The organism is Streptomyces sp. NPDC012825 (genome assembly GCF_042900925.1).
Taxonomy (GTDB): domain Bacteria; phylum Actinomycetota; class Actinomycetes; order Streptomycetales; family Streptomycetaceae; genus Streptomyces.
The window spans coordinates 335362-393032 of sequence record NZ_JBIBBZ010000002.1 but is presented as its reverse complement, the minus strand read 5'-3'; the positions used below and the strand labels follow the sequence as shown (position 1 = coordinate 393032).

Here is a 57671-nt window from a genome sequence, read left to right as displayed (position 1 = left end):
ACGCGGCGAACTTCCCTGGTGTGGACCTGGTCTGCGACCGGCGTCTGATGTTCGACCGCCCGTCGGAGCCTCCGGCGCACCTTCTGGAGGCCGCCGAGGGCCGTCGCGTGGTTCTGCACGCGATGCACAGCGTCTCGGATCGACTTGCCTTCGCGGTCTGAGAAGAGGGCTACTTCCGCCGCTCGTTGGGCCTCTCGCCGGACGGCGGCATCGTGGAGAACATGGTGTCCGCCTGGAAGACGACACGCCCAGGACGGTGCTGATCGAACTGCCCCACCGCCCAGGAGCCGCGCCGACCTCGCTCGGCTCCTGGTGGTACGTCGGCGCATTGCGCGACGCGGCCCGCTGGGCGGCCGACAACGCGACGACGGACGTGCTCACCCTCGCCGGGCTGACGGCGACCGGTGTCCTGCCCGACGAAGTGGAGATCACCTGGGACGACGGCCTGGACTACGTAGTGGCCGACCTCGTCGGCGACCCGTACTGGCACGACCCAGCAGCCACCGTCGCCCCGGACCTCTACCACCTCGTGGGCTTCGATACGCGCGACCGAGGGGTGGTCCGCCTCTATCTCGCGTTGCCCGCGCGGGGAACGATCGGCATGGACGTAGCTACGGCCGACCCGAAGTCCCGGAAAAGCCGTCCCGTGGGCTGGTGGGCCTCCACCAAGCTCATCGCGCTCCTCAACCCCGATGCGTCCGAAAGCCTGGAGGCCCTGCGGGTCCCTGGCGCCGTCGGCCCTCACTGTGGTGGCGTGTACGACGCGACCGCTCGGGCCTGAGAACCGCACGGCTCCCCGACCTGGTGCTTTACCGCAGAGGTCGGGATTTGAATCCACAACCTCTTCGTCCTGAAGGAAGAGCGCGCAGTTCGGTTACCGGGGTTGACGGCATTTCGCAGGTCAGGCCGGTCCGGTGTAACCAAGCTCCTTCAGGCGAGCCCTGAGCCGTGCCGCAGCGTCCTCGCTCTGTCTTTCCAAGTCCGTGAGCGAGGTCGAGTATCGATCGCCCCACGAGTGGTAGATGTCGACCAGCCCCTGTCGTGATGACGGTGCACTGGCCGATCCGGTCGGCGCGGCCCTCGCCGCCGCAGGTCGGCGGATGTGGCCGACCGCCCGCGACACCCTCCTCTGCACGAGCCCCAACGGGCTGTGCGGCGCCGAGTGGACGCGCGCCGCCTGCTCGTTCGAACTGGTAGACCTTCCGGTTGCCTGGCAGATCTCCGACCGGCCGCACCCTGCCGGAGTGGAACGCGTACCTCACCACCGGCGTCCCCCGCGAGGCACCGACCGACTTCCCTCTCGCCCTCGACGCACGCACGGAAGCGGACCGGAGCGAGGCAGGACAGCGGGTGGCCCGAAACTTCGGGAGGTTTTCGGGAGAACCAGCCGCCAGGGGCCGCCTCCGACCGGATTCAGCCGGACAGATCCAGCCGCCCGAGAGGCCCTTGCCGGCTCTCTCGCTCCTGGCCGAAAATAGCCCTTGACCAGCGGAAAGACCCTCCCGAAGGAGGGTCCCGGTCGTGCGGAGAAAAGCGCCCCCGGCAGGACTCGAACCTGCGGCCAAGTGCTTAGAAGGCACCTGCTCTATCCACTGAGCTACGGGGGCCGGGTGGTGGCCGTGCGGCCAGGAGCCCCCTGGTGGGTGGGGTGTGGCCTGCCGGGACAAGGATAGGGCTCCGATCGCCTTGGCCCGGTTGCTTCACCTGCGTGGCACGATGTGGAGGTTCAGTGAAGCGGAACGATAATCGCAGGCAGGTGCGATTCGCGCAGCGCTTTTCGCATCGCTCGGCACGGGTGTTGTGCACTCGTTATGCCCCGTCTTCCGGTCACCGCCCTTTTCCTCGGCGCGCAGGGCCCCCATACGCTTCAAAAACACTCATAAATTGGGCATTCTTCGCATGTGGTGACCTTGGACGAACGGCCTCAGCTGATCGACGCACTCTCCGCCCTGCGCGACCGTGTCGCCGCCGTGCGCCTCCCCCTCCCGCTCCCCGGCGCGGACCGCGCCCGCCAGAACCGGGTCGAGCTGCTCGCCCAGCTCGACGACTACCTGGTGCCACGGCTGAAGGACCCCGACGCCCCGCTCCTCGCCGTCGTCGGCGGCTCCACCGGGGCCGGGAAGTCCACGCTCGTCAACTCCCTTGTGGGGCGGCGCGTCAGCGAGGCCGGTGTGCTCAGGCCCACCACCCGGACGCCCGTCCTCGTGTGCCACCCCGAGGACCACCACTGGTTCGCCGGGATGCGCGTCCTCCCGCAGCTCACCCGCGTCTGGCTGCCCCAGGCCGACGAGGACCACCCCGCCGACGAACCCGACCCCGGGGAGAACGCCCTCCGCGTCGAGACCGCCTCCTCCCTGCCCCGGGGCCTCGCCCTGCTCGACGCCCCCGACATCGACTCCCTCGTCGTCGAGAACCGCCTCCTCGCCGCCGAGTTGATGTGCGCCGCCGACCTCTGGGTCATGGTCACCACCGCCTCCCGGTACGCCGACGCCGTCCCCTGGCACCTGCTCCGTACCGCCAAGGAGTACGACGCCACCCTCGTCACCGTCCTCGACCGCGTCCCCCACCAGGTCATCGGCGAGGTCTCCCGCCAGTACGGCGCGCTGCTCGACAAGGCCGGGCTCGGCGACGTACCCCGCTTCACCATCCCCGAACTGCCCGAGTCCACCGGCGGCGGCAGCGGACTGCTGCCCGACAGCGCCGTCGCCGCCCTCCGCGGCTGGCTCGCCCACTGCGCCCAGGACCCGGCCGCCCACCAGCAGGCCGCCGACCGGACCGCCTTCGGCGTCATCGACTCCCTCGACACCCGGCTGCCCGAGCTGGCCGGCGCCGTCTCCGCCCAGTACGCCACCGCCGTCCGCCTCGGCGCCGTCGTCGAGGCCGCCTACCACGAGCAGGGCAGACGGGTGCGCAAGCAGCTCGGCCGCGGTGCCGTCCTCGCCGGCGACGCCCGCGCCCGCTGGCGCGCCTACCCCCGCGACAGCACCGCCGACGAACTCCTGGACGCCCTCGCCGAGTCCCTCGCCGCCCTCCTCCACTGCGCGGTCTCCGCCGCCGAGGAGCGGGTGCGGGACGGCTGGCGCCACGAGCCCGCCGCCGAGGCCCTCGGCCCGGTGCCGACCTGCGCCGACCGGGAGACCGGGGAGCGGATCGGCGTCGAGGTGCGCCGCTGGCGCCGGGTGCTCGAAGAACTGGCCGACGAGGAGGTACGGGCCGTCGAGCGCCCCGCCGGTTCCCGCGGCGCCCTGCCCGACGCCGACACCGTCGCCGCCCTCCTCGCCGCCTCCCTCCTGGGCGGCCGCCGCACCCGGCCCGCCGGCGACCGCCTCGCCGAACTCCTCGGCACTCAGGTCGCCCTGCGGCTGCGCGACAAGGGCGGCGAACTGGTCGTCTCGTACGTCGACCGTGTCCTGCACGCCGAACGCGACCGGCGCCTCGCCCCCCTCGACGCGCTCGACGTGACCCCCGAGCCGCAGGCGGAGCTGATCGCCGCGCTCTCCGTACTGCAGAAGGAGAAGTGACGTGCAGCTGGAAGACGGCCGCAAGCGGGAACTCGATCGCGAACGGGACCCCGATCACGGCCGCGACCGCCACCTCGGCCGTGAGCGGGGCCTGGGCCGTGACCGCGGTCGTGAGCGGGACCCCGGCCGGGATCGTGAGCGGGACCCCGGTCGCGATCACCACCTCGACGGCGACGGTGACCGTGACCCCGGCTCCGACCCCGGCCCCGGTCGCTGGGACGACGGCCTGATCGCTCGCCGCGCGGGCGAACGCGCCGCCGCGCTCAAGGAGAAGCCCGCGAAGGGCCCCGAGGAAGACGGCGGTACGGACCACGACGAGGACGCGGCCTCCTCCTTCGGCGGGCACTACGGCCGTCCCCTCCGCAACCGCCTCGACGCCCTCCACGAGCTCGTCGGCCTCTCACGCGCGCGCGTGGAGAGCGACGCCCTCGCCGAGGCCGGGCGCGTCCTCGACGAGGCCGCCGCCCGCCAGCGGCTCTCCTCCCGGCACACCGTCATCGCCCTCGCGGGACCCACCGGAAGCGGAAAGTCCACGCTCTTCAACGCCCTCGCCGGCGTCGCCGTCTCCGAGACCGGCCTGCGCCGCCCCACCACCGCCGCGCCCATCGCGCTCAGCTGGTCCGAGGGCGCCGCCGGCCTCCTCGACCGGCTCGCCATCCCCAACCGGCTGCGCCGCCGGCCCCTCGCGGGCGGCACGGGCGACACCGGACTCCAGGGCCTCGTCCTCGTCGACCTGCCCGACCACGACTCGGCCGTCACCGCCCACCGCGACCAGGTCGACCGGGTCCTCGGCCTCGTCGACGCCGTCATCTGGGTCGTCGACCCCGAGAAGTACGCCGACGCCGCCCTCCACGAGCGCTACCTCCGTCCCCTCGCCGGGCACGCCGAGGTCACCTTCGTCGTCCTCAACCAGATCGACCGGCTCGGCACCGACGCCGCCGACCTCGTCCTCGACGACCTGCGCCGCCTCCTCGACGAGGACGGCGTGGCCCTCGGCGAGCACGGCGAACCAGGCGCCACCGTCCTCGCCCTCTCCGCCCTGACCGGCGAGGGCGTCCCCGACCTGCGCGAACTCGTCGCCCGTTTCGTCCAGGAGAAGACCGCCCCCGAGCGCCGCCTCTCCGCCGACATCGACGCGGCCGCCACCAGGCTGCGACCCGCGTACGTCGCCGAAGGGCGCGCCGGTCTCGACGAGCGCGCCCGGGACGCCTTCACGGACCGCCTCGCCACCGCCGTCGGCGCCCAGGCCGCCGGCGAGGCCGCCGAGCGGGTCTGGCGCCGGGGCGCCATCCGCGCCTGCGGCACCCCCTGGCTGCGGCTCTACCGCTGGTACGAGCGCAAGCGCGCGCACGGCTCCGCCGACCCGCACCCCGCGCCCCCGGCCGAGGAGGAGCTGACGGCACGCCAGCGCGTGGAGCAGGCCGTACGGATCGTCGCCGACGACGCCTCGCGCGGCCTCCCGGCCCCGTGGGCGCAGGCCGTGCGCGAGGCGGCGACGCGCGGGGCGGACGGCCTCCCCGAGGCCCTGGACGAACTGGCCGTCTCCCTCGGCGACCCGGCCGCCCGGCCGCCCCGGCCCGCCTGGTGGCCCGCGGCCGTCCTCGCCCAGGTCGTGATGACCCTCCTCCAGGTCTTCGGCGCGCTCTGGCTGGTGGGGCAGATCCTCGGCGTCCTGGAACCCGGACTGCTCCCGCCGGTCCTCGTGATGCTCGCCGGCATCGTGGGCGGCCCGCTCGTCGAATGGGCCTGCGAGGGCGCGGCGAAGGGACCGGCGCGCCGGTACGGGCAGGAGGCCGAACGCCGGCTGCGCGAGGCGGCCGCCGCCTGCGGCCGGGCCCGGGTGCTCGACCCGGTGGCGGCCGAGCTGGTGCGCTACCGCGAGGTGCGCGAGCAGTACGCGACGGTGGTCGGCAGCCGCACGCCGGTCCGCGTCGTGGGCGGACTCGGCTCCGGTACGAGGCGCCTGGGCGCCACCCGCGCGGGAGCGCGGGGGAGGTAGGGGGAGATAGGGGGCAGGCGGGCGAACGGGGTTGTGAGGCGGGGCCCCACCCCATCCCGTCCCACCCCCCACCCCATCCCGTCCCACCCCCCACCCCCCACCCCATCCCGTCCCACCCCCCACCCCCCCCGCCCCCGTCCGCTCTCACCCTTCCGTGTAAGGGGCTTGTCCCCAGTTACGAGCTTTTCCACAGGCTCCGGCGGGATCTGGCGGTTCGCCCCACCATGAGGACGAAAGGGCGCCCGGCCGAAGGGCGTCCGGTGGAGACGGATGGGGGCGGACCATGAACGACACGACCGTGACGCTCGTCGGCAACGTGGCGACGGCGGTGGAGTACCGGGAGACGGTGACGGGCGGGGTGGCCCGGTTCCGGTTCGCGGTGACCGCGCGCCGCTGGGACCGGGAGCGGAACCTCTGGTCCGACGGGAGCACCAGCTTCTACACGGTGTCGGCCTGGCGCTCCCTGGGCGCCAACCTCGCGGCCTCGGTCTCGGTCGGGGAACCGCTCGTGGTGCACGGCAGGTTGAGGGTGCGGGAGGACGAGCGCGACGGACAGCGCAAGACCTTCGTGGATGTGGACGCGCTGGCCGTGGGCCACGACCTGACCCGGGGGACGGCGGCCTTCCGGCGCGCGGCGCGGGCCGAGTCCCGGGCGCGGACGGACGGGGCGTCGCACGCCGGTTCGGGTTCCGGTCCCGCGCTCGGGCCGGCACCGGAAGCGGATCCGTGGACGGAGGCGGTGGCGGTAGCAGTGGCCGAAGCGGAAACGCAAGCGAGGGAGGAAAAGGTGTCTTCCGGGGAGGAAGACGGTCGAAAGGGCGGGGAAACCCATGCGAAACACCGGCTGGTAACCGCGTCCTGACCATGTGTCGTGGCGATTTGTCGACCAACTCGCCACGCGCGATAACGATTCCGATTCGGAATGGTTATCTGACCGCATGGCCGGGCACCGAGGGCTTCCGCGTCCCTAGGATTCCCGGGTACTCATGTGGCACGTGAGCCCATCGAGTCTGTGAGTCTGTCGGCGTGCGCTCCCCCCACATGGAACACCAGTGTTCGCGGAGCGGCTCGCCCGGAGGGGAATCCAATGTTTTCAGTTCGTGGGCGGGGTACTTCACGCCGCCTCGCCGCTGCCACCCTGGTCTCGGGGCTCGTCGCCGCCGGCACGATAGCCATGGCCGGACCGGCGCTGGCCGATGACACCCCGGGCGCCGGCGGCGTCAAGGCGAAGCTCGGCAGCCTGTCCGAGGAGGAGTCCGGCAGCGTCCAGATCTCCGAGAAGGACGGCTCCACGTGGTCCGTCCGGGGCGGTCTCTTCAACATGCAGGTCGACGGCGGCGGCGCCCTCTCGACGTACTGCATCGACCTGCGCACCCCGGCGAAGCACGACTTCGACTACAAGGAGGTCGGCTGGGACCAGTCGTCCCTCCACGACAACGAGGACGCGGGCAAGATCCTCTGGATCCTGGAGAACGGCTACCCGAAGCTCTCCACCAAGGACCTCGGTGGCAAGCTCGGCGTCGACCTCTCCAAGAGCGAGGCCGCCGCGGGCACCCAGGCCGCGATCTGGACCCTCTCGGACGACGTCACGGCCAAGCCGAAGGCCAAGGACGCCCAGAAGCTGACCGAGTACCTGCTGAAGAACGCGACGAAGCTCGAGGAGCCCAAGCCCTCCCTGAGCCTCTCCCCGTCCTCCGTCGCCGGCAAGTCCGGTGAGAAGCTCGGCCCGATCACGGTCAACACCAACGTCGCGAACGACGGCGTCACGATCGCCGCCGTCCCCGGCATCGCCGCCGGCGTCAAGGTCGTGAACAAGGCCGGCGCGCCGGTCACCACCGCCTCCAACGGCGACGAGATCTTCTTCGACGTTCCCGCCGGCACCCCCGACGGCACCTCCGAGCTGGTCGTCGAGGCCACCACCAAGGTTCAGCTGGGCCGCGCCTTCGTCTCCATCGACGGCCCCTCGCAGACCCTGATCCTGGCCGGCTCCAGCGACTCCACCGTCACCGCCAAGGCCACCGCCGCCTGGGCCAAGAAGGGCGTCATCCCGGCCGTCACGGTCGCCAAGGACTGCGCCAAGGGCGGCCTGGAGGTCATCGCCTCCAACGAGGGCGACGAGGACTGGACCTTCGACCTGAAGGGCACCTCCTACACCGTCGCCGGCGGCGAGACCAAGACCATCCCGGTCAAGCTCGCCGAGGACGAGGCGTACAACTTCACCATCACCGGCCCGAACGGCTTCGAGCAGACCTTCGAGGGCGTCCTGGACTGCGAGACGGCCACCCCCGGCCCGAAGCCCTCCGAGACCACCCCCGGCACCGAGCCCTCCACCACGGCCTCGCCCTCCCCGTCCACCCCGGGCGGCACCACCGGCGGTGACACCGCGGGCGGCACCACCGGCGGTGACACCACGGGCGGCACCACCGGCGGCAGCACCGGTGGCGGCGACCTCGCCGAGACCGGCAGCTCCAACGCCACCCCGATGATCGCCGGCATCGCCGCCGCGCTCGTCGTGGCCGGCGGCGCCGCGGTGTTCTTCCTCCGCAAGAAGAAGACCGCCGGTCACTGAGCCCGGACCCCGGTGCCGGACCCCGCGTCCGGCACCGGGCCCGAGCCCGACCCCACGGAGTGACGTGCGTCACGCGACGCCCTCCCCGTGACCCCGCACGACCCCGGACCGCACCCAGGTCCGGGGTCGTCGCACGTCCGGGCCCCGGAGATCCCCCGTACCGCCCCTCCGGCACCCGTCCCCCCGGCCCCGCGCGGGCAGCCCGCGGCCCCACCGGTTTCCGCCCGGGGGTGGCGGTCAGGCAAGATGGGGTGTATCTGCCCACTCACTCCTTGCCGGACGGTTTCTCTTGGCTGAGTACATCTACACCATGCGCAAGACGCGCAAGGCGCACGGCGACAAGGTCATCCTCGATGACGTGACGCTGAGCTTCCTGCCCGGTGCGAAGATCGGTGTGGTCGGCCCGAACGGCGCCGGTAAGTCCACCGTGCTGAAGATCATGGCCGGCCTGGAGCAGCCCTCCAACGGCGATGCCTTCCTGTCGCCCGGGTACTCGGTCGGCATCCTCATGCAGGAGCCGAAGCTCGACGAGTCCAAGACGGTCCTGGAGAACGTCGAGGACGGCGTCGCCGAGATCAAGGGCAAGCTCAACCGGTTCAACGCGATCGCCGAGGAAATGGCGACGAACTACACCGACGAGCTCATGGAGGAGATGGGCAAGCTCCAGGACGACCTGGACCACGCCAACGCGTGGGACCTCGACGCCCAGCTGGAGCAGGCCATGGACGCCCTGGGCTGCCCGCCCGGCGACTGGCCGGTCGGCAACCTCTCCGGTGGCGAGAAGCGCCGCGTCGCGCTCTGCAAGCTGCTCCTGGAGGCCCCCGACCTCCTGCTGCTCGACGAGCCCACCAACCACCTCGACGCCGAGTCCGTGAATTGGCTGGAGCAGCACCTCGCCCAGTACAAGGGCACCGTCGTGGCCATCACCCACGACCGGTACTTCCTCGACAACGTCGCCGAGTGGATCCTGGAGCTCGACCGCGGCCGCGCCCACCCGTACGAGGGCAACTACTCGACCTACCTCCAGAAGAAGGCCGAGCGCCTCAAGGTCGAGGGCCGCAAGGACGAGAAGCGCCAGAAGCGCCTCAAGGAAGAGCTGGAGTGGGTCCGCTCCAACGCCAAGGGCCGCCAGGCCAAGTCCAAGGCCCGCCTCGCCCGCTACGAGGAGATGGCCGCCGAGGCCGACAAGATGCGGAAGCTGGACTTCGAGGAGATCCAGATCCCGCCGGGCCCGCGCCTGGGCTCCGTCGTCGTCGAGGTCAACAACCTCTCCAAGGCCTTCGGCGACAAGGTCCTCATCGACGACCTCAGCTTCACCCTGCCGCGCAACGGCATCGTCGGCATCATCGGCCCGAACGGCGCCGGCAAGACCACGCTCTTCAAGATGATCCAGGGCTTCGAGAAGCCCGACTCCGGCGACATCAGGATCGGCGAGACGGTCAAGATCTCGTACGTCGACCAGGGCCGCTCCAACATCGACCCCAAGAAGACGCTGTGGGCCGTCGTCTCCGACGAACTGGACTACATCAACGTCGGCCAGGTCGAGATGCCGTCCCGCGCCTACGTCTCCGCGTTCGGCTTCAAGGGCCCGGACCAGCAGAAGCCGGCCGGCGTGCTCTCCGGCGGCGAGCGCAACCGCCTCAACCTCGCGCTCACCCTCAAGCAGGGCGGCAACCTGCTGCTCCTCGACGAGCCCACCAACGACCTCGACGTCGAGACCCTGTCCTCCCTGGAGAACGCGCTCCTCGACTTCCCCGGCTGCGCCGTGGTCGTCTCCCACGACCGCTGGTTCCTCGACCGGGTCGCCACGCACATCCTGGCGTACGAGGGCGACTCCAAGTGGTTCTGGTTCGAGGGCAACTTCGAGGCGTACGAGAAGAACAAGGTCGAGCGGCTCGGCCCGGACGCGACCCGTCCGCACCGCGCCACCCACAAGAAGCTGACCCGGGGCTGACGGACCCATGGCGAGGCACCTCTACAGCTGTCCCCTGCGCTGGTCGGACATGGACGCCTTCGGGCACGTCAACAACGTCGTCTTCCTGCGGTACCTGGAAGAGGCGCGGATCGACTTCATGTTCCGCCTGGCGCCGGGGGACGGCTCCCCCTCGTTCTCCGGCGGGTCCGTCGTGGCCCGGCACGAGATCGACTACGTGCGGCCGCTGGTCCACCGGCACGAGCCGGTGACCGTCGAGTCGTGGGTCACGAAGATAGGCGCGGCGTCGCTGACGATCGCGTACGAGATCAAGGACCCCGACACCGTGTACGTACGGGCGTCCACGGTCGTCGTGCCCTTCGACCTGGAGGCACAGCGGCCCCGGCGGATCAGCGCCGAGGAGCGCTCCTTCCTCCAGGAGTACGTGGACGACGGGATGACCTCCACCGCATGACCGTCCTCGCGCCGCTGCACTTCGCCGACGCCCGTGAGGCGGCTGCCCTCGCCGCCTTCCTCACCCGGCTCGTCCACTACGACCGGGCCGCCGTCGTCCGCCTCCGGGCGGGCGGCGGGGCGCTGGCCGTCTTCGGGCGGCCGCCGTCGTTCGAGGTGCTCGCCATCCGCACGGCCCGGCTCGTCGACGCCGTGGACCTCGACGTCACCGTCTCCGCCGGCGAACTCCTCGACGGCATCGAGGAGACGGCGGGCAAGGCGGCCGTCCCCGGCGCCGTGACCGGGCCGCCCTGGGCGGGCGTGCTGCCGCCGCGCTCCGGCTGGCGGCCGGTCGCGGGCCTGCCGGGCGCCGCCGAGATGCGGGGCGCGGTCGCGGCGGCCGTCGCCGAGTTCCGTACGCGGGACGGGGAACTGCCCGAGGAGCGGCGCACCCGCGCCGAGCGCGAGCGGATCGGCCGCGAGATCTGGTCCAGGACCCTCGGCACCACCGGACTGCCCCTGCGGGCCGTCCACGCCGCCCAGTCCCTCGGCTTCCTGCCGCCCGCCGGGGCGGAGGAGGCGCCGGTCGCGCTGTTCGCCTCGGGCCCGTGGCTGCGCCTGCGCACGCCGTACGGCTCCGTCGCCCTCCGCACCGTGCCGATGACGCTTCCGGTGGCGCCGGGGCGGTGAAACCGCCCGGTTCCGGGGCCTGTCGGTTACGGCCCCGGCGGCCCCGGCTCCGGTCGGCAAGCCCGTACCGCCCGGGGGTCCCGGCCCCTCGAAGCCGGTGGCCTCCCCGGGCCCCGGCCCCTCAGCCTTCCGTGTCGTCCGGCCAGACCCCGATGTGGTCCTGCTCCAGTTCCAGGGCCACCCGGTGCTCCATGCCGAGCGTCCGGGTGTACTCCGCCGGGAGCTGGAGCCGGCCCGCGCGGTCGAGCATCGCGTACTCCCGGGCCACCAGGGACTCCTGGCCCTGGTCGTCGACCTCCGTGCGCCGCAGGACCTCCGAGGAGGTGCGGCCGTCGCGGATGGCGACCGTGCGGCGCACCTCGGAGGCGACCGCCTGGTCGTGGGTGACGATCACGATCGTCGTGCCCAGCTCCTCGTTCGCGCGGCGGAAGGCCGCGAAGACCTGCTCGCCGGTGGCCGAGTCCAGCTCGCCCGTCGGCTCGTCGGCGAGGAGCACGGCCGGGTCGTCGGCCAGGGCGACCGCGATGGCCACCCGCTGCTGCTGGCCGCCGGAGAGCTGGTGCGGCCGCCGGTCGCGGACCTCCGCGATGCCCAGCATCGCGAGCAGCTCCTCCGCCCGTTCCGCCTTCCGCCGCGCCTTCGACCGGCTCCGCAACTGCATGGGGAGCGCCACGTTCTGGGCGGCCGTCAGATACGGCAGGAGGTTGCGGGCGGTCTGCTGCCAGACGAAGCCGACGACCTCGCGCCGGTAGCGCAGCCGCGCCTTCCCGTCCATCGCCAGCAGGTCGCACCCCGCGACCCGGGCCGCGCCGGCGGTCGGCACGTCCAGGCCCGCCAGGATGTTCATCAGCGTCGACTTGCCGGAGCCCGACGCGCCGACCAGGGCCATCAGCTCGCCCTCCTTCACGAGGAGGTCGAGTCCCTGGAGCGCCTGCACCTCCACCCCGTCCGTGGTGAAGACGCGGACGAGCCGGTCGCAGGCGATGAGGGCGTCGTGCCCGTACGAGGGCCGGTCGCGCCGCGCCGTCGCCCGCCGCTCCAGCTCTTCGAGGGCCGCGGCACCCGCGCCCGCCGCGGCTCCCGTCCCCGCCCCGTCCCGGATCCCGGTCTCCGTCATCGTGCGTCTCCCGCCCTGAGTTCCTCGATCGAGCCTTCGCGCCCCGCCCACCAGGCCTGCCCGGCCGCCGCCGACGCCGTCAGGAGCACGACGGCGAGCGCGGGCACGAGCAGCGACCACGGGTCCGCCCGCAACGGCGCCCCGTCGATCCCGGCGAGTCCCGGGGCCGTCGCGAGCGCCAGCCGGAACAGGTCGACGCCCGGCGCGAGCAGCGGCACCGCCGCCCAGCCCACCAGCACACCGCCGAGCGCCGCGAGGACCGCCTGCGGCAGCGCCTCCAGACCGAGCAGCCGCCGCCCCTGCTTCCGGGTCAGACCCATCGTCCGCAGCCGGGCGAGCAGCGCGTTCCGCTCCGGCGCGCTCTGCGCGAGCGAGAGCAGCACGGCCACCACGGCGTAACCGGCGCCCGCGCCGATCGCGCCCAGGTAGATCCGCTCGGCGCCCGACTGGAGCGGCGAGTCCACGTAGCCGGTCCGCTCCTCGCTCCGCAGCGTCACCCGGAAGTCCTTCGCCCGCTCCCGTACGAGGTCCCGCAGCGCGGCCCCGTCCACCGGCCCCGTGACGAGCAGCGCGGTGGCCCCCCGGCGGGTGAGGTCGGCCCCGTTGACGAGGAGGAAGTCCTCGCCGGACAGGGCCGGAGTGGCCGACCGGACGCCCACCACCCTCACCCGGAACGTCCCGGCCGCCGCCACGACCTCCAGCGGTTCGCGGCCGAGCCGCTCGGCCACCGACGGCGAGGCGACCGCGGGCAGCACCCGGCCGGTGTCGGCCGTCGCGCCCTCCCCGCCCTTCCCCGTCGAGGCGAGCAGCTCCGCCGGGAACGCGCCGAAGCCGGTCCGCTCCGCCAGCCGGGTGTACGAGACGGGGTCGACGCCCACGAGCGGCGCGCTCATCGCCCCGGCGGAGGTGCCCTCGTGGGACGGCAGGGCCACCCCGTACTCGATCCGCACCGGCGCCAGGTCCCGCACCCCCGCCGTACCGCGCACGGCCCCGGCGAGGCCCGCGGGCAGCGGGGTCCACTCGGCCGAGCCGTCGATCCGGGCGTCCGCGCCGGTCGCCAGGAGCGCGGCCCGGTCGCGGGCGTCGGCGACACCGGCGAGGACGGAGCCGCCAAAGGCCGCCGTGGTCAGCGCGAGGACGAGGGCGAGCAGTGGGAGCAGGCCCGTCGAGGACGAGCGCCCGGCGCGGGCCAGGGCCAGCGGACCGACCGCCCCGCGCAGCCGGCGGGCCGGGCGGCCCAGCCACCGCAGCGGCAGCGGATAGACCCGTACGAGCACCACGGCGGCGATCAGGCCGACCAGGACGGGGGCGGCGCTCACCAGGTGGTCGCCGGAGTCGCCCGCGCCGCGCAGCCGCAGCGAGGCGACCGCACCCACGGCCAGGACGAGCAGGGTGAGTTCGAGGACCGTGCGGCGCCGGGAGGGGCGCGCGGTCACCAGGTCGTCGCGCCCGCCGTGCGGACGCGGGCGCCGGTGCCGCACGACCGCCCGCAGCGGAAGGACGAGCATCGCGACCAGGGCGACGGCGGAGGCGGCGAGGAGCGAGGGGCCGAGGGGGATCCCGCCGACCGCCCCGGACCCGTCGACCGCCCCGGACCCGTCGACCGCGCCGGACCCGTCGACCGCGCCGGTCCCGCCGCCCGGCGGGCGGACCGTCACGACCGCGAGGCCGAGGCCGAGCGCGGCGGCGGGCACGGCGACCGCCGAGGTCTCGCCGAGCAGCCGCAGGCCGATGCCGGTGAGGGAGGCGCCCCGGGAGCGCAGCAGCGCCAGCTCGGCGTCGCGGCGGGCGGCGGAGAGGCCGCCGGTCATGACGAGGACGACGGCGGCGACCGCGCCGATCCCGAAGACGGCGACGGCCACGACCGGGGCGATGGCGTCGCGCATCGAGCGGTACGAGCCGGTGATCTCGTCGAGACCGGTGGCGAAGGTGCCGTTGCCGCCCACGGCCTCGCGCATCCTGACCAGGTCGGGGCCGCCGGCGGCGGAGGAGAGGGCTGCGGAGAGCCGGTCGGTGTCCCGCCCGGTGAGGTGGCCGGCCGTCGGCGCGAACCGGAAGAAGACCTCCTTCTCACCGGCGGTGCCGTGCACCGAGGGCGCCGAGGCGGGGGAGAGGAGCAGGGCCGCCTGCCAGTAGTACTTCACCTCGTCGCCGACCACCGGGGTGAGCGCCGGTGCCCGCAGCAGCGGCTCCACCGCCCAGTACGCGTTCCCGGGGCCGCGCGGCTCCACGACGCCGGTGACCCTGACGGCGATCGGCTCACCGCCCTGACTCGGCATGTGCACGACCGAACCGGGCTTCAGGCGCAGGGACTCGGCCGTCCTCCGGGTGACCACCGCCTCCGGACGGAGGCCGCTGCCCGCGGCGAGCCGGCCCTGCCGGAGCGTCGCGTGACGGGCCAGGTCGGACGGGGAGGAGAGCACGAACTGCGGGGGGAGCCCGTCGGGACGGGGCAGCCAGGGGTCGAGCCCCTCGACCCGGCCGACCGTACGGACACCGTGGACGCTCTGCGCCGGGTCGGTCCCGATGGGGTCGGACAGCAGGGCCCGCAGCCGGTCGCTCCGCTTCCGGAGGGTCGCGGGGGCCAGGAGCTCCTCGTACTGGGACGGGCCGGCGACGGGCAGCGGCGAGGTCAGTTCGAGAACGCTCTCGCGGGGCGCGGCGGACGCGACGTCGTGCCGGAGGCCCTCCGTCTCGTACCGGTCGACGGCGCGCGGCAGCGCCGCCGCGAGGTAGGCGGTGACCAGGACGAGAAGCGCGAACGCGGCGGCGGCCCGGGGCGCGGTCCGCAACCGGGTCCGCACCCAGGGTGCGACGGCACGGGGGGCCTTGCCGGGCGGGGTTGTTCCGCCGTGCGTGGCGGGGGTGCGCTCGGGCTTGGAGGGTTGGTCGGGGTGGGAGGGCGTGCCTGGCTTGGACGGTTGGTCGGGCTGGGTGGATGCACCGGGCTCGGACGGCCGGTCGGTCCGGGCGGACGCGTCGGGCTCGGACGGCTGGTCGGGCCGGGAGGGCCGGGGCCGGGGCATGTCGGGGGCCTTCCTGCGTACGTCGGGCTTGTCGGTGCCGTCTCCGTCCGGGGCGACGCGCGCCCGGTCCGGGCGGGTGGCTCCGCCCGGGGGCGGGCCGGGAGACCCGCTCGTGTCCGGGGCCGGGGTTCCGGCCGGGGGCCGCTCGGGAGTCTTGTCCGCGTCGGGACCCGGTGCCTCTCCCGGGGCGGAGGTCCCGCCGGGGGCCCCGCCCGTGCCCGGGCTCCGGACCCCGGCCGTCGTCTCGTCCTCGTCGTGGGTCGGCATCAGCTCGCCCCTTGGTGGCGCAGGGTCACGACCGGGTCCGTGCGGCGCAGGGCGATCGTGGCGACGACGGCCAGGGGGAGGACGGCGACCCCGGCGACGAGCAGGGCGACCTGGCCGGGCGGGAGTTCCACCAGGACCGGTGGGACGGGGCGGGCGGCCCGGCCGGTGAGGACGACCAGCGGGACGACCGCCCGGGCCAGCACGGCGCCGAGTCCGATGCCGACGAGCAGACCGATGCCGATGAGCAGCCCCTGCTCGGCGGCGACCAGCCGGGCGAGGCGCCGCTGCGGCGTGCCGAGCGCCCGCAGGACCCCGAACTCGGCGGACCGCTCCCGCAGCGCGCCGGCCGAGCCGACCGCGAAGCCGACGGCGGCGAGCGCGGCGGCGGCCGCCGCCACCGCCATCAGGGCCGCGTTGGGGCCCGCGCCGAGCGGGTCGCCGAGGAGTTCGGCGGCCGTCTCGTCGCGTACGAGGACCTGGGTCGGGTCCGCGTCGGGGCGGGCCCGCAGGGCGGCGGCGACCTCGGCCGTCCTCCCGGGAGCGGTGGTCAGCCACCATTCGGTGGCCGGTACGCTCGCGGTGCCGTCGCCGGACCCGGCCAGGTAGCGGTTGACGGTGACCAGGTCGAGGAGGACCGCGCCGCCGTCCGCGGGGGCGGTGGCGGACGGGTCGGCGGAGGCCGTCGGGGCGGCCGGCCCGGTGGTCGGCAGCTCCTCCACCACCCGCTCGACGACGACGGGGACCCGCAGGCCGTCGACGGTGACCTCGACGGTGTCGCCGGGCCCGGCGCCGGTCGCCGCCATGAAGGCCCGGGTCGCCACGGCGGGCAGCCGCTCGGGCGGCTTCGGCGCGGGAGCCGCCATCCGCAGGGCGTACTCCTCCGGCGCCGCGTAGGGGTTGTCGGGGTGCGCGCCGTCGACCCCGAACGAGACGGCGTACGGAGCGGAGCCGTCCGTTCCGGCCGGGCCGGGGCCGCCGCCCGCCGTGCCGCTCCTCCGTCCCCCCTCGCCCTCGGTCTGCTCGACGCCGAACGACCAGCCGGTGAGGACCTTCGCGGGGGAGTGCGTCCGCGTGCCGCCGTCCGCCCCGGTGGTGGTGAGGCGTTCGACGCGGACGGTACGGAGGTGGTGCGGCTCCTCGGCGATCAGGCCGTCGAGCTCCAGGCCGGTGAGGGTGAGCAGGCCGCCGGAGCCGCGACCGCCGTCGGTGCCGGACGTTCCGGTGCCGGGCGCCCCCTCACCGGACGCTCCCTCATTGGATGCTCCGGTGAGTGCGTCGAGGTCGAGGGCCAGCCGGTGGACGCGGTCGTCGGAGGGCAGCGTGCCCAGGATCCGCCGGTACGGGACGCCGCTCGGGTCCTCCAGGACGGCCGTGACCCGGGAGGCCCCGCTGCCCGTCGGCGCGGCGGCCCGCAGGTCCACGGCGAGCGCGCGGGTCCCGGCGGGGAGCGCGAGCCCGGGGCGCGGGCCGGTCTCCGGGGCCAGCGGGGCGAGCAGCGACGGGGCCGTGGTGCCGGCGAGGTCGGGGCGCAGCAGCAGGCCGCCCGAGGCGTTGCGGGTGTCCATGGCGAGGACGGTGGCGCTCCGGCCGGACACGTCCGCGGTGGTGCGGTGCACAGGGGCCACGGCCGTGACGCCCGGCACGGCGCCCAGGCGCTCGGTCCGCGTGGGTTCGCCGGGTCCGGGGCTCAGGACCCGGACGTCCGCCCCGGCCCGGAAGTCGGCCTGGTCGCGCTGCGAACGCTCCCACGAGCCGCTCTGCGCGACGGCCAGCATCCCCATCGCCACGGCGAGGACGAGCAGGAGGACGGGACCCGCGCCCCGCAGCGGCCGGCGGCTGAACTGCCAGCCGGCGAGGGCGGCGGAGAGCCCGCGTCCGGCGGCCGCGCGCCGCTCGGCCAGCTTGGCGGCGGGCGGCAGCAGCCGCAGCGTCAGGACGGTCCCGGCGAGCAGGGCGAGGGCGGGCGCGGCGACGAGCACCGGGTCGATCGAGCCCCCGCCACCCCCGTACCCGCCGAGGACGCCGCCCGCGGCGGCGGGCCGCTGGAGCTGCCAGTACGCGACGGCGGCGACGGCGAGCAGTCCGAGGTCCGCCCCGGCCCGCACCGGACCGGGCAGCGAGGCCGAGCGGGCCTTGCGCAGCGGGACGGCCGCGCCGTCCCCGGCGGCGAGCGCGGGCGCCACGACGGCCGCCGCGCAGCACAGCGCCACCACGGCGGCGACCAGCCACACCCGGAGCGAGGGCGAGGTGTCGAGCCGCACCCCGAGGGAGGAGAGCGCGGACCGCTCGGCGAAGAGCCGGGTCAGCGGCCCGGACAGGAGCGGGGCCGCGAGCGCCGCCGGCAGGGCGAGCAGCAGCGCCTCGGCGGCGGCGAGCCCGGCGATCCGGCGCCGCGAACCGCCGCGCGCCCGCAGCAGGGCCGTCTCACCGGAGCGCTCGGTGCTGAGCAGCCGGGCGACGAGCAGCAGCGCGTACGCGGCGAGCAGCACCAGCTGCACGGCGACGATCAGCAGGGTGGAGCGGGAGACGAGCAGGGCCCGCCCGGTCCGGTCCAGGACGGCCGGCAGCGCGGTGGACACCGAGACCGTCGCGCCGAACGCCGCCCGGTTCTCGGTCAGGGCCTTCGGACCCTCGGTCGCGGCGGCGCGCAGGGCGTCCATCCGGTCCGTGGTGAGGCCGGTGAAGTCGGCGGTGCCGAGCCAGGAGGTGTCGCCGGGGCTCAGCGCCCCGGAGGCGAGGACGGCCGGATCGGCGAGCAGCGGCCCGTACGTCGTGAACGCGACCGTCCGCACGCCCCGGCCGCCCGCCGGGTCGAGCCGCCAGTACAGGTCGGCGGTGTCGACGGGCCGGTAGACGCCGGTGACCCGGGCCTTCACGCGCCGTTCGGTGAGCCGGTCGGTGAGGTCGAGCACGGTACCGGGGCCGGCCCTCAGGCGCCGGGCAGCCTCCTCGGGCAGCGCCGTCTCGACCGTGCCGCCGGTCCGGGCGGCCGAGGGCCAGGCGCCCCGGACGAGGGAGAGCCGCGAGCGGTCGAGCGCGGCGAAGTGGGTGAGGTCGGGGTCGCCCTCGCGGGCACCGGCCGGCCGGAGGCTTTGGGGCAGGGCGTACGCCCCCGAGCTCTCGAGCCGCCGCACGGTCACCGGCAGCCCGTCGAAGGACGTCCGCATCCCGTCGCGCACGGCGGCGTCGGCGCCCGCCCGCTTCCCCGGGGGCACCTGGCCTTCGGCGAGGAGCGAGGCGTCGGCCGCGGACCGGCCGCGCAGGTCCGCCTGGAGCGCGGCGTCCCCGATCGCGCCGGAGAAGGCGGCGAGGGTGGCGAGGACGGAGGTGGTCAGGAGCACGGCGAGCAGCGCGGCGGCGAGCAGCAGCCGGTGCGCCCCGACACGCAGGAATACGAACCCCGTCACCCGTCCCCCTGGCCGCCCTGATCACGGTGCGCGTGTCGAACGCTTTCCGAACGACCCCGAAACTCCTTGCGGATGCTTTCAGAGTGCACGCACGGGTGGAAACCGCTTGCGGGCGGACCTTGACCCGATCGTGACCGTTATCCGGTGTCCGGGCTCCGGAATGCGTCCTTCCAGGAGGGAGGGGGTCAGCCCGCCGTGTTCACCATCGAGGCGGCGGCGTAGGTGAAGTACCGCCACAGCTCCGCCTCGTACTCGGGCGCGAGGCCGAGCTCGTCCAGGGCGGTCCGCATGTGGCGGAGCCAGGCGTCGTGGGCGGCCCGGTCGACGGCGAACGGGGCGTGGCGCATCCGCAGGCGGGGGTGGCCCCGGCGGTCGCTGTAGGTGCGGGGCCCGCCCCAGTACTGGATCAGGAAGAGGGCGAAGCGCTCCTCGGCGGGGCCGAGGTCCTCCTCGGGATACATCGGGCGCAGCAGCGGGTCCTCCGCGACGCCCTCGTAGAAGCGGTGGACGAGACGGCGGAACGTCTCCTCGCCGCCGACCTGCTCGTAGAAGGTCCGCTCCTGTGCCGTGTCCCCGGGAATCTCGCTCACCGCTCCATCGTCTCAGATGCCCCGACCGAGGACCGGAGGTCCAGGCCTCCGGCCCCCGGCCCCTTCACGGATCAGCCCAGGCGGATCGTGATCGTGGTCCAGGCGCCGACGTGCACCCGGTCGCCGTCCTGGAGCTGGACGGGGACGTAGGGCTGGATCGGCTCCTCGCCGCCGTTGATCGTGGTGCCGTTGGTGGAGTTCTGGTCCACCACCGCCCACGAGCCGTCCGGCTGCTGCACCAGGACCGCGTGCTGGTGCGAGACGCCCGGATCCTCCGGAGGCACCGACAGGTCGATGTCGGGGGACTCGCCGGTGGAGTGCCGGCGACGGCCGATGGAGACCTGGTTGCCCCGCAGCGACAGGTGCTTGTCCGGGGAGTACGCGGGCAGGTTCAGGCCAGTGGCCTCCGGGCCGCTGCGCTGCATCATCGCCATGAAGTACTCGCGGTCGGGACCGACGACCGCACTCCAGCTCCGGGGCGCCTGCGGCTGCGGCGGCTGGAACTGCTGCGGCGGCCCCTGGTGCTGCGGCGGAGGCGGCGGGGGCGCCTGGTGCTGCTGCGGGGGCGGGCCCTGGTGCGGAGGTGCCTGCGGCGGGGGCCCCTGGTGCTGCGGGGGCGCCTGCGGCGGCTGGTGCTGCGACGGCGGCGGCAGGAGCCAGTCGTCGTCCGCGCGCGGCTGCGGCGGCGCGGGCGGCGGCGGGGCCTGGGCGGGCGCCTGGAGGTACGGGGGCGGTGCCTGCTGCGGGGACGGCTGCTGCTGCTCCTGCGGGCGCTGCTGCGGCGGGGCCTGGTGATGGGTGGGTTCGGCGCCGAGCGGCTCCGCCGGCCGGTTCACCTGCGAGGGCCGCGAGCCCTGGTACCCGAACGGGTCCGGCTGCTGCGGGGCCCCCGGCGGTGAAGTCCGGAAGCCCGGCGGCAGGTTCAGACCGGGCGGCGGGCCGGGCTGCCGGGGCGGGAGGTTGGACGGGGCCACCGGCGTGTACGAGGTCGCCGTGTTCGTGAGGAAGTTCCAGCGGCACTCCTCGCAGAAGGGCGCCATGTGCTCGCGCGGCGTACGGCACTGCGGGCACAGCTCCGCCTGGGCCGTGGCGTTCGGATCACCACCGGACCCGAAGCCACCGGGACCGTTCGGACCGCCGGGGCCACCGGGACCGCCGTACGCGCCGGGACCGTTCGAGCCACCGGGACCGCCGGGCGCACCGGGGCCGCCCGGACCGCCGTACGGCCCCGGGCCGCCGGGGGCACCCGGACCGTTCGAGCCACCGGGGCCACCGGGCGCACCGGGGCCGCCCGGACCGCCGTACGGCCCCGGGCCGCCAGAAGCACCCGGACCGTTCGAGCCACCAGGGGCACCAGGCCCCCCATGGGCACCCGGACCACCGGGCGCGCCCGACGGAGGGCCCGCCGGAGGCTGACCGGGGCCGCCCGGTCCACCCGGGCCGCCCGGTCCACCGGGGCCGGGATATCCGTACGCGGGCGGCGGCGGCGGGGGAGGCGGCGGTACGGCACCCGTCGGCGCGCCCGCCCCGGCCATGCGATGGCCGCAGACCTCGCACCAGTCGTCGGAGACCGACTGGTGTCCGTTCGGGCAGGTCGGCATGTCGGTGCTTCCCCCTCTCGTCGTCCGGCCCGGTGGCCGGGCTACCTCTTGACGCGAACGGTCTTCGTGGAGCGGGTCTCGAGTGTCATCTCGTCCGCTTCGGCGACCTTCGCCTTCAAACGCACAGTACCCGCCACCGCGTCGACCACGTCGACCACCTTCGAAAGCAGTTTCGCCGTATCCGCGTTGCCGGAGACCGCCGCGAGCTGCACGGCACGCCCCAGTTTGGCCGTCGCGCCGTCGTGATCGCCCGATTTGCGGGCGTCGAGCCCCTGCTGGATGGCGTCCGCCAGCTCGGCCTGGCCCGTGTAGTGCGCCACCTGCGGGTTGATCGACGTCGACATCGCCAGGTCGTCCGTCCACACCGCCCGCACCAGCCCCTGGGACAGCGGGCGGGCGTCGCCGCCGCCCGGGTCCGGGGCGATCAGGGAGACCCGGGCGGCGAGCATCTCCTGGCCGACCGCGGCCCGGGGCACCCGCACGCTCACGTGGTAGTCGCGGGACTCGTCGCCCCAGGAGCCCGTCGGGTAGTCCCCGGCGCGCGGCCCGGCCCCGGTGCGCCGCCCGGTGAGGTCCTCGACCGTGGGCGCCACCTGCTTCACGAACGCGATCTCGACCCCGACCGGGGTCCACAGGCGCAGCGCGACGTCCGCCACGCCCTTGCCCATCGCCTGCTCCATCATCGCCGTGAAGTCGGCGGCCAGGCCGGCCGGGTCGGCGACGATGTCGGCGGTGCCGAGGAGCGCCGAGGCGATCCCGGTGACCTCCTTGACCTCCCAGTCGGTGCCGACGCCGCGCGCGTCGCAGGTGAACCGGCCCGCGCAGGCGTCGAGCGCGGCCCGCAGCGCCTCCGGGGACTCGTGCTCGTTGCGGCCGTCGGTGAGCAGGATGCCGTGCCGGATGGCGAGGCCGGCGGAGGACAGCAGCCGGTCCGCGAGGCGCAGCCAGGTGCCGATCGCCGTGCCGCCGCCCGCGGAGAGCCGGCGCAGTGCCTCCTTGGCCTCGGCCCGGGTGCGGGCGTCGGCGACGGCGAGCCGTCCGTTCCCCGGGTAGACCTCCTTCGCCACGTGCGTGCCGGCGACGACGGCGAAGGAGGTGCCGTCGCGCAGGGTGTCGACGGCGGCGGCGGTCGCCTCCCGCGCTCCGCGCATCTTGGTGGCCGGGTAGTCCATCGAACCGGAGCAGTCGACCATGATCACGACACCGGCCGAGCCGTGGGCGCCCCCGCCCCCGGCCGCGCCGAGGGTCCCGCCGCCGGTCGAGGTGACCGTGACGATCGCGCTGACGTCCCGGCCGCCCTCCGGCAGGAACTCGTTCTGGTACACGTCCACCGAGAACCGGGGCACGGTCGGCTTGGAGAAGTTCGCCATCTGTTCGGCTCCTCGGACAACGGCGGTGGGTGACGGGGACGGGACCGGCGACCGCTCAGGCGGATCCTGCCCCGTGCGGAGGGACGGCGAACGGGACGAGCGCGACCGTGATGTTGTCGTGGCCCCCGCCGTCCAGGGCGTGCCCGACCAGGACCCGGGCGCTGTGCAGCGGGCGGTCCGCCGCGTCGGGCGGGACGACCCGGGCCATGTCCTCTGGGCCCTCCGCGTAGTTCCACAGGCCGTCCGTGCAGACCACCACCACGCCGGAGCGGTCCGGCTTGAACGCGACCGTGTGCGGGTCCAGTTCGTACGCGTCGGCGCCGAGCCACCCGGTGATCGCGTGGGCGCGCTCGTCCGCGTACGCCTCGGCCTCGCTCATCAGACCCGCCGAGACCATCTGGGCGGCCCACGAGTCGTCCTCGGTGAGCCGGGCGGCCGGGGCGGCGCGGTCGTCCGGCACCCAGTAGGCGCGGCTGTCGCCCACCCAGCCCACGACGAGCAGGCCGTCCGCGACGACGGAGCCGACGATGGTGCACGCGGGCGCGTTGCGGTGGGGGTCGCCGTCCCCGACCGCCTCCGCGAGGGAGTTGACGGCCTCGGAGGCGGCGACGATCGCCTCGTGCATGGCCTGCTGCGGGTGCGTGCCCCGGGGCAGCGCGGCGAGCAGCACCGCGCCGGCCGCCTCCGCGGCGGCGGTGGACGCCTCGTCGGGGCGGGTCGCCGAGGAGACGCCGTCGCACACCACGGCGAGGGTGGCGGGGGAGCCGTCGGGCAGGGTGGTCGCGGAGACGGCGAACGCGTCCTCGTTGCGGTGGTGGCGCAGCCCCCGGTCGCTGACGGCGGCCACGCCGCCCAGCTCCCGCTCCATGTGGTCGCGCTCGCGGGGCTGCGCGTGCCCGCAGTTCTCGCAGTACCCGTCGGTGTCCACCCGCCCGGCCCGGCAGGCCACGCAGAGCCCGGCGGGCGCCGCTTCCGGGACCCGGGCCGGAGCCGGTGCGGGGGCCGGCACAGGGCCGTCGGCCCGTACGGCGGTACGGGGGTCGGGCGCGGCCAGCCGGAAGTCCCCGGCGGGGGCGGGAGCCACCGGGCCGTCCGTACGGACCCCCTCCGCCGGCAGGTCGTGGCCGCCCGAGTCGGTGCCCGGCAGGTCGCCGGGGTGCTGGGTCACGGTCGAGAGCGCACCGGGCTCGCGGGGCGGGGCGTCCGGCCAGTTCACCGGGGTGCCGATCGCCACGGTCGGGCGGTCGGGGCCGGTCTCGGCGGCCGGCGCGGCCGACAGGTCGTAGCCGCACGCACCGCAGAACCGGTCGCCCGACTCCAGCGGCTCCGCGCAGCCCGGGCACGCGACGAGTCCGTGCGACGGCTTCGGCTTCTGGGACATCCTCACACCCACGTCCGGGGGCGGAAACGGTTGGCACGCTCCACCAGTTCGATCCTTTCCCCGCCCTGCTGGGCGAGCCGGGCCAGCACCCGGTACGCGCGTTCCAGGCCGAAGCGCAGTCCGCGCTCGTCCAGTCCGCTCCCGAGCAACAGCGCGCCACCGCCCGGCGCCGCACCGGGACTCCCGGAGAGTACCCAGTCGAGGGCCGTTCCGAGGACCTCCGTCGCCAACCGCTCCCGGCGCACCGCGTCCAGACCGAAGCCCTGGAGCGCCGACACCTGCGCCGCGGCCGCCGTCAGGTCGGCGCCGAGCGGCTGGGAGGGAAGGCGCCGCCGCAGCCGCGCCCGTACGGCCGCGACCCGGGCCGCCGTGTAGTGGATCGACGCCTCGGGCACGGACTCCAGGGTCCGTACGGCTCCGGCGCGGTCGCCCGTCGCGAGCCGCACCCGGGCGAGACCGAAGGCCGCGCTGACGAAACCGGGGTCGGTCGTCCACACCAGGCGGTAGTACTCGGCGGCGTTGTCCAGCTGACCGAGGACCTCGGCGCAGATCCCCAGGGCCAGCTTCGGCGCCGGCTCGCCCGGGAAGGCGTCGTACACCGCGTCGAAGGCGAGCGCCGCGTGCTCGTGGTCCCCGGTCACCAGCGAGGTGACGCCCCGGTACCAGACGACCCGCCAGTCGTCCGGGTCCCGCTCCTCGAGACCGGCGAGGGTCCGGGCGGCGGCCGGCAGGTCCCGCAGCTCCAACCGGGCCCGCAGGGTGCGGAGCCGCAGCTCGACCGAGGGCGCGGGCGCGGCCTGGAGCGCGCCGAGCAGCTCGCCCGGCGCGGCGGCGGCCAGACCGGCGAGGAAACCGGCGTTGGGGTCGCCCGGGGCTACGTGCGGCACGGGCAGCGCGAGCGCGGTGGCGGGCGTGTCGAGCGGCGCGAGCAGCCCCCCGAGCCCCGCCCCCGGCGGAACCGCGGCACCGGCACCGGATCTCGGCGGAACCGCGGCACCGGCACCGGCACCGGCGGCCGTCCCCGGCCCCGGTCGCGCCTTCCGGCCGCCCCGGGCCCGCCGCGCCCCCAGCAGCGACACGTCCTCCGCGAGTTCGGCGAACAGCTCCGTGTCCGTGACCCGCACCTCCGTGCCGAACAGGGTCGACAGCGCCGGCCGAGGCCGCCCCGACTGGAGCGCCACCACCTCCCGCAGGACGCCCGTCAGCTGCTCGGCCATCTCCTGCGCGGAGGCGAACCGGCGCGCCGGGTCCGGGTCGGTGGCGCGGACCAGGAAGCGGTAGAACGACTCGTACGTCCGGAAGACCGCGATGTTCTCCGGGTCGGGCAGCGAGTCCGCGAAGACGTTCGTGTAGCCCTGGAAGTCGAAGGTCATCACGGCGAGCGTGCGCGCCACCGTGTACAGGTCGCTCGCCACCGAGGGACCGACCTCGGCCACCTCCGGCGCCTGGTAGCCGACCGTGCCGTAGATCGCCGACTCGTCGTCGTCCATCCGCCGGACCGCGCCCATGTCGATGAGCTTCAGCTGGTCCTCGGTCTGTATGGCGTTGTCGACCTTGAAGTCGCAGTACAGCAGGTTCCGGCTGTGCAGGTGCCCGAGCGCCTCGAGCGCCTCGATCCCGTACGCGCAGGCCTGCTCCACCGGCAGCGGGTCGCGCCGGCCGTCGGGCGTCCGCCGCCCGTTGGCGATCTCCTTGAGCGACTTGCCGCCGACGTACTCCATGACGATGTAGCCGTCGAGGGAGCCGGTCCGCTGGTCGAGGTGCTCGACGAAGTTATAGATCCGGACGATGTTGGAGTGCTCGATCTCGGCGAGGAAGCGGCGCTCGGAGATCGCCGCCGCCATGGCGTCCTGGTCGCCGGTGTCGAGCAGGCCCTTGAGGACGACCCAGCGGTCCGAGACGGCCCGGTCGACGGCGAGGTACACCCAGCCCAGACCGCCGTGCGCGAGACAGCCCGCCACCTCGTACTGGCCGTGGACGATGTCCCCGGCGCGCAGCTTCGGCACGAAGGAGTACGGGTGCCCGCAGCTGGTGCAGAAGCCCTCCGTGCGGCCCGGCCGGTCGCCCCGCGCGCGGCCCACCGGGGCCCCGCAGTCGGAGCGGGAGCAGAACCGCTTCCGCTCGGGGACCTCGGGGTTCTCCATCACCGCGGCCCGCGGGTCGGGGCGCGGCACCTCCGGGATCGCGACCAGGCCCGCGCCGAGCCGGTTCCGGGCGGACTGCCCGGTCGACGAGCCCGAGCTGCGCACCGACACCGAGCGGCCCGTGGACCGCCCGGAGAGCGAGCGCGACAGGCGCCCCGAGACCGACCGGCGCGAGGACGAGGAGCGGGAGGAGGCGCGCGAGGACGCCCGCGAACCGCTCCGCGAGGAACCGGAGTCCGCCCCGCCCGTCCCCGTGCGGGAGGACCGGCCGGGCACGGCCACCCCGGTCGGCGCCGACCCGATCGCCCCGCCGGGCGCGACGACCGGCGCGAGCCCGCAGGTGTCGCAGTACAGCTCGCCGCCCCCCATGTCCTCGTACGAGCCCTCGCACGAGGGACGCTGGCAGCTCCCCACGCCCGTCTCCCCGCTCACCACTGCCGTCCTCCCGAGCCTTCCGCGTTCCCCGAGCCTTCCGCGCCCTCCGCGTTCCCCGGGCCCTCCGCGTCCCCGGGGCCGGACAGCACCTCCGCCGCCGCCCGCTGGTAGCGCAGCACCGCCTCCTCCGCGACCCGCAGGTCGCAGGGCGCGCTCCACAGCATCCGCCGGGCCGTGTCGTACCGCTCGATCAGGAGCGGGTCCTCCGCCGCGCCGAGCCGCGCCACCTTCGCCTTGTACGCGTCGAGCCGGCCGCGCAGCTCCGCCCGGACCGCGAGCGGCGCGGTGACCGCCGTCAACGACTCGCGGGCCCGCAGCAGTTCGTCCTCCGCCTCCCGCTCCAGGGAGTCCAGGAGCGGGGAGAGCCGGTGCCACTGGGCGTGCCTGCGGTACTCGGCGGCGGCCACGAGCCGCTCCTGGAGCGCCGTCGGCGGCCCGCTGACGGCCGGCACCTCGGAGGCGGCGATCTTCGCGAGGACCTCGCCGCGCGCGGCCCGCGCCTCGGCGAGCGTCCGGTCCGCCCGCGACAGCACGTTCCGCAGCCGGAGCAGACGCTCCTCGGAGTCCTGCCGGACCGCGAGGACGGCCTCGATCTCGCGCCGCACGTCCTCCAGGGCCAGGGCGGCCCGGTCGTACCGCCCGGTGTCGGGCCGGCCCCCGCCGGGCGCCGAACTCCCCGCCGCCGGACGCCAGAACGCCAGCGGGTCCGTGACCACCTGGGAGCGCAGCAGGCCCAGCTCGGCCGTGATCTCCTCCAGCTCGTCCCCGGCCGGGTGCTCGCCCGGCCGCACGCCCACCGAGTGCGCGAGGGACCGCGTCCGGCCCAGCTCGGCGGCGAGCAGGTCTATCCGGGCGGGCAGCGCCGACCAGACCGCGTCGGCGGTGACGACCAGGTCGAGCGAGGAGGCGTACAGCTCGTTCATCCGCCGCACCAGGCCCTCCAGGGTGAAGCGCTCGGACAGCAGCGCCTCCTCGCCCGCGCCGCCCGGGACGAGGACGCTCTCGCCGCGCAGCCGGTCGGTCAGCTCCACCAGCTCCTCCCGGCCGGGCCAGCGTCGCCGCGCCCGCACCTCACGGGCCTCCCGCAGGGCGTCGGTGTACACGTCGAAGCAGGTCCAGAGCAGGGTGATGGTCCGCTCGGCCGCCGCCCAGCGCTCCCGCGTCGTGCCGGTCAGCCCGGCCCCTTCGAGGAGCCTGCGGCCCGCGTGGTCCTGGAGCGCGAGGAGCGAGTCCTCGACCGCCTTGTGCTCGGCGCCGAGCCGCGCCAGCGCACGGTCCACCTCGTCCCGGTCCATCACCGGCCCAGGGGGTCCCGTGACGCCCATCGGTCACCTCTTCCGCCATGTGTACAAGGACTCTTGATGTGCAGGGGCCGCACGCGGCGGCTACTTGTACAGGGGAGCGGGCGGCCCGGATATCCCGGGCAGGTCCTTCTCCAGCCACTGTCTGTACGCCGCCTGCCAGGGGCCCTGCCGGTACCCCACCAGGACGTGGTTGACCCGGCGGACCAGGTCGTCGTTGCCCAGCTTGGCCGCCACTCCGTAGTACTCCTTCGTGAACGGCTTCCCCTTCAGCTCGACCGCCGGGTCCTGGGCGGCCTGGCCGGCCGCGAGGGCGTTGTCGGTGACGACGGCGTCCACCTCGCCCAGCTGGAGCCGGGCCAGGCAGTCCAGCTGGTTGGGGACGGTCAGCAGGTCCCTGTCGTCCTTGGTGCCGTCGCCCTCGTCCTCGAAGACGGCGCCGAAGGAGTTCTCCTCCAGGGCCTCGTAGGCCGTGGAGCCCTCGGCGCTGCACACCCGCTTGCCGCGCAGCGAGGCGTCGTAGCCGGTGATGTCGGAGCGCTTGGGCGCCAGGACCTGCTGTCCGGCCTGGAAGTAGGCGGTGGAGAAGGCGACCTGCTCGATCCGCCTGCAGTTGATCGTCATGGTGCGCACGACGAGGTCGACCTTGCCGCTGTCCAGGGCGGCGATCCGCTGGTTGGTGGGGATCGCGCGGAAGATCACGGCGTTCTCGTCGCCGAGGACGCCCCGGGCGACGGCCCGGGCGAGGGCGATGTCGAACCCTTCCAGGACGCCCTTCTCCGGGTTCCGGTAGCCCCAGCGGTAGCTGGACTGGTCGACGCCGACGATCAGCTTCCCGCGCTCCTTGATCGCGCGGATCGCCGGGCCGTCCTGCGTGGAGGGCGTGAGGGAGGCCTCCGGGTTCCGGCAGGCGTCCGCCCTGACCTGCACACCGACACCGACGCCGCCCGCGCCGGATCCGGCCGGCCGGTCCGTCCCGGGCGCCGCCGCCGCGCCGCCCTCCTCCCGGACCAGCGGGAGCAGGGTGAGCGAGGCGGTGAGCCCGCAGGCGACGCCCATGGCCGCCACTCCGCCCCAGCCGCGCAGCCGCCGCGCCGCCCGCCGCACCAGCGGCTCCGTGCCCTCGGACATCCCTCCCCCTCTCACCGGTACTCCGACAGTCTGCGGTTGACGCCGAGCACGGCGCCCGCCGCCCCCAGGATCCCGAGGGCCGCCGCGCCCAGGGGCAGCGCCGTCAGGGCGCCCCGGGCGTCCCCGGCGGAGCGGGTGAACTCGGCCTGCTCGTGCGCCAGGGCCCGCTCCAGGGCCGCGTCGACCTGGTCGAAGGACTGCCCGGTGGACCCCTCGGCGCCGACGATCCGGGCAAGGGCCCCCTCGTAGTCGCCGGCGTCGTCCTCGGCCCGCGCCTCCTTGTGGCGCTGCCGCCACTCGCCCGCGCGGGCGGCGGACTCCTCGACGGGGGCCCGGCCTGCGTCGTCGTCGGCGAGCCTCCGCGCCGAGTCGAGCGCCTCCGTCAGGGCGCCCATGCCCGCCGTGTAGTCGGCCTCGTACTTGTCGCCCTTGCCGTCCTCGGTGAGGACGGCGCCCCGGGCGACCACGGTCAGGTTCTCGTTGGCGCGGGCGGTGAGCGAGCTGATCCGGGCCGTGTTGAGGACCTGGAGGGACTCCTGCCCGTGCGCCCGCGCGTTGTCCAGCTCGGTCCGGGCGACGGTGTGCGCGGCGAGCAGCCAGAGCAGGACGACGCCCGTGGCGGCGGTGGCGGCGAGCAGCCCGTGGTTGAAGACCCGGTTGGTGCGGGCGTAGGTGCGGCGCTGGGCCCAGCCGAGGGCGGCGAGGGCGACCAGGCCGAGCGCGAGCGAGGCGTAGGGCCGGGTACGGGCCGCGTCGTCGTCCCGGTGGAGCCGCTCCGTCTCCGCCGCGTACAGGCGCTCGGCGGAGGGCAGCAGGACGGTGGTCATCTGCTGGTTGGCGTACCGCAGATAGGCGCCGCCCAGCGGCAGGCCCTGCCGGTTGGCGGCCCGGGCGCGCTCCACGAGGCCCGTGTAGCGCGGGAGCTGCTCGCCCAGGACGGTGATCTCGCGGGCCGACTCCGGTGAACCGTCCGTGTTCGCCGCGGCCTTGACGAGGAGCCGGGAGGCGGTGGCGACGTCCTTCGCGTACCGCTCGCGCGACGCGGCCGGCTCCAGGGTGCCGGCGAGGAACCCGCCGGCGGCGGTGGTGTCGGCGTCGGCGAGGGACCGGTAGAGGGCGGCGGCGTCGGCGCTCAGCGGCTGGCTGCGCCCCACGACGTCGTCGGCGGCGGAGGCCCGGCCGGTGACCTCCAGGGCGGTGACGGCTCCGAACGCGACGACGAGCAGCGCCAGTACGGCCCCGAGGATCTGGAGCCGGCCGGGCTCGGTCGTCGCGGCCGTCCGCAGCCGCTCCCGTCCCACGGCCCAGGCCCCGCGCCCCGCGGGCGGAGCGGCGGGCGGCGTCGGCGCCGATCGCGCCGGCGACGGCTGCGCGGGCACGCCGACCGGCCGCGCGGGCGCCCGGCCCGTGCTCCGCGCCGCCGGCTCGGCCGGCGGGTTCGGCTGCTGTGTCACTTGACCTCCCCCTCGGTCGCTGACAGGGCGGTCCGTCCCGGAGCGCCGGCGGACCGGCCCCGGTGGAGGACCACCCGGCGAGCAGTATGGCCGCACGGGCCCTTCCGCACACCGGGATTGACTGGATCTTGTTCCTGCCGGTCCCCATCGTGCCCCATGCCCCCCACGTGTCCGCGGGAGGACCCCCTCACCTTGAATACGTCCCCGCTCCGGAATCGGTTCCGGACCGGCCGTCGCCCGAACAGGTGAACATGCGTACGGGGCGCCCCCGCCGGCCCGGCGAGGACGCCCCGCACCCGGATCCCTCACGCCCCGGAGCGCCCCCATGGCCCCCTCACGCCCCGGAGCGCACCCATGACCCGCTCACACCCCGTAGTGCTCCCGCAGCCGCGCCGCCGCCGACGGGGCCGCCGCCGTCTCGTCCAGGGCGAGGAGTCCCGCCCCGAGGACCGGCGGCGCCGTCACGAAGCCGACCGCCGCCCTCGGCGCCCGCACCGCCAGGAGCGCGCGGACGCGTTCCTCCAGCTGCGGGTGGCGCGCGGCCAGCACGCTGCCGCCGAGCAGCACCGGCGCCGGCTCGTCGAGCAGCCCGAGCCGCCCGAGCGCCACCGACGCCATGACCACGACCTCCTCGGCGAGCCGGTGCACGAGCGACAGGGCGACCGGGTCGCCCGCCGCGCTCACCCGGAAGAGCACGGGGGTCAGTTCGTGCCGTCGCTCCATCGGCACCCGGCCCAGGTGGAGCGCCTCGACCAGCGCGTACATCGTCTCCAGGCCGAAGTGCGCGGGCAGCGCCCGCGACAGCCCCGTCGGCTCGCCGCGCCCGTCCTCGCCGCGCGCCGCGCACCACAGGGCCTCGTCGGCCATGCCGCCGCCCCCGCCCCAGTCCCCGGACAGCTTCCCGATCGCGGGGAAGCGGGCGGTCCGCCCGTCCGGGGTCATCCCGACGCAGTTGATCCCGGCCCCGCACACCACCGCCACGCCCCGGGGCTCGTCGACCCCGGCCCGCAGGATGGCGAAGGTGTCGTTGTGCACCCGCACGGACCGGCTCCAGCCCCGGGAGAGCACCTCGTCCCGGAGCGCGGTCTCCTCCACGGGCAGGTCGGCGTTGGCGAGGCAGGCGGTGACGTGCGCGAACCCCGCCGGCACCCCGGCGTCGGCGCACGCCCGCGCCACGATCTCCGCGAGCCCGTCCACCGCCGCCGCCACCCCCACCAGCGGGGGCTGGAACCCGCCGCCGCGGGCCGCCCCGAGGACGTCGCCGTCCCCGGTGAGGACCACGACGTCGGTCTTGCTGTTCCCCGCGTCGACCGCGAGGAGCGTCCCCGCGTCCGCCCCGGGGAGGGGTCCGTTCACGCCCACGCGAGGTGCTCCCGGTTGTGCGCGATCAGCCGGTCCGTGAGGCCGTCGGCGTACGCGTACTGCCCGATCAGCGGGTGCGCGAGCAGCGCCTTGAAGACCCGGTCCCGGCCGCCGCGCAGCGCCGCCTCCAGGGCCAGGTCCTCGTAGGCCGTCACGTTCGCGACCAGACCGGCGTACAGCGGGTCCACCGGCGCGACCGGCAGCGGCGCCGCGCCCTCCGGTCCCACCGCCGCCTGCGTCTCGATCACGGCGTCGTCCGGCAGGAACGGCAGCGTGCCGTTGTTGTACGTGTTCACCACCTGGTGCGGCGAACCGCCTCCGCCCAGGAGCGCCGCCGCCAGGTCCACGGCCGCCTCCGAGTAGAAGGCGCCGCCGCGCCTGGCGAGCAGGGCCGGCTTCTCGTCGAGCGCCGGGTCCCCGTACATCTCCAGGAGCTCCTTCTCCATCGCGGCGACCTCGGCGGCCCGCGAGGGCTTGGTCTCCAGCTCCCGCACCACCTCGTCGTGCGCGTAGAAGTAGCGCAGGTAGTACGAGGGGACGACGCCGAGCCGGTCCAGGACCGGGCGCGGCAGCCGCAGGTCGGCGGCGACCGCGTCGCCGTGCTCGGCGAGCAGCCGGGGCAGCACGTCCTCGCCGTCGGGGCCCCCGATCCGTACCGCCCGCTCCCACGTCAGGTGGTTGAGCCCGACGTGGTCCAGGTGCACGTCCGACGGGGTCACGTCCAGGAGCGCGGCGAACTTGCGCTGGAAGCCGATGGCCACGTTGCACAGGCCGACGGCCTTGTGCCCGGCCCGGAGCAGGGCCCGCGTCACGATGCCGACGGGGTTGGTGAAGTCGATGATCCAGGCGTCCGGGTTGGCGCGCCGCACCCGCTCGGCGATGTCCAGGACCACCGGGACCGTGCGCAGCGCCTTGGCGAGGCCGCCGGCGCCGGTGGTCTCCTGGCCGACGCAGCCGCACTCCAGCGGCCAGGTCTCGTCCTTCTCGCGGGCGGCCTGCCCGCCGACCCGCAGCTGGAGCAGGACGGCGTCGGCGCCCTCGACCCCGGCGTCCAGGTCGGAGGTGGTGGTGATCCGCCCGTCGTGCCCCTGCCTGGCGAAGATCCGCCGGGCGAGGCCGCCGACCAGGTCGAGCCGGTCGGCGGCCGGGTCGACGAGGACGAGTTCGGTGACGGGCAGGGTGTCGCGCAGCCGCGCGAACCCGTCGATCAGTTCGGGGGTGTAGGTGGAACCGCCCCCCACGACAGTGAGCTTCATGTGTGGTTCAGCCCTTCACTCCGGTCAGTGTGACTCCCTCGACGAACGCCTTCTGGGCGAAGAAGAAGACGAGGATCACGGGGGCCATGACCAGGACGGTCGCGGCCATGGTCAGGTTCCAGTCGGTGTGGTGCGCGCCCTTGAAGGACTCCAGGCCGTAGCTCAGGGTCCAGGCGCCGGGGTTCTCGGAGGCGTAGATCTGCGGCCCGAAGTAGTCGTTCCAGCAGAAGAAGAACTGGAAGAGGGCCACGGCGGCGATCCCCGGCCTGGCCATCGGGACCACGACCCTGAGCAGGGTGCGCAGTTCGCCGCACCCGTCGATCCGCGCCGCCTCCACGTACTCGTCGGGGATCGTGAGGAGGAACTGGCGCAGCAGGAAGACGGCGAAGGCGTCCCCGAACGCCATCGGGACGATCAGCGGCCACAGGGTGCCGGAGAGGTCCATCTGCTTCGCCCAGAACAGGTACATGGGGATGATCACGACCTGCGGCGGCAGCATCATCGTCGCGATGACGAGCAGCATCGACAGGTGGCGGCCCCGGAAGCGGAACTTGGCGAGCGCGTACGCGACGGGGACCGAGGACACCACGACGAGGACGGTGCCGAGCCCGGCGTACAGCAGGGAGTTGCGCCACCAGGTGAGGAAGCCCTCGGTCTCGAATACCCGGACGTAGTTGTCCCAGTGCCAGGAGTCCGGCGTCAGGTCCCGGGTGAGCGCCTGCTGGTCGCTCATCAGGGAGGTCAGGAACACGAAGACGAAGGGCAGGACGAAGAACAGGGCGGCGGCGACGCCGAGCGCGTGCACGGCGATCCAGTGCAGCAGCGCCTTGCGCCGGGCCCGCTTCCTCGCGGGGGTCGGGGCGGTGGCCGTGAGGGTCATGGTTCAGTCACCCGAGCCGATCAGGCCGCCGCGCCGGCGCATCAGGAGCGCGGTGAAGGCCATGGAGAAGACGAAGAGCACCAGGGCCACCACGCAGGAGGCGCCGTAGTTGAACTGGCTGAAGCCGAGGCTGTGGACGAGCTGCGGCAGGGTGAGCGTGGAGTCGTCCGGGTAGCCGGGGACGAAGGTGACGCCGGAGCCGCCCATCACGCCCGAGGCGACCTTGGAGGCCACGATCGGCTGCGTGTAGTACTGCATCGCGCCGATGATCCCGGTGACCACCGCGAAGAGGACGATCGGCGCGATGTTGGGCAGCGTGATGTGGCGGAACCGCTGCCGGGGGGAGGCGCCGTCCAGTTCGGCTGCCTCGTACTGCTCCTTCGGCACGTCGAGCAGCGCGGCCATGAAGATGACCATGAGGTCGCCGACGCCCCACACGGCGAGGACCGTGAGGGCCGGCTTGGACCAGGACGCGTCGTTGAACCAGGAGGGGGCGGGCAGGCCGACCGCCTCCAGGAGCGCGTTGACCGGCCCCGTACCGGGGTTGAGCAGGAAGACGAAGGCGAGCGTGGCGGCCACCGGCGGGGCCAGGTACGGCAGGTAGAAGAGGGTCCGGAAGATTCCGGTGCCCGTCTTGATCTTCGTGATCAGCAGGCCGACGCCGAGGCCGAAGACGACCCGGCAGGCGACCATGACGACGCAGAGCCAGAGGGTGTTGCGCAGGGCCGGCCAGAACTGCGGGAAGTCGCCGAAGACGTACGACCAGTTGTCGAGGCCCCGCCACTCGGGCGGGTTGAGGCCGTCGTACCGCATGAAGGAGAAGTAGACGGTGGAGACGAGCGGATAGACGAAGAAGACGCCGCATCCGATCAGCCAGGGCGACAGGAACGCCAGGGTGCGCAGCGCGTCGCGGCGGCGCTTCGACCGCAGCGTGTTCCGTCCCCCGGGGGAGGAGGGGGCGGCCGGGGCGGCCGTCTCCTTCGCGGGCAGGGTGTCGGTGCTCATGGGCGGTGTCCGGCCGTCACTTCGCCGCGGCGATGTCGCGGTCGATCTGGGCGGCGGTGTCGGCGAGCCCCTTCCTCAGGTCGGTGACCAGGCCCTTCTCGTACCGCTGGGAGAACTTCTGGAGGGTGTCCTGGTAGGCGGAGCCGTTGACGGCGCCGTCCGAGGTGGTGGAGGCGGGGTGCCGGGCGATGTCCAGGAAGGTCTTGAAGCGGGGATCGAACTTCAGCTTCGGGGACTTCAGTGCCTCCAGGGTGGAGGGCACGTTGCCGATGTCCTGGGCGAAGGCCACCACGGTGTCGGTGTCCGTGGTCATGAACCTCACCAGCTCCCAGGCCGCGTTCTGCTTCCGGCTCTGCGGCGCGATGCCCATGATCGTGCCGGAGAGGTAGCCCTTGCCGTACTCGGCCACCTCGTCGTCCGCGACGGGCAGCGGCGCGACGCCGATGTCGAAGCCGGCCTCGTGCTTCAGGGCGAACTTCAGCCGCCACTCGCCGTCCAGCTGCATGGCGACCCGGCCGGTGTGGAAGGGGTGCTCGGCGCCCCACTCGTCGCCGAAGGTGGTCCGGTACCTGTCGAGCCTCTCGAACCCGCCGAGCGCGTCCACCAGGGACTTCTGGTACGTCATCATCTCGGCGAACGCCGGGTCCTTCGCGACCGCCGACTTCCCGTCCGCGTCGAAGTACCCGCCGTGCTTCCACTGCGCCATGTAGTGCGAGACGACCGTCTCGTAGCCCAGGTAGGTCGGCATGAAGCCGAGCCGCTCGTACGAGTCGCCCTTGGGCTTCGTCAGTTTCTTCGCGACCTCGGTGAACTCGGACCAGGTCTTCGGCGGGGCCTCGGGGTCGAGGCCGGCCTGCCGGAAGGCGTCCTTGTCGTAGTAGAGCCCGTACGCGTCGGAGAGCAGGGGCAGGCTGCACCGCCGGCCCTCGAACTGCGTGTAGTCCTGGAGGACCTTCGGGAAGGTGCTGTCCAGGTCCAGCTTCGACTTCTCGATGAAGGGCTTCAGGTCCACGAGCGCGCCCGAGGCGCAGAACTTGCCGACGTTGGACGTGGTGAACGAGGAGACGACGTCCGGCCCGTTCGAGCCGCCCGCGCGCAGGGCCTGGCCGAGCTTGTCGTCGTTGATGCCGCCGACGAGCTTCACCTCGATGTTCGGGTGGGCCTTCTCGAAGCGGGCGACGTTGGCCTCGATCGCCCTGACCTCGGCGGGGTCCGACCAGCCGTGCCAGAAGGTGATCGTCGTCCGCGCCTCGGGGTCGTCGGTGGCCGCGTTGTCCGCGGAGCCGGTACAGGCGGAGGCGAGGAGGGCGAGCGCGGCGGCGGCGAGCGCGGCGGCTCTGCGCGGGCGTACGGGCATGACGGTTCTCCCTGGGGCGGGGCGGAGGGGACGCGGGGTCAGCGGGACGTGTCGAAGACCTCGTCGCGGGTGGCGGCGAGGGCGCTTTCGAGGGCCCCGCGCAGGACGGGACGCCGGGGCACGGCGGCGAGGACGAGACGCGGCCGGGAGGCGGCCAGGTCGGCGAGCGCCGTCTGCACGCGGGCGCGCAGGGGCTCGCCGCCGGAGACGAGGACCTCGCCGGAGAGCACGATCAGCTCGGGGTCGAGAACGGCCACGAGGGAGGAGAGGCCGATGGCGACCCGCTCGGCGTACCGGTCGAGCAGGGCCGCGTACCGGGGGTCCTCGCCCTCCGCCCCGGCGGCGTGCGCGAGCAGCCCGGACGCCACCGGCACGTACGGCTGCTCGGGGGTGTCGATGCCGAGGGCGCGCGCGATCCGGGGCACGGACTGGACCCCGGCGAGCTCCTGGTAGCCGCCGGAGTTGGCCCGGGCGACCCGGCGTACCAGCGGGGTGCCGGGCACGGGCATGAAACCGACCTCGCCGGCGCCGCCGGTGAAGCCCCGGTGCAGCCGCCCGCCCAGGACGAGGGCGGCGCCGATGCCCTCCTCGTTCCAGAGCAGGGCGAAGTCGGAGTGGCCCCGGGCGGCGCCCAGGCGCTGTTCGGCCAGGGCGACGAGGTTGACGTCGTTCTCGTACTCGAACGGCATCGGCAGGGCGGCGGCCAGCTCCTCCAGGAGGGTGGGGGAGTGCCAGCCGGGCAGGTGGGAGGCGTACCGCAGGCGCCCGGTGGCCGGGTCGAACGCGCCGGGGGTGCCGATGACCAGCCGCCGCACGTCCGCGCGGGCGATCCCGGCCGCCTTCACGGCCCCGTCGAGGGCCTCGGTGACCTGGCCGACGACCCCGGCGGCGCAGCGGCCGGGGGTGGGCAGCTCGGACTCGCCGACGATCCCGCCGGTGACGTCGGCGACGGCGGCGCGGATGCGGTGGGTGGTGACGTCGAGGCCCGCGGCGTACGCGGCGCGCGCGTTCACCGAGTAGAGCTGGGCGTTCGGCCCGGGGCGGCCCTCGGTGGTGCCGGTGGCGACGACGAGCCCGGCCGCTTCGAGGCGGGCGAGGAGCTGGGAGGCGGTCGGCTTGGAGAGACCGGTGAGCTTGCCGATCCGGGTCCGCGAGAGGGGGCCGTGCTCCAGGAGCAGGTCCAGGGCGGCGCGGTCGTTCATGGCCCGCAGCACGCGGGGCGTGCCGGGGGTCCCCGGAGTCGTGCCGGCCATGGGGTGCGCACCTGCCCTTGCACTGTTAGGAAAGTTTCCTATTGGGTAGAAGGAAAAATAGGTCGCCCGTCACGGGCCCGTCAAGACCCGGGTACGCGCGAAGCCCCCGAAGGCGACGGAATCGTTGCCTTCGGGGGCTTCGGGGGCTTCGGGGGCTTCGGGGGCTTCGGGGGCTTCGGGGGGCCCGGACGGACAGTGGGGCCGGGACCTACTTGGAGAGGTCCCTCGGCAGCGGCGTCGTCGCCGCCGACTGCGGCGAGGTGGTGTTGGCGAAGACCGAGGGGGCCGCCATGCCCGCCGTCGGGTCGGCCGCCGCCTCCTCGGCCGGGGCCGGGAGCCCGCCCACGATCCGGATGCCGGCCTCGTCCAGACCCCGCTTGATCCGCCAGCGCAGCTCGCGCTCCACACCGAGCGCCTTGCCCGGCATCGTCTTGGCCGCGACCCGGACCGTCATCGAGTCGAGCAGCACCTCGTTCAGACCGAGGACCTCCACCGGACCCCACAGGCGCTCGTTCCACGGCTCCTCCTTGGCCATGGCCTCCGCCGCCTCGGTGATCACCGACCGCACCCGGTCCAGGTCCTCCGTCGGCCGGACCGTCACGTCCACGGCCGCCGTCGCCCAGCCCTGGCTGAGGTTGCCTATCCGCTTGATCTCGCCGTTGCGCACGTACCAGATCTCGCCGTCCACCCCGCGCAGCTTGGTCACCCGCAGGCCCACCTCGACGACCTCGCCGGAGGCCACGCCCGCGTCGACCGAGTCACCGACGCCGTACTGGTCCTCCAGGATCATGAAGACGCCGGAGAGGAAGTCGGTCACCAGGTTCCGCGCGCCGAAGCCGATCGCCACGCCGGCCACACCGGCCGACGCGAGCAGCGGCGCCAGGTCGATCTTGAAGGCGCCGAGGATCATCAGGCCCGCCGTGCCCAGGATCAGGAAGGACGCCACCGAGCGCAGCACCGACCCGATCGCCTCCGAGCGCTGCCGCCGCCGCTCGGTGTTGACGAGGAGACCGCCCAGGGCCGTCCCCTCCACCGCCTGCGCCGAGCGGTTCATGCGCTCGATCAGCTTCGTCAGGGCCCGGCGCACGGCCATCCGCAGGAGCAGCGCGACGACCAGGATCAGGAGGATGCGCAGGCCGGTGTTCAGCCAGGTGGACCAGTTCTCCTCCACCCAGGTGGCGGCGTTCGTGGCCCGCTCCGCGGCCTCGTCCAGGGTCACCGGCATGGGTTCGGGTTCGGTGGCAGCCGCCAGGGCGGACCAGGACACGGGACAACCTCCAGGCATCGCGTACGCAGGCCATCCACAGTAACGGGGCGCCGGACACGGTCCCGTCGTCCTCTTCGGGGGAGAGACGGACCTCACCCGTGAGGAAGCCGGGAGGAAGCCGGGAGGAAGCCGGGAGGGAAGAAGGGGATGCCGACGCGGCCGGGGACCCCCGGTGTGGTCGACGACACCCCGGGCCCCTCACCCCGACACCGATACGTGGTGGCGCTCCGACCAGGCATGAGGAGAGACTGAGAGCAGTTCGTCCCGGCGCGAGCCACGCGCCGCCGGCGTCATAGGAGGCATCCGTGCCGCATGTCCTGGTCCTCAACGCGTCGTACGAGCCGCTCGGCGTCGTACCGCTCCGCCGCGCACTCGTCCTCGTCCTGGAGAACAAGGCTCTCTGCCTCGAGGAGTCCGGTGCCTTCCTGCACAGCGAGACCCGAGTCGTCCCCGCGCCCAGCGTGGTGCGGCTGAAGCGCTTCGTGCGGGTCCCCTACCGGGGGCCCGTTCCCTTGACCCGCCGGGCCCTCTTCGCCCGCGACGGCGGGCGCTGCGCGTACTGCGGGGCCGTCGCGACCAGCGTCGACCACGTGATCCCGCGCAGCCGCGGGGGCACGCACGCGTGGGAGAACGTGGTGGCGGCCTGCCGCCGCTGCAACCACGTCAAGGCCGACCGGCACCTGCGCGAGCTCGGCTGGCGGCTGCGCCACCCACCGGCCCCGCCGACCGGCCTGGCCTGGCGGATCATCGGAACCGGCCACCGGGACCCCCGCTGGCTGCCGTACTTGCGGCCGTACGGCGCCGAGGACGTGATGGCCCGGATCGACTCCGTCGCGGAGACCCCCGTGGGGGCGCTCACGACGGGTCGGACCGGGCCTTTCGCGTAGGCGGACGCCCGCGGCACGGAGCGGCGCGCCCCTCAGGGGGCGGGCCGCTCCTCCGGCGCGCCCGGGGACGCGGCCGGGGGTTCCGTCGCGGACGGCACGGCACCGGTCCGCGGCGGCACCGACGGTTTCGACGGGGCCTGCGGCGCCACCGCGTACGTCTCCACCGACCAGAGCGAGTAGCCGAAGCGGGTCGCCCGCTCCTCCCCCTGGACCCGCAGGAACCGCGTGTCCGCCGCGTCCATCCGGACCGACTCCCGGCCGCCCCTGCCCTCCGCGACCGTCGCCGCCGTGCGCCACACCCGGCCGTCCGCCGAGACCTGGACGCGGTAGCGGGAGGCGTACGCGTCCTGCCAGTGCAGCACCACCCGCCCTATCCGGGCCGGCGCGGGCAGCTCCAGCTGCCACCAGGCGCCGTCCTCCGCCGGGGAGGACCAGCGGGTGGCCGGATCGCCGTCCGCCGCCGAGGAGGCCGGGAAGTCCGGGGTCTCGTCGCCCGACGAGGAGGCCGTCGCCGTCCGCGCCAGGTCGGGGCCCGCCGTACGGGGGAAGGCCCGGACCGTCAGGACCCGCTCCTCGCCCGCGAAGGACACCGGCACCCGGTACGCCCCGACCGGCACGCCCGCGGCCACCGACACCTCCAGGGGGACGTGCGTCCGGGCGCCGCGCTCCACCGACGCCTGCTTCGGCAGCCGGACCGCGATCCCCTTCGGGGCCCTCGCCGTCAGCGGCCCGCGCACCCCGTCCGCGCGCCGGCCCGTCAGCTCCACGTCCACCCGCTGCGCCGGGCCGCCGATCTCCGCGTCCGTCTCCGCACGGGCCAGGGCGACACCGGCGCGCGGCCCGTCCGCGAACCACGGCACCAGGGAACGCACCGCCGGGGCCGGGCCCCCTTCGCTCCACGCGACCCGCAGCGCTTCGGCCCGCAGCCCCCTCAGACCGGTCTGCGTCCACCCCGACGACGACAGCGGACCGAGCGGCCGCCAGCCCTCGCCGGGGACGTACGCCTCCACGCGCGCGTCCGTGCCCGCGCGGCCGCCCCCGGGGTCCGGCTCGGCGAGGACCGTCAGGGACTCCACGGACCGGGCCCGGCCGAGCCGCACGGTGTACGCGCCGGCGGCCCGCTCGGCCCGGGTCCGGTCGGCGCCGGTCCAGGCCGCCGCCTCCTTCACCGCGCGCGTGAGGAACGGGTCGAGGACCCCCGCGCCGACCGTCACCCGGCTCGTGCCCAGGGTCTTCCGCAGCCCTTCGAGCTCCAGTTGCGCCCGCCAGGCCGCCGCGCCGTCGCCGCGCCCCTGGGCGAGCAGCATGTCGACGGCCCGCTCGCCCGCGAGACCGTACCGGGAGAGCTGCTCCAGCCACGGCCCCGTCTCGTCGTCGAGGACGCCGCCCGCGGTGGCCGTGAGGCGCTCCGGGGCCCGGCGCATCACCGTGAAGGCGTCCCGCAGCTCGCGCGCCGCCCGCTCCCGCGCGCCCCTGTCCGCGCCCGCGCGGGCGTCCCAGTAGGCGGCCAGGAGCGGCTTCAGATAGGCCGATTCGCCCGCCGGGGCGAGGATCGAGGAGGCGCCGTTCCCGGCGAGCGCCCGCAGCGCCTCGCGGGCGGCCGGGTCCGTCCCCGCGAGGTCGTCGACGGCGGCCCGCCAGGACTGCTCGGGCCGGTAGCCCTTCGGGTTCCAGGCGTAGTCGGCGGTGGTGAACAGCGGCACGCGGGAGGCGGTGGCCTGCTCCATGGCGTGGGCGAGGTAGGCGGCGGAACCGGCGGCCACGGCCGGCTCCCGGCCCGTCGCGGGACCGAGGAACAGCCGGTCCTGCGCGTAGTCGTTGACCGGGTAGTTGTCCATCGTGACCAGCGGGTGGTCCAGCGCCCTCCGGGCGCCGGCCAGTTCGCCGCCGGTGATCGTGCGCGGCACGACGCCGACCCCGGTCCACGCCACCCGCACGTCCGCGTCGAGCGCCTCGGCGAGCCTCGCCCGGTACGCGGTCGACCCGTCCTGGTAGTACTCCGTCGGCATCACCGTCAGCGGCTCGCCGTCCGGGTGCCGTTCGGCCAGGTGCCGGGCGACCGTGTTCGCCACGCGCGCGTGGGCGGCGGCCGCGGCCTCGGGGCCGCGCCCGAAGGCGTCGGCGTCCCGGGAGCAGTGCCACTCGTCGTAGGAGGCGTCCTGGAACTGGAGCTGGAAGGAGCGCACCCCGAGCGCCCACATGGCGTCGAGCTTCCGGGTCAGCGCCGCCACGTCGGCGGACGAGGCCAGGCACATGGACTGGGCGGGCGACACGGCCCAGCCGAGCGTCACGTGGTTGGCGCGGGCCCGCTCCGCGAGCGCGCGGAATTCCGCCCGCTGCGCGGCCGGGTAGGGATCGCGCCACTGGAGCTGGCGGTACGGGTCGTCCCCGGGCGCGTACAGATAGCGGTTCTGCTTGGTCCGGCCCAGGAAGTCGAGCTGCGCGAGCCGCTGCTCCGGGGTCCACGGGCGCCCGTAGAAGCCCTCGGTGACGCCGCGCCCGGCCGTGCCGGGCCAGTCCCGGACGACGACCCCGGGCACCTCGCGGCCGGAGCCGAGGAGCTGACGCAGCGTCTGCACGGCGTGGAAGAGGCCGTCCTCGCCCACCCCGTCCAGGACGACGGTCTCCCGGCCCCCGAACCGGCCCGTGGCGAGCCGGTAGCCGCCGCGCGGCAGATCGAGGCGCTCGGGCACGCCCAGGGCGGCCAGCGCCTCCTCCGCGCCCTCACCGGCGGGCCCGGCGGCCCGCACCACCGGGCCCCGGCCGGGCAGCCCGGTGTGGACGGTCCGCACCCCGGCCGCCCGCAGCAGCCCGCGCAGGGCGTCGAGGGCGTACGGATCGGCGTCGGCGTCCGCGAGCAGCGTCACCTCGTCCCCGAGCCGTACGGAGGGCCCGGAGCCGGTCAGGGACTGCGGCCGGGGCCAGACGGCGGGCACGCGCGCGGGAGCCCGGCCGGCGCCCGCCGGGGAGCCCGGGGAGACCGGGGAACCCGCCGGGGGAGGGGCGGGAGCCGCCGGGGTCGCGGGGGCTCTCGAAGGCGTGGGCGCCGTCGGGGCCGACGGCGCCCCCGGGAGCGCCTGCGCCGCGCCCGGGACGCCGCCGAGAAGGCCGCCGATGACCGCGGCGGCGACGGCCGTCGCGGTACGCCTGCTGCGCCCGAGGTGCACGGGGGTCTCCCTTCGGCGGGGCCGGCCGCTCCGCCGGTTGGTCACGAGTCGGTCACGAGCCCACCACCCGTCGCACGCGAGTGTCAATGCACATGGCCGATGTGTCGGCTTTGCCCGGTGGGTCGTCGGCGAGGTGACGTCACTTCGTCACTTTCCGTCGGTAAAACCGGGTGCGATGGGTATGGCTCAGTCGTTGTCCAGGTCCCACCTGTCGAGACGAACCGGGAGACCCCCGTGACCACGACCGCCCGCCACGGACGGATACGGATTCCGCAGCAGTCGGCGCCCGCCGGCGAACCGCTCACCAGCGAACCGCCGCTGCCCGACGCGTCCCCCCTCACCAGCGAGCCCCCGCTGACCGCGGAGGCCCACCTGACCAGCGAACCCACCGCCCCCGTCACCGCGGGCGGCCCGGAGTCCCCCGGAGTGTAGAAGTGACCCTGGCCCGTCTCGCCGCCCGTCACGGCGTCGCCACCGTCCACAGCCCCGCCGACGGCGGCGACGTGCCCGTGCCGGAGGCCACCGTGGTGGCCGTCCTCGCCGCCCTGGGCGTGGACGCGTCCACGCCGGGAGCGGTCGCGGCCGCCCTCGAAGCGGCGGAACGCGCCGACCGGCAGCGCCTGCTGCCCCCGACCCTGGTCCACTGGCGGACCGGGGACGGGGGCGACGGACCCGGCGCCGCCCCGCATGAAGGGACGGATCCGCGCGGGCGGACGGACCCGCACGGAGGGGCGGGCGCGTACGGGAACCCCCTCCGCCCCCCGTCCCACCTCCCGCCCGGCACCCGCCTCCAGGTCACCACCGAGGACGGCGCCGTCGTCATCGGCGAGGACTGGTCGGAGCTGCCCCTCGGCGTCCACACGGTCGGGGCCGAGGCCCCCGACGGGCGCACCGCCACCGGCACCCTGATCGTGAGCCCCGCGCGCGTGCCCGGACCGGACCGGCGTACGTACGGCCTCCTCGTCCAGCTCTACTCGCTGCTCTCCACCCGTTCCTGGGGCATGGGCGACCTCGGCGACCTGCGCGAGCTCGTCACCTGGGCGGGCCGACGGCACGGCGCCGGGTTCGTCCAGGTCAATCCGCTCCACGCGGGCGTGCCCGGCGCGCCCTCCGACCCCTCCCCGTACCGCCCCTCCTCGCGCCGCTTCCCGGACCCCGTCCACCTGCGGATCGAGGAGATCCCCGAGTACGCCCTGATCGGCCCCGAGCGCCGCGAGGAGCTGGACCGGATCCTCGCCGACGCGGCCGAGCTGCGCGAGCGGGTCCTCGGCAAGGGCGCCCTGATCGACCGGGACGCGGTCTGGGAGGTCAAGCGCCGGGCCCTGGAGCTGCTCCTCACGGGCGTGGAGCTCGGCCCCGGCCGGCGCGCCGACTTCCACGACTTCCTGGCCGGGCGGGGCCGCGCCCTGGAGGACCACGCCACCTACCAGGCCCTCGCCGAGCGGCACGGCCCCCACTGGCGCTCCTGGCCCGAGGCGCTGCGCACCCCGCGCGCGGCGGAGGCGGCCGTGCGCGCGGACCCGGCCCTGGCCGCCCGGGTCGACTTCCACTGCCGGCTCGCCTGGCTGACGGACCGGCAGCTCGCGGACGCCGCCGGGGCCGCCCGCGAGGCCGGGATGGCGGTCGGGATCGTCCACGACCTGGCGGTCGGGGTCCACCCGGAGGGCTCGGACGCCTGGGCCGGCCAGGAGGCCTTCGCCGCCGGCATGTCGGTCGGCGCCCCGCCCGACGCCTTCAACTCCCGGGGCCAGGACTGGGGCCTGCCGCCCTGGCGGCCCGACGCCCTCGCCGCCGCGGGCTACGCCCCGTACCGGGGGCTCCTGCGCGAACTCCTGCGCCACGCGGGCGCGCTGCGCATCGACCACGTGATGGGCCTCTTCCGCCTCTGGTGGGTGCCGGAGGGCCGCGAGCCCACCGAGGGCACGTACGTCCGGTACGACGCCGAGGCGATGCTCGCCGTCCTCGTCCTGGAGGCCCACCGCGCCGGGGCCCTGGTCATCGGCGAGGACCTCGGCACGGTCGAGCCGGGAGTGCGCGAGGAGCTGGCCCGGCGCGGGGTGTTCGGGACCTCCGTGCTCTGGTTCGAGCGGGACTGGGAGGGCGGCGGCCACCCGCTGCCCCCGGAGGAGTGGCGCGCGGAGTGCGTGGCCACCGCCACCACCCACGACCTGCCCTCCACCGCCGCCCGGCTCTCCGGCGACCACGTCGCGCTGCGGCACCGGCTCGGGCTGCTCCCCGGCGACCTGGAGCGCGAGCGGGCGGCGGACCGGGCCGAGACCGCCGAGTGGCGCGGCCTGTTCGAGCGGCTCGGGCTGCTCCCGGAGGGGCCGGGGGAGGAGGCCGAGATCCGGGCCGTCCACCGGTACCTGCTCGCCACCCCGGCCCGGATGGTCGGGGTGTGGCTGCCGGACGCCGTGGGGGACCGCAGGCCGCAGAACCTGCCGGGCACCTGGGACGAGTACCCCAACTGGCGGCTGCCGGTCGCGGGCCCCGACGGGCAGCCGCTCACCCTGGAGCGGCTGGCCGCCTCGCCCCGGGCGCACGCCCTCCTGAGCGAGCTGCACGCCCGTACGGCACCCCCGGGCGCGCGGCGGGTTTAGGCGTTCGCTACGTTTGCACCGTGGACAAGAAGAACGCCCTGCGCGCCGGCGCCGTCGCGGCCGGTACGACGCTGATGATGCTGCTCATGTCGTCCCCCGCGCTCGCGCTCACCCGCGACGACGGTGACGACCCGGCCCCCAAGCTGGAGGTCGTCGAGACCCTCGGCCTGTTCGTGGCCGCCCCGCTGGTGCTGTTCCTGGTCATCACCGGCCTGGTGATGGTGCTCGACAAGTCCAAGAAGGCGTAACTCCTTCCTCCGGCTCCGTCGAGGGCGCCGTACGGTACCGACGTACCGTACGGCGCCTTCGCGTGCCCGCGAGCACCCGCGCCCGCGTTACGCGGTGACCGCGAGCAGCTTGCGCAGCAGCCCGGCCAGCCGCTCCGCCTCCTCCGCGTCGAGCGCCGCCTCCAGGGCCGCCCGCTGCTCCGCGAGACCGTCCACGACCGCCAGGTCCACCAGCTCCCGCCCGCGCTCGCTGAGGGTGACCCGCAGTCCGCGCCGGTCGTTCGGATCGGGGTTGCGGCTGAGCAGCCCGGCCCTCTCCAGGCGGTCGAGGCGGCCCGTCATGCCCCCCGTGGTGATCATCAGCGTGGCGGACAGCTCGCGCGGCGAGAGCGTGTAGGGCTTCCCGGACCTGCGCAGGGTCGCCAGCACGTCGAACTCCCCGCGCGCCATGCCGTGGGGCGCGTACGCCTTGCCCACCCGGTCGCCCATGGCGTCGGCCAGCCGGAAGATCCGGCCGAAGACGGCCATCGGGACCGTGTCCAGGTCGGGCCGGACGGCCGCCCACTGGTCGGTGATGGCGTCGACGGGGTCGTGGGCGGGGCCCGGGCCGGGGGTCTTCGTGTCCATGCGCACAGTCTCCCTTTCCGCACGATGCGACGGCAAGAAAGCCGCTTGTGTGTAAGTATCTTAGTGCTAAGTTAATCAATGCCGAGCCGGAGCGGACCTCCCGGCCCCCCGTGCCGGCATCGCCTCCAGGGGGAACCCCATGTCCCACCAGGCCGTCACGTCCCACCGGGCCGCCTTCATCGCGCTGACCGCCCTCGCCCCGATCTCCTGGGGCTCCACCTACTACGTCACCACCGAGTTCCTGCCGCCCGACCGGCCGCTCTTCACCGGCCTGGTGCGCGCCCTGCCCGCCGGACTCCTGCTCCTGGCGATCACCCGCAAGCTCCCGACGGGCGCCTGGTGGGGGAAGGCCGCCACCCTGGGCGCCCTCAACATCGGCGCCTTCTTCCCGCTGCTCTTCCTCGCCGCCTACCGGCTCCCCGGCGGCGTCGCCGCCGTCGTCGGCTCCGTCGGCCCGCTCTTCGTCGTCGGCCTCGCCGCCCTCCTCCTGGGCGACCGGCCCACCGCCCGGTCCCTGATCGCCGCCGTCGCCGCCGCCTTCGGCGTCAGCCTCGTGGTCCTCAAGGCCGGGGCCGCGCTCGACCTCATAGGCGTGGTCGCCGGACTGCTCTCCGCCCTCTCCATGTCGGCGGGCGTCGTCCTCACCAAGCGCTGGGGCCGTCCCGAGGGCGTCGGCGCCCTCACCGCCACCGGCTGGCAGCTCACCGCGGGCGGCCTCGTCATCCTGCCGATCGCCTTCCTGGTCGAGGGCGCCCCGCCGGCCCTGACCGGCACGAACCTGGCCGGCTACGCGTACCTGGCCTTCGGCAACACCGCCCTCTCGTACGTCCTCTGGTTCCGCGGCATCGAGCGGCTGAGCGCCTCCTCGCTCACCCTCCTCGGCCCCCTCTCGCCCGTCACCGCCGCGATCATCGGCTGGGTGGCGCTCGGCCAGGCGCTCGGCCCGGTCCAGCTCCTCGGCATGGTCATCGCCCTCGGCGCCACCCTGGCGGGCCAGCTGAACCCGCGCGGGCCCCAGGAACCGGCGGAAACCGAAAACTTCAGCGAGGACGAAGGAAAAGGGAAGGAAGATTCGGGCGAACTGGAGGCTTCGGAAGCGCCCCGATAGGTTGCGCCCATGACCGAGTGGGACATCAAGAAGCTCCAGATCCTCCGCACCCTCCGCGACCGCGGCACCGTCACCGCGACCGCGGAGGCCCTGCTCATGACCCCCTCGGCCGTCTCGCAGCAGCTCACCAACCTCGCCAGGCAGCTCGGCGTCCGGCTCCTGGAGGCCCAGGGCCGCCGCGTCCGGCTCACCGACGCCGCCCACCTGGTGCTGCGCCACGCGGAAGCGGTCTTAGCGCAACTGGAGCGCGCCGACGCCGAACTCGACGGTTACCTGCGGGGCGAGGCGGGCCAGGTGCGGGTGGCGGCCTTCTCCACCTCCGTGCCCGCGCTCGTCGTGCCCGCCGTGCGGCGGCTGCGGGCCGCCCACCCCCGGCTCGACGTCCGGATCCGGGAGGCCGAGGCGGGGGAGGCGTACGAGCTGCTCACGGCCGGCGAGGCCGACCTCGCCCTCTCGCTCGCCGCCCACGCGCCCTCCGCCCGCGACCCCAAGTTCAGCCGGGTGCCGTTGCTCGCCGACCCGCTCGACGTGGCCCTGCCCGCCGGCCACCCGCTCGCCGGCGCCCCCGGCCTGCGGCTCGCCGACCTCGCCGCCGAACCCTGGATCTACGGCGGCTCCGGACCCTGGTCCGAGATCACCACCGCCGCCTGCGAGACCGCCGGCTTCGTGCCCGAGCAGGCCCACAGCGCCTCGGGCTGGACCGCGATCCTCGCCATGGTCGAGGCCGGCATGGGCGTCGCGCTCGTGCCCCGCATGGCCTCCGCCGAACGCCGGAGCGGCACCGGAGGGGTCGTCATGCGCGTCCTCTCCGCCGACCAGCCCCGCCGCCACGTCGTCGCGGCGGTACGGAGCGGGGCCGAGGAGGGACCGGCGGTGGCCCGGGTCCTGGCCGCACTCCGCCGGGCGGCGGCGGAACGGGAAACCGTTCAGCAGAACTGAACAACACCATCGAAAACATTCGATGGACCTGGAAGGGTTCGGCGCGGGAAGGTCGATCCATGAGCGACTCCGACACGCACCAGGACCCGCACGCCAACGACGCCGCCCCCTACGCCGGCGGAGACCCCTACGCCGACTACCGCGCCGGGGACTTCCCCTTCACCGAGCTCGTCGACCTCGCCGACCGCCGCCTCGGCGCCGGCGTCGTCGCCGCCAACGACGAGTTCTTCGCCGAGCGCGAGAACCTCCTCGTCCGCGAGCGCGCCGTCTTCGACCCCGAGCACTTCGGCCACAAGGGCAAGATCATGGACGGCTGGGAGACCCGCCGCCGCCGGGGCGCCGACGCCGAGAACGTCTTCCCCGCCCCCGACGACCACGACTGGGCGATCGTCCGCCTCGGCGCCCCCGGCGTGATCCGGGGGATCGTCGTCGACACCGCCCACTTCCGCGGCAACTACCCGCAGAAGGTGTCGGTCCAGGCCGCCGCCGTCGAGGGCAGCCCGAGCCCGGCCGAACTCCTCGACGCCAAGTGGGAGGAGCTCGTCCCGCCCACCCCCGTCCGCGGCCACGCCGCCAACGGCTTCGCGATCGACGCGGAGCGCCGCTTCACCCACGTCCGCCTCTGCCAGCACCCCGACGGCGGCGTCGCCCGCCTCCGCGTCCACGGCGAGGTCGTGCCCGACCCCGAGTGGCTGGAACTCCTCGGCACCCTCGACCTGATCTCCGTACTCAACGGCGGCACGTACGAGGACGCCTCGGACCGGTTCTACTCCTCGCCCACCCAGATCATCCTGCCCGGCACCTCCCGCAAGATGGACGACGGCTGGGAGAACCGCCGCCGCCGGGTCCGCGACACCAACGACTGGGTGCGCTTCCGGCTCGCCGCCCAGGGCGCCGTCCGCGCCGTCGAGATCGACACCGCCTACCTCAAGGGCAACTCGGCGGGCTGGATCGCCCTCCAGGGCCGCAACGGCGAGACGGGCGAATGGTTCGAGATCATCCCCAGGACCCGGCTCCAGCCCGACACCCTGCACCGCTTCAAGCTGCCCGCGCAGGCCGTCGTCACCCATGTGCGCCTGGACGCCTTCCCCGACGGCGGCGTCGCCCGGATGCGCCTCCACGGCACGCTGACGGAACAGGGCACGGCCGACCTGCGCGCCCGGTACACGGCCCTCGGCGGCTGACACCCCCGCGGGACACGACGAAGGGGCGCCCCCGGGGGAGGGCGCCCCTTCTCACGTACGGCTCACCGCCGGTCTCAGACCGCCGCCGCCGCGTCCGCCGCCCGCGCCTTCAAGGCGCGCTCGACGCCCGCGCGGCACTCCGTCACCAGACGCCGCAGCGCCGGAACCGGCTTGTGCTCCTCCAGCCACGCGTCCGTGGCGTCCAGCGTCTCCTGCGAGACCTGGAACGTCGGGTAGAGGCCGACCACGATCTGCTGGATCATCTCGTGGCTGCGGGTCTCCGACACGCCCTTGACCGCCGCGAAGTACTTCGCCGTGTACGGGGCGAGCAGCTCGCGCTGGTCGGACTGGACGAAGCCGCCGATCACGGCCTCCTGCACGGCGTTCGCCAGCTTGTCGTCCTCGACGACCGACGCCCAGGCCTCCGCCTTCGCCGCCTCCGCCGGACGGGCCGCCCGCGCGGTCGCCGCGTGCCGCTCGCCCGCCGCCGTGCGGTCGCGCTCCAGCTCGCCCGCGATCTCCGCCTCGTCGTAGACCCCGGCCGCCGCGAGCCGCTGCACGAACGCCCAGCGCAGCTCGGTGTCCACCGCCAGGCCCTCGATCGTCTCGCGCCCCTCCAGGAGGGCCGCGAGCAGGTCGAGCTGCTGCGGGGTGCGGGCGGTCGCCGCGAAGGCGCGCGCCCACGCCAGCTGGTGGTCGCTCGCCGGCTCGGCCGCGCGCAGGTGCGCGAGCGTCGCCTCGGTCCACCGGGAGAGCCCGGTCCCGCGCCACTCCGGCGCCGCGTACAGGTCGAGGGCCGCCTTGACCTGGCCCTGGAGCGACTGCACCACGCCGATGTCGGACTCCTTGGCGATGCCCGAGAGCACCAGCTCCAGGTAGTCCCGGGTGGCCAGCTCGCCGTCGCGGGTCATGTCCCAGGCCGAGGCCCAGCACAGCGCGCGCGGCAGCGACTCGGCGAAGTCGCCCAGGTGCGCGGTGACGTTCGCCAGGGACACGTCGTCCAGACGCACCTTGGCGTACGACAGGTCGTCGTCGTTGAGGAGGACGACCGCCGGGCGCTTCCTGCCGACGAGCTGCGGCACCTCGGTGCGCCCCTCCGCCGCGACGTCCAGCTCCAGGCGGTCGGTGCGCACGAGGCGGCCGGTCTCGTCCAGGTCGTAGAAGCCGATCGCGATCCGGTGCGGACGCAGCACGGCCTCGCCCTTGGCGCCGGCGGGCAGCGCCGGGGCCTCCTGGAGGACCGTGAAGGCCGTGACGGTCCCGTCCGCGCCGGTCTCGATCTCCGGGCGCAGGACGTTGATGCCGGCCGTCTCCAGCCACGCCTTCGACCAGGCGGTCAGGTCGCGGCCCGAGGTCTTCTCCAGGGCGCCCAGCAGGTCCGACAGGCGCGTGTTCCCGAAGGCGTGCGCCTTGAAGTACGCCTGCACGCCCTTGAAGAACTCGTCCTGGCCGACGTAGGCGACGAGCTGCTTGAGGACCGAGGCGCCCTTGGCGTACGTGATCCCGTCGAAGTTGACGAGCACGTCCTCCAGGTCGTCGATGTCGGCCATGATCGGGTGCGTGGAGGGCAGCTGGTCCTGGCGGTAGGCCCAGGTCTTCTCCGCGTTGGCGAAGGTGGTCCAGGCGTTCGGCCAGCGGGTGCCGGGCACGGCGGCCTGGCAGGCGACCGAGGTGTAGGTGGCGAACGACTCGTTCAGCCACAGGTCGTTCCACCACTCCATGGTCACGAGGTCGCCGAACCACATGTGGGCGAGCTCGTGCAGGATGGTCTCGGCCCGCCGCTCGTACGCCGCGTCCGTCACCTTCGAGCGGAAGACGTACTGGTCGCGGATGGTGACCGCGCCCGCGTTCTCCATCGCGCCCGCGTTGAACTCCGGCACGAAGAGCTGGTCGTACTTGGCGAAGGGGTAGTCGTACGCGAACTTCTCCTGGAACCAGTCGAAGCCCTGGCGCGTGACGTCGAAGATGTGGTCCGCGTCGAGGAACTCGGCGAGCGACGGACGGCAGTAGATGCCGAGCGGGACCGTCTGCCCGTCCTTCTCGTACGTCGAGTGCACCGAGTGGTACGGGCCGGCGATCAGCGCGGTGATGTACGTGGAGATCCGGGGCGTGGGCTCGAACGCCCACACGTCGTCCTTCGGCTCCGGCGTCGGCGAGTTCGAGACGACCGTCCAGCCTGCCGGGGCCTTCACGGTGAACCGGAAGGTCGCCTTGAGGTCGGGCTGCTCGAAGGAGGCGAACACGCGCCGCGCGTCCGGCACCTCGAACTGGGTGTACAGGTAGGCCTGGTCGTCGACCGGGTCGACGAAGCGGTGCAGACCCTCACCGGTGTTGGTGTACGCGCAGTCCGCGACGACCTTGAGCTCGTTGCGGCCCTCCCGCAGGTGCGGCAGGGCGATCCGCGAGTCGCGGAAGACTGCGGCGACGTCCAGGGCGTGCCCGTTCAGGACGGCCTCGTGGACGGCGGGGGCGACGAGGTCGATGAAGCTCTCGGCGCCGGCCTCGGCGGAATCGAAGCGGACGGTGGTGACGGACCGGTAGGTGCCGCCCTCCTGCGCACCGGAGAGGTCGAGTTCGACCTCGTACGCGTCCACGGTCAGCAGCGCCGCCCGCCGCCGGGCCTCTTCACGGGTCAGGTTCGTACCGGGCACCCGGTCAACTCCTCTGTTGCACGACGATTGGACCCATCCTTCCACGGGGCGGCTCGGCCGCGCACGGCGCGTTTCCACGGCCTGTCGCCGTTCGGCCGTCCGGTTTCGAAGGAGGGGCCCCGGCAGGTCCGGACACGCCGGAGGGGCGGCTCCCGCCACGGGAGACCGCCCCTCCGGTCGTACGCGCCCCGCGGGCCGTCAGCCCTGGAGCTCGGCCGCGACCAGCTCCGCGATCTGCACGGCGTTCAGCGCCGCGCCCTTGCGCAGGTTGTCGTTGGAGACGAAGAGCGCGAGGCCGTTGTCGACGGTCTCGTCCACGCGGATGCGGCCGACGTACGAGGCGTCCTTGCCGGCCGCCTGGAGCGGGGTCGGGATCTCGGACAGCTCGACGCCCTCGGCGCCCTCGAGCAGCTCGCGGGCGCGCTCGACGCCGATCGGGCGCTCGAAGCGGGCGTTGACCTGGAGGGAGTGGCCGGAGAAGACCGGGACGCGCACGCAGGTGCCGGAGACCTTGAGCCCGGGGATCTCCAGGATCTTGCGGGACTCGTTGCGGAGCTTCTGCTCCTCGTCGGTCTCGAAGGTGCCGTCGTCGACGATCGAGCCGGCCAGCGGCAGCACGTTGAAGGCGATCGGGCGCTTGTAGACGCCGGGCTCGGGGAAGTCGACGGCCCCGCCGTCGTGGGTGAGCGCGGCGGCGCCCTCGGCGACGGCCTTGACCTGGCCGTCCAGCTCGGCGACGCCGGCCACGCCCGAGCCGGAGACGGCCTGGTAGGTGGTGGCGACGAGCGCGACCAGCCCGGCCTCCTCGTGGAGCGGCCTGAGGACCGGCATCGCGGCCATCGTGGTGCAGTTCGGGTTGGCGATGATGCCCTTGGGGCGGTCCTTGACCGCGTGCGGGTTCACCTCGGAGACCACGAGGGGGACCTCGGGGTCGCGGCGCCAGGCGGAGGAGTTGTCGATCACGACGGCGCCCTGGGAGGCGACCTTCTCGGCGAGGGCCTTGGAGGTGGCGCCGCCGGCGGAGAAGAGCACGATGTCCAGACCGGTGTAGTCGGCGGTGGAGGCGTCCTCGACCGTGATGCCGTCCACGACGGTGCCGGCGGAGCGGGCGGAGGCGAAGAGCCGCAGCTCGTCGAGCGGGAACTTGCGCTCGGTCAGGATGCTGCGCATGACTGTGCCGACCTGACCGGTGGCTCCGACGATTCCGACCTTCACGGGGACTCCTCCGTGCTCATGGGACGTATGGGCGGGGTGCTGCCCTTCCATCATGCGGGTCTCCACGGCGACCTTGTCCAATCCATTGTCCAGTGGGCGGGACGAGGGACGACGGCGACCGAACGTTTCGACCGGCCGCGGCGTCACAGGGGGGAACACGGACGGGGGAGGAGGCGCGGTGGCGGTGCGGAGGGGTGGCCCGGAGGACCACGACGGGCTGATGGACGCGGCGCTCGTGGACCGGGTGCGCGCGATCCTGGCACTGGGCGGGGTGCCGCACGCGGAGCTCCAGGACGGGGTGCAGCAGGTGCGGCTGCGGCTGCTCGAAGCCAGGGCCGGGGCCGGTCTGCCGCGCTCCGTCGCGGCCTGGTGCGCCGTCGTGGCCTCGAACGTCGCGGTGGACTGGCACCGGGCGCGGCGCAGGGAGGAGCGGCTCGGCGAGCGCCTGACCTCGATGTGGCCGGGGAGCGCGGACCGGGCGGGCGGCGAGGAGGCGCGCGTCCTGGCGCTCACGGTGGCCGACGGCCTGGAGCGCCTGCCGTACCGGCAGCGCCAGGTCCTGGTGCTGCGGTTCTACGCGGACCTGTCGGTGGCGGGGATCGCCGAGGAGCTCGGGGTCCCCGAGGGAACGGTCAAGAGCCGGCTGCACGCGGCCGTGCGCGCGATGCGGGAGCGGCTGCACACGAACGAGGTGGTGTGAGGGTGAGGAACGAGGACGTGGACCCCTTGGCGCTGGTCCTGTCGGACGAGCCCCTGCCGGAGGGGGCGGCGAACGATCCGGAGGTCGCGAGGGCCCTGGCCGACGTGGCCGTGCTGCGCGAACAGCTCGCGGTCGCCGGACGGGTCCTGGCCGGTCAGGGCCCTCCATCCGCTCCGGCCGACCGGGATCCCCCGCCCGCTCCGGCCGACCAGGGACGGTCGCACCAAGGACGGTCGGACCGGGGCCGGTCGCGCCGGGGGCGCATCCTCGCGTGGACGCTCGCCGCCTCGGCGGCGGTGGTGGCGCTCGGCGCCGGCGGGTCCTTTCTGGCGGCCCGCGGCGGTGACACCGGCGGCCACGAGGCGAAGCTCACCCCCTCCGGCGTCGTCGCCTGCTCCACGGACGTCGCGGAGGGGACGGTGACCCGCGTCGAGCCGCTGCCCGGAGCCGGGGAGTTCCGGGTGGTGCTCCGGGTGGACCGGACGTACAAGCCGGCGGACGGCCCGCGGCGGCTCACCTTCGACTCGGCCGGTGCCGACGGGCCGCGCCTCCGGCCGGGCAGCCGCGTGCTCGTCCTCGTCCCGGCCTCTCCGGGAGAGCCCGCGATCACCTTCCGGGAGGGGGCGCCCCCGCCGGGCGAGGTGGGGGAGGACGTCGGCCCGGTGCGGGACGAGCTGGAGTACGGCCGCGCATGGGTCGAGTCCGCCCTGCCGGGGGCCGAGGGCCTGGAGTGCGGGGGCGACGGGTGAGCGCGCCCGGCGGAACGCGGAAGGGGGCGGACACCGGAACCGGCGCCCGCCCCCCGATCACACGGTGTTACGGGGTGACCGCGCCGATCACGACGCTGCCGGTGCCCGCGACGGTGCCGCGGGCGTTGACCAGCTGGACCTCGCCGAAGAACTGGCGTCCCTCGGGAGCGGCGCCGGCGACGACGACCTCGGCCGCCACCGCGGCGGACCCGCCGTTGGGCAGGGCGACCGGCTTCGAGCCGTCGACCTTCACGGTGCCGAGCGCGGACGAGTAGTACACGTCCTTGTAGTCGTACGTGGTGCCGCCCGCGGCCTGGACCGAGTAGCCGTCGATCACGACGGTGTACGTGCCCGCGGCCGGCTTCACCAGGGAGACGGCCTCCTCCGAGTCGCCGTCGGCGGCCTGCGCGACCTGCTTGCCGTTCAGCAGCACGGTCAGGTCGAGGTCGGCGGCCTTGTCGGAGGTGTTGCCGATGCCGATGTCGAGCCGCTCGACGCCCTCGCCGACGGTGACGGTCCGGGTCTGCGTCTCGTGGTGCCGGATGGTCGGCGTCTCGGTCTTCTGAGAGCCGAGGGAGCCGCCCTTGAGGGTGCCCTCGATGCCCGCGAACCGGTTGGTGACCGTCCACCGGACGGCGGCCGGGGTGCCGACCTGCGCCTCCGGGACCGTCTGGACGGCCGGGTCGAAGTCGACGCCGAGGGCGGAGACGCCCAGGGTGTACGGGTTGTCCAGGTCCGGCGACGTGCGGCGGGACTCGACCTCGATCTCCCAGACGCCCGGCGTCGGGTTCGCGTAGGAGCGCAGGTCCGGGCGGCAGGTGTTGGCCGGGTTGTAGTGCGGGTAGCACTGCGTGGTCGCGCTGTCCTCGATGCCCACGCCGTACGGGTGGATCGAGATGAACCGGGTCTGGCTCTTCGCCTTCAGACCGCTCAGCGAGACCTCCAGCGTCTTGACGCCCTCGGGCACGGTGACGAAGTAGGAGGTGCTGCTGTTGCGCTGCACGGAGCCCTGGGCGGTGAAGCCGTAGCCCGGGGCGGCCAGGTCGTGCGCGACGACCGAGGTGGCGAGGATCTGCTTGTCGACGCCCTCGGTGCGCTCGTCGTCGGCCTCCAGGATGACGCTGTGCACGCCGGCGGTGGCCGCCTTGGCCTGGAGCTTGACGGTGACCGGCTTGTTCAGCGGCAGGTAGATCCGGTCCTCACCGACGATGCGGAAGGTGCCGTCGTTGTACTTGAGGTCCAGGTCGTGCCGGACCGGGCGGTCCGGGCCGCTGGTGCGCGTGACGACGACGTCGTAAACCCGCTTCTGGCCGACCTTGAGGCCGCCCTCGCGGTCGTACACGCCGGTGCCGGTGTGCGGGGCCGGGAAGATCGCGGTGTCGACCGGGGCCTGCACCTTGTAGTCGTGGGCGGTCGCGCCGTCCTTGATCGACTCCCAGGCCTCCTCGATGTCGATGAGGCCGGCGCCCTGCTCGTGCGCGGCGACACCGGGGATGCGCTTGGCGGTGGAGGTCAGCGCGGTGCGCAGGGTGAGCGGGGAGAGCGCGACGCCCTTCTGCTTCGCGGCCGAGATCAGCAGCGCGCTCGCGCCCGCCGCCTGCGGCGAGGACATCGAGGTGCCGTTGAGCATGCCGTAGCCGGCGGGCAGGGCGTACCCGGCCTCGGCGACGCCGGCGCCCGGCAGCCAGGTCGGGATGGTGTTCACGGCCGAGCCGGGGGCGGTGATCGTCGGGGTGAAGCCGCCGTCCTCGCGCGGGCCGCGCGAGGAGAAGGGGAACATGGCGTACTTCTTGTCGACGGCCGAGCCGTAGTTGGCGGCCCAGGTGTCCCTGGAGACGGCCGCGCCGACCGAGAGGACCTTGTCGGCCAGGCCGGGGTCGCCGATCGTGTTGATGCCGGGGCCCTCGTTGCCGGCCGAGATGACCAGCTGGACGCCGTACTGGTCGATCAGGCGCGTGTAGAGGCGGGCGCGGACGTTGTCGCCGTCGTTCTGCTGCGGCAGGCCGCCGATCGACATGTTGACGATGTCGACGCCGCGGTTGACGACGAGGTCCGTCATGCCCTCGGTGAGAGCGGTGTTGGTGCAGCCGCCGGTCCAGGTGCACGCGCGCGAGGAGACGATCTTCGCGCCGGGGGCCGCGCCGTTCATCCGGCCGCCGAAGAGACCGCGGGCGGCGGTGATGCCGGCGACGTGGGTGCCGTGCGAGGACTCGACGAGACCGATGTTGACGAAGTCGGCCTTCTTGCCGACCCAGTCGCCGCCGGCCGGGTCCATCGGGACGTCCTTGCGGATCTCCACGACGAACGGGGTCTTCTCGACGACCTCGGTGGCCGGGTTGTCGGCGCCGAAGTACCCGATCTGGTAGCCGTCCTTGTACGGCTTCATCGGCGCGTTGTCCGTGAAGTCGTTGTTCTGGTCGGTGTCCACGCGGACGGTCCCGGCGGCCGGGTCGTACAGCAGGCCGAAGACGTCGGTGGTGTCGCCGTCCCGGTTGATGTCGCCCTTCGGGTCGCCGCCCGCGGTGACCGACTCGCTGAAGCGGCTGAACTGGTACGCGCCCGCCGGGGCCTTCCAGCTCTGCGCGGAGGCGGTGAAGACGGGACCGGCGACCGGGGTGATCTGGGCGCGCCAGGTGGCGTCGCCCTCGGTCAGCGGGTCCGTGGCGGTGACCCAGTCGACGATCTTGCGCTCGCCGGTGGTGGTCTTCTGCAGGGCCGGGTGACCGAGGTCGACGCCGGAGTCCAGGATGCCGATGGTCACGCCGCGGCCGTCGGCCCGGGGGTGGCTCTCGACGAAGTCGACCGCGCCCGTCTCGTGGGAGGGGTTGTACGGGTTCTTCGCCGGGGTCTTCGCACCGGGGGCCGGGTA

The 57671-nt window shown here is 74.5% G+C and carries 40 protein-coding genes, 1 tRNA gene and 1 pseudogene (2 of these 42 only partly in view); 18 read left to right on the top strand and 24 right to left on the bottom strand.

Features of this window, described 5'->3' with window-relative positions; translation table 11 throughout:
• A protein-coding gene (locus ACFY7E_RS07290; protein ID WP_389482221.1) for a DUF6928 family protein crosses the window boundary here: on the top strand, positions 1–161 show its 3' end. The gene continues 172 nt to the left of window position 1, outside the view; only the last 161 of its 333 coding nucleotides appear in the window; its start codon lies beyond the left edge, outside the window; it ends in the stop codon at positions 159–161.
• A gap of 95 nt (positions 162–256) precedes the next feature.
• A complete protein-coding gene (locus tag ACFY7E_RS07285; protein ID WP_389481705.1) occupies positions 257–781 on the top strand; it encodes a hypothetical protein in 525 nt (174 codons plus the stop codon).
• Between the two features lie 753 nt (positions 782–1534).
• On the opposite strand, the gene ACFY7E_RS07280 is transcribed toward ACFY7E_RS07285, so the two are convergent.
• Positions 1535–1607 (bottom strand) — tRNA-Arg (locus ACFY7E_RS07280).
• Between the two features lie 303 nt (positions 1608–1910).
• Between ACFY7E_RS07280 and ACFY7E_RS07275 the strand changes: the two genes are divergently transcribed.
• The 7 genes and pseudogenes from ACFY7E_RS07275 (at position 1911) to ACFY7E_RS07245 (ending at position 11144) form a co-directional block, all read left to right on the top strand.
• Positions 1911–3521 carry a dynamin family protein gene (locus ACFY7E_RS07275; protein WP_389482219.1) on the top strand — a complete coding sequence of 537 codons (1611 nt, stop codon included), beginning with the start codon at positions 1911–1913 and terminating at the stop codon, positions 3519–3521.
• A gap of 91 nt (positions 3522–3612) precedes the next feature.
• Complete coding sequence (locus ACFY7E_RS07270; RefSeq protein ID WP_389482217.1) at positions 3613–5520, top strand: GTPase; 1908 nt, start codon at positions 3613–3615, stop codon at positions 5518–5520.
• A 283-nt stretch (positions 5521–5803) separates the two neighbouring features.
• Positions 5804–6199: pseudogene (locus ACFY7E_RS07265) on the top strand (single-stranded DNA-binding protein); the annotation flags it as partial.
• A 408-nt stretch (positions 6200–6607) separates the two neighbouring features.
• Positions 6608–8089, top strand: a complete 1482-nt coding sequence (locus ACFY7E_RS07260) for an LAETG motif-containing sortase-dependent surface protein (RefSeq protein ID WP_389481703.1) — start codon at positions 6608–6610, stop codon at positions 8087–8089.
• A 289-nt stretch (positions 8090–8378) separates the two neighbouring features.
• On the top strand, positions 8379–10043 hold the full coding sequence (gene ettA, locus ACFY7E_RS07255; RefSeq protein WP_383436876.1) for an energy-dependent translational throttle protein EttA: 1665 nt from the start codon (positions 8379–8381) through the stop codon (positions 10041–10043).
• A gap of 7 nt (positions 10044–10050) precedes the next feature.
• Positions 10051–10476, top strand: a complete 426-nt coding sequence (locus ACFY7E_RS07250; protein ID WP_389481701.1) for an acyl-CoA thioesterase — start codon at positions 10051–10053, stop codon at positions 10474–10476.
• Positions 10473–11144: a hypothetical protein gene (locus ACFY7E_RS07245; RefSeq protein ID WP_389481699.1), complete on the top strand. Its 672-nt coding sequence runs from the start codon at positions 10473–10475 to the stop codon at positions 11142–11144. Before ACFY7E_RS07250 ends, ACFY7E_RS07245 begins: the two co-directional genes overlap by 4 nt.
• 121 nt (positions 11145–11265) lie before the next feature.
• Here the strand turns inward: ACFY7E_RS07245 and ACFY7E_RS07240 are convergent, their stop codons facing one another.
• The 18 genes from ACFY7E_RS07240 to ACFY7E_RS07155 all read right to left on the bottom strand — a co-directional run bounded on the left by ACFY7E_RS07240 (position 11266) and on the right by ACFY7E_RS07155 (position 38766).
• A complete protein-coding gene (locus ACFY7E_RS07240; RefSeq protein WP_389481697.1) occupies positions 11266–12261 on the bottom strand; it encodes an ABC transporter ATP-binding protein in 996 nt (331 codons plus the stop codon).
• A complete protein-coding gene (locus tag ACFY7E_RS07235; RefSeq protein ID WP_389481695.1) occupies positions 12258–15554 on the bottom strand; it encodes an FtsX-like permease family protein in 3297 nt (1098 codons plus the stop codon). Before ACFY7E_RS07235 ends, ACFY7E_RS07240 begins: the two co-directional genes overlap by 4 nt.
• Positions 15554–18961, bottom strand: coding sequence for an FtsX-like permease family protein (locus ACFY7E_RS07230; RefSeq protein ID WP_389481693.1), 3408 nt, complete (start codon positions 18959–18961; stop codon positions 15554–15556). Before ACFY7E_RS07230 ends, ACFY7E_RS07235 begins: the two co-directional genes overlap by 1 nt.
• Before the next feature lie 185 nt (positions 18962–19146).
• A complete protein-coding gene (locus ACFY7E_RS07225; protein ID WP_389481691.1) occupies positions 19147–19551 on the bottom strand; it encodes a globin in 405 nt (134 codons plus the stop codon).
• Positions 19552–19622: 71 nt separating this feature from the next.
• Positions 19623–21152, bottom strand: a complete 1530-nt coding sequence (locus ACFY7E_RS07220; RefSeq protein ID WP_389481689.1) for an FHA domain-containing protein — start codon at positions 21150–21152, stop codon at positions 19623–19625.
• Between the two features lie 41 nt (positions 21153–21193).
• A complete protein-coding gene (locus ACFY7E_RS07215; protein ID WP_389481686.1) occupies positions 21194–22522 on the bottom strand; it encodes a VWA domain-containing protein in 1329 nt (442 codons plus the stop codon).
• A 55-nt stretch (positions 22523–22577) separates the two neighbouring features.
• Positions 22578–23903 (bottom strand): PP2C family serine/threonine-protein phosphatase, encoded by a 1326-nt coding sequence (locus ACFY7E_RS07210; RefSeq protein ID WP_389481683.1) that lies wholly within the window; start codon positions 23901–23903, stop codon positions 22578–22580.
• Positions 23904–23905: 2 nt separating this feature from the next.
• A complete protein-coding gene (locus tag ACFY7E_RS07205; RefSeq protein ID WP_389482215.1) occupies positions 23906–26416 on the bottom strand; it encodes a tetratricopeptide repeat protein in 2511 nt (836 codons plus the stop codon).
• A gap of 59 nt (positions 26417–26475) precedes the next feature.
• Entirely contained in the window at positions 26476–27807 is a 1332-nt protein-coding gene (locus tag ACFY7E_RS07200; RefSeq protein WP_389481681.1) for a hypothetical protein, read from the bottom strand.
• A gap of 60 nt (positions 27808–27867) precedes the next feature.
• Complete coding sequence (locus ACFY7E_RS07195; RefSeq protein WP_389481679.1) at positions 27868–28914, bottom strand: glutamate ABC transporter substrate-binding protein; 1047 nt, start codon at positions 28912–28914, stop codon at positions 27868–27870.
• A gap of 11 nt (positions 28915–28925) precedes the next feature.
• Positions 28926–30368 carry a hypothetical protein gene (locus tag ACFY7E_RS07190; RefSeq protein WP_389481676.1) on the bottom strand — a complete coding sequence of 481 codons (1443 nt, stop codon included), beginning with the start codon at positions 30366–30368 and terminating at the stop codon, positions 28926–28928.
• Between the two features lie 363 nt (positions 30369–30731).
• Positions 30732–31730 carry an N-acetylglucosamine kinase gene (locus ACFY7E_RS07185; protein ID WP_389481674.1) on the bottom strand — a complete coding sequence of 333 codons (999 nt, stop codon included), beginning with the start codon at positions 31728–31730 and terminating at the stop codon, positions 30732–30734.
• The gene (locus ACFY7E_RS07180) at positions 31721–32986 is read right to left on the bottom strand and encodes a 6-phospho-beta-glucosidase (RefSeq protein WP_389481672.1); all 1266 of its coding nucleotides are present in this window, start codon (positions 32984–32986) and stop codon (positions 31721–31723) included. The genes ACFY7E_RS07185 and ACFY7E_RS07180 overlap by 10 nt, the downstream gene beginning before the upstream one ends.
• Before the next feature lie 7 nt (positions 32987–32993).
• On the bottom strand, positions 32994–33866 hold the full coding sequence (locus tag ACFY7E_RS07175; protein ID WP_389481670.1) for a carbohydrate ABC transporter permease: 873 nt from the start codon (positions 33864–33866) through the stop codon (positions 32994–32996).
• A gap of 3 nt (positions 33867–33869) precedes the next feature.
• Entirely contained in the window at positions 33870–34871 is a 1002-nt protein-coding gene (locus ACFY7E_RS07170) for a carbohydrate ABC transporter permease (protein ID WP_389481668.1), read from the bottom strand.
• 16 nt (positions 34872–34887) lie between these two features.
• Positions 34888–36228, bottom strand: a complete 1341-nt coding sequence (locus ACFY7E_RS07165) for an ABC transporter substrate-binding protein (RefSeq protein WP_389481666.1) — start codon at positions 36226–36228, stop codon at positions 34888–34890.
• A 38-nt stretch (positions 36229–36266) separates the two neighbouring features.
• Positions 36267–37481, bottom strand: a complete 1215-nt coding sequence (locus ACFY7E_RS07160) for an ROK family transcriptional regulator (RefSeq protein ID WP_389481664.1) — start codon at positions 37479–37481, stop codon at positions 36267–36269.
• Positions 37482–37689: 208 nt separating this feature from the next.
• Positions 37690–38766 carry a mechanosensitive ion channel family protein gene (locus ACFY7E_RS07155; protein ID WP_383443349.1) on the bottom strand — a complete coding sequence of 359 codons (1077 nt, stop codon included), beginning with the start codon at positions 38764–38766 and terminating at the stop codon, positions 37690–37692.
• A 287-nt stretch (positions 38767–39053) separates the two neighbouring features.
• Between ACFY7E_RS07155 and ACFY7E_RS07150 the strand changes: the two genes are divergently transcribed.
• Positions 39054–39635 carry an HNH endonuclease gene (locus ACFY7E_RS07150; protein ID WP_389481661.1) on the top strand — a complete coding sequence of 194 codons (582 nt, stop codon included), beginning with the start codon at positions 39054–39056 and terminating at the stop codon, positions 39633–39635.
• Between the two features lie 32 nt (positions 39636–39667).
• Here ACFY7E_RS07150 and ACFY7E_RS07145 read toward each other — a convergent pair whose 3' ends face one another.
• The gene (locus tag ACFY7E_RS07145; protein WP_389481659.1) at positions 39668–42802 is read right to left on the bottom strand and encodes a beta-N-acetylglucosaminidase domain-containing protein; all 3135 of its coding nucleotides are present in this window, start codon (positions 42800–42802) and stop codon (positions 39668–39670) included.
• A gap of 234 nt (positions 42803–43036) precedes the next feature.
• Between ACFY7E_RS07145 and ACFY7E_RS07140 the strand changes: the two genes are divergently transcribed.
• From ACFY7E_RS07140 to ACFY7E_RS07130, 3 genes are read left to right on the top strand one after another with little or no spacing between them, the layout of a single operon-like run.
• Positions 43037–43234 carry a hypothetical protein gene (locus ACFY7E_RS07140; RefSeq protein ID WP_389482253.1) on the top strand — a complete coding sequence of 66 codons (198 nt, stop codon included), beginning with the start codon at positions 43037–43039 and terminating at the stop codon, positions 43232–43234.
• Between the two features lie 2 nt (positions 43235–43236).
• On the top strand, positions 43237–45402 hold the full coding sequence (malQ, locus tag ACFY7E_RS07135) for a 4-alpha-glucanotransferase (protein WP_389481656.1): 2166 nt from the start codon (positions 43237–43239) through the stop codon (positions 45400–45402).
• Between the two features lie 20 nt (positions 45403–45422).
• The gene (locus ACFY7E_RS07130) at positions 45423–45650 is read left to right on the top strand and encodes a hypothetical protein (protein ID WP_030210606.1); all 228 of its coding nucleotides are present in this window, start codon (positions 45423–45425) and stop codon (positions 45648–45650) included.
• Positions 45651–45737: 87 nt separating this feature from the next.
• Here the strand turns inward: ACFY7E_RS07130 and ACFY7E_RS07125 are convergent, their stop codons facing one another.
• On the bottom strand, positions 45738–46256 hold the full coding sequence (locus ACFY7E_RS07125) for a MarR family winged helix-turn-helix transcriptional regulator (protein ID WP_389481653.1): 519 nt from the start codon (positions 46254–46256) through the stop codon (positions 45738–45740).
• A 139-nt stretch (positions 46257–46395) separates the two neighbouring features.
• Here ACFY7E_RS07125 and ACFY7E_RS07120 point away from each other — a divergent pair, with 139 nt between their 5' ends.
• Genes ACFY7E_RS07120 through alc form a run of 3 tightly spaced genes read left to right on the top strand, consistent with a single transcriptional unit; the run spans position 46396 to position 49487 of the window.
• Positions 46396–47364, top strand: coding sequence for an EamA family transporter (locus ACFY7E_RS07120; RefSeq protein WP_389481651.1), 969 nt, complete (start codon positions 46396–46398; stop codon positions 47362–47364).
• Between the two features lie 9 nt (positions 47365–47373).
• Positions 47374–48303, top strand: coding sequence for a LysR family transcriptional regulator (locus ACFY7E_RS07115; RefSeq protein ID WP_389481648.1), 930 nt, complete (start codon positions 47374–47376; stop codon positions 48301–48303).
• Positions 48304–48362: 59 nt separating this feature from the next.
• Complete coding sequence (alc, locus tag ACFY7E_RS07110; RefSeq protein WP_389481646.1) at positions 48363–49487, top strand: allantoicase; 1125 nt, start codon at positions 48363–48365, stop codon at positions 49485–49487.
• A gap of 74 nt (positions 49488–49561) precedes the next feature.
• Here the strand turns inward: alc and pepN are convergent, their stop codons facing one another.
• Both pepN and ACFY7E_RS07100 read right to left on the bottom strand, forming a co-directional pair.
• Positions 49562–52138, bottom strand: a complete 2577-nt coding sequence (pepN, locus tag ACFY7E_RS07105) for an aminopeptidase N (RefSeq protein WP_389481643.1) — start codon at positions 52136–52138, stop codon at positions 49562–49564.
• Between the two features lie 198 nt (positions 52139–52336).
• A complete protein-coding gene (locus tag ACFY7E_RS07100) occupies positions 52337–53353 on the bottom strand; it encodes an aspartate-semialdehyde dehydrogenase (RefSeq protein ID WP_389481641.1) in 1017 nt (338 codons plus the stop codon).
• Positions 53354–53573: 220 nt separating this feature from the next.
• Between ACFY7E_RS07100 and ACFY7E_RS07095 the strand changes: the two genes are divergently transcribed.
• Both ACFY7E_RS07095 and ACFY7E_RS07090 read left to right on the top strand, forming a co-directional pair.
• Complete coding sequence (locus tag ACFY7E_RS07095; protein WP_389482213.1) at positions 53574–54053, top strand: RNA polymerase sigma factor; 480 nt, start codon at positions 53574–53576, stop codon at positions 54051–54053.
• A 17-nt stretch (positions 54054–54070) separates the two neighbouring features.
• Positions 54071–54802, top strand: coding sequence for a hypothetical protein (locus ACFY7E_RS07090; RefSeq protein WP_389481639.1), 732 nt, complete (start codon positions 54071–54073; stop codon positions 54800–54802).
• 67 nt (positions 54803–54869) lie between these two features.
• Here the strand turns inward: ACFY7E_RS07090 and ACFY7E_RS07085 are convergent, their stop codons facing one another.
• A protein-coding gene (locus tag ACFY7E_RS07085; protein ID WP_389481637.1) for a S8 family serine peptidase crosses the window boundary here: on the bottom strand, positions 54870–57671 show its 3' portion. It continues 519 nt past the right edge of the window; the window shows 2802 of its 3321 coding nt (coding positions 520–3321); the start codon falls outside the window, past its right edge; its stop codon occupies positions 54870–54872.

Bases quoted from the DNA above. Each gene is read 5' to 3' on its own strand.
- ACFY7E_RS07260 (WP_389481703.1), top strand. From the start codon at position 6,608: ATGTTTTCAGTTCGTGGGCGGGGTACTTCACGCCGCCTCGCCGCTGCC.
- ACFY7E_RS07250 (WP_389481701.1), top strand. From the start codon at position 10,051: ATGGCGAGGCACCTCTACAGCTGTCCCCTGCGCTGGTCGGACATGGAC.
- ACFY7E_RS07245 (WP_389481699.1), top strand. From the start codon at position 10,473: ATGACCGTCCTCGCGCCGCTGCACTTCGCCGACGCCCGTGAGGCGGCT.
- ACFY7E_RS07240 (WP_389481697.1), bottom strand. From the start codon at position 12,261: ATGACGGAGACCGGGATCCGGGACGGGGCGGGGACGGGAGCCGCGGCG.
- ACFY7E_RS07235 (WP_389481695.1), bottom strand. From the start codon at position 15,554: ATGCCGACCCACGACGAGGACGAGACGACGGCCGGGGTCCGGAGCCCG.
- ACFY7E_RS07220 (WP_389481689.1), bottom strand. From the start codon at position 21,152: ATGCCGACCTGCCCGAACGGACACCAGTCGGTCTCCGACGACTGGTGC.
- ACFY7E_RS07215 (WP_389481686.1), bottom strand. From the start codon at position 22,522: ATGGCGAACTTCTCCAAGCCGACCGTGCCCCGGTTCTCGGTGGACGTG.
- ACFY7E_RS07210 (WP_389481683.1), bottom strand. From the start codon at position 23,903: ATGTCCCAGAAGCCGAAGCCGTCGCACGGACTCGTCGCGTGCCCGGGC.
- ACFY7E_RS07205 (WP_389482215.1), bottom strand. From the start codon at position 26,416: ATGGGGGGCGGCGAGCTGTACTGCGACACCTGCGGGCTCGCGCCGGTC.
- ACFY7E_RS07200 (WP_389481681.1), bottom strand. From the start codon at position 27,807: ATGGGCGTCACGGGACCCCCTGGGCCGGTGATGGACCGGGACGAGGTG.
- ACFY7E_RS07195 (WP_389481679.1), bottom strand. From the start codon at position 28,914: ATGTCCGAGGGCACGGAGCCGCTGGTGCGGCGGGCGGCGCGGCGGCTG.
- ACFY7E_RS07180 (WP_389481672.1), bottom strand. From the start codon at position 32,986: ATGAAGCTCACTGTCGTGGGGGGCGGTTCCACCTACACCCCCGAACTG.
- ACFY7E_RS07175 (WP_389481670.1), bottom strand. From the start codon at position 33,866: ATGACCCTCACGGCCACCGCCCCGACCCCCGCGAGGAAGCGGGCCCGG.
- ACFY7E_RS07170 (WP_389481668.1), bottom strand. From the start codon at position 34,871: ATGAGCACCGACACCCTGCCCGCGAAGGAGACGGCCGCCCCGGCCGCC.
- ACFY7E_RS07165 (WP_389481666.1), bottom strand. From the start codon at position 36,228: ATGCCCGTACGCCCGCGCAGAGCCGCCGCGCTCGCCGCCGCCGCGCTC.
- ACFY7E_RS07160 (WP_389481664.1), bottom strand. From the start codon at position 37,481: ATGGCCGGCACGACTCCGGGGACCCCCGGCACGCCCCGCGTGCTGCGG.
- ACFY7E_RS07155 (WP_383443349.1), bottom strand. From the start codon at position 38,766: ATGCCTGGAGGTTGTCCCGTGTCCTGGTCCGCCCTGGCGGCTGCCACC.
- ACFY7E_RS07125 (WP_389481653.1), bottom strand. From the start codon at position 46,256: ATGGACACGAAGACCCCCGGCCCGGGCCCCGCCCACGACCCCGTCGAC.
- ACFY7E_RS07120 (WP_389481651.1), top strand. From the start codon at position 46,396: ATGTCCCACCAGGCCGTCACGTCCCACCGGGCCGCCTTCATCGCGCTG.
- ACFY7E_RS07115 (WP_389481648.1), top strand. From the start codon at position 47,374: ATGACCGAGTGGGACATCAAGAAGCTCCAGATCCTCCGCACCCTCCGC.
- alc (WP_389481646.1), top strand. From the start codon at position 48,363: ATGAGCGACTCCGACACGCACCAGGACCCGCACGCCAACGACGCCGCC.
- ACFY7E_RS07095 (WP_389482213.1), top strand. From the start codon at position 53,574: ATGGACGCGGCGCTCGTGGACCGGGTGCGCGCGATCCTGGCACTGGGC.